The sequence below is a fragment of the Fundicoccus sp. Sow4_D5 genome (assembly GCF_052116365.1).
GTDB lineage: Bacteria > Bacillota > Bacilli > Lactobacillales > Aerococcaceae > Fundicoccus.
In genome coordinates, this window is record NZ_JBQKLF010000006.1 from 1 (window position 1) to 57,671 (window position 57,671).

At 38.1% G+C, this 57,671-nt stretch carries 54 protein-coding genes, 1 rRNA gene, 2 pseudogenes and 1 other annotated feature (1 of these 58 running past the window's edge); of the genes and pseudogenes, 19 read left to right on the forward strand and 38 right to left on the reverse strand.

What is annotated here, in order from left to right; translation table 11 throughout:
- The 4 genes from ACTQ45_RS07985 to ACTQ45_RS08000 form a co-directional block, all read right to left on the reverse strand.
- Positions 1–1,018: ribosomal RNA gene (locus tag ACTQ45_RS07985) — 16S ribosomal RNA — on the reverse strand; the annotation flags it as partial.
- A 1,143-nt stretch (positions 1,019–2,161) separates the two neighbouring features.
- A complete protein-coding gene (locus ACTQ45_RS07990; RefSeq protein ID WP_441752695.1) occupies positions 2,162–3,505 on the reverse strand; it encodes a glucose-6-phosphate isomerase in 1,344 nt (447 codons plus the stop codon).
- A 31-nt stretch (positions 3,506–3,536) separates the two neighbouring features.
- Positions 3,537–3,938 carry a CvfD/Ygs/GSP13 family RNA-binding post-transcriptional regulator gene (locus tag ACTQ45_RS07995; protein WP_441752697.1) on the reverse strand — a complete coding sequence of 134 codons (402 nt, stop codon included), beginning with the start codon at positions 3,936–3,938 and terminating at the stop codon, positions 3,537–3,539.
- A 49-nt stretch (positions 3,939–3,987) separates the two neighbouring features.
- On the reverse strand, positions 3,988–4,572 hold the full coding sequence (locus tag ACTQ45_RS08000; RefSeq protein ID WP_441752699.1) for a peptidylprolyl isomerase: 585 nt from the start codon (positions 4,570–4,572) through the stop codon (positions 3,988–3,990).
- Between the two features lie 162 nt (positions 4,573–4,734).
- On the opposite strand from ACTQ45_RS08000, the gene ACTQ45_RS08005 reads away from it, so the two are divergent.
- The 3 genes from ACTQ45_RS08005 to ACTQ45_RS08015 all read left to right on the forward strand — a co-directional run bounded on the left by ACTQ45_RS08005 (position 4,735) and on the right by ACTQ45_RS08015 (position 7,020).
- Positions 4,735–5,250, forward strand: coding sequence for a divergent PAP2 family protein (locus ACTQ45_RS08005; protein WP_441752701.1), 516 nt, complete (start codon positions 4,735–4,737; stop codon positions 5,248–5,250).
- A 226-nt stretch (positions 5,251–5,476) separates the two neighbouring features.
- Positions 5,477–6,490 carry an NAD(P)/FAD-dependent oxidoreductase gene (locus ACTQ45_RS08010; protein ID WP_441752703.1) on the forward strand — a complete coding sequence of 338 codons (1,014 nt, stop codon included), beginning with the start codon at positions 5,477–5,479 and terminating at the stop codon, positions 6,488–6,490.
- Positions 6,491–6,492: 2 nt separating this feature from the next.
- Entirely contained in the window at positions 6,493–7,020 is a 528-nt protein-coding gene (locus tag ACTQ45_RS08015) for a phosphatidylglycerophosphatase A family protein (protein ID WP_441752705.1), read from the forward strand.
- A gap of 47 nt (positions 7,021–7,067) precedes the next feature.
- Here the strand turns inward: ACTQ45_RS08015 and ACTQ45_RS08020 are convergent, their stop codons facing one another.
- From ACTQ45_RS08020 to ACTQ45_RS08040, 5 genes are all read right to left on the reverse strand, one after another.
- On the reverse strand, positions 7,068–7,721 hold the full coding sequence (locus ACTQ45_RS08020; RefSeq protein ID WP_441752706.1) for a TIGR01906 family membrane protein: 654 nt from the start codon (positions 7,719–7,721) through the stop codon (positions 7,068–7,070).
- 1 nt (position 7,722) lies between these two features.
- Entirely contained in the window at positions 7,723–8,493 is a 771-nt protein-coding gene (locus ACTQ45_RS08025; RefSeq protein ID WP_441752708.1) for a TIGR01457 family HAD-type hydrolase, read from the reverse strand.
- 16 nt (positions 8,494–8,509) lie between these two features.
- Complete coding sequence (locus tag ACTQ45_RS08030; RefSeq protein ID WP_441763445.1) at positions 8,510–9,274, reverse strand: YutD family protein; 765 nt, start codon at positions 9,272–9,274, stop codon at positions 8,510–8,512.
- 3 nt (positions 9,275–9,277) lie between these two features.
- Positions 9,278–10,702, reverse strand: a complete 1,425-nt coding sequence (locus ACTQ45_RS08035) for a bifunctional metallophosphatase/5'-nucleotidase (protein ID WP_441763446.1) — start codon at positions 10,700–10,702, stop codon at positions 9,278–9,280.
- A gap of 119 nt (positions 10,703–10,821) precedes the next feature.
- Positions 10,822–11,457, reverse strand: coding sequence for a hypothetical protein (locus ACTQ45_RS08040; RefSeq protein ID WP_441752714.1), 636 nt, complete (start codon positions 11,455–11,457; stop codon positions 10,822–10,824).
- A 416-nt stretch (positions 11,458–11,873) separates the two neighbouring features.
- Between ACTQ45_RS08040 and ACTQ45_RS08045 the strand changes: the two genes are divergently transcribed.
- Together ACTQ45_RS08045 and ACTQ45_RS08050 are read left to right on the forward strand one after the other, a co-directional pair.
- Positions 11,874–12,071, forward strand: coding sequence for a hypothetical protein (locus ACTQ45_RS08045; protein ID WP_441763447.1), 198 nt, complete (start codon positions 11,874–11,876; stop codon positions 12,069–12,071).
- 279 nt (positions 12,072–12,350) lie between these two features.
- Positions 12,351–13,196, forward strand: a complete 846-nt coding sequence (locus ACTQ45_RS08050; protein ID WP_441752716.1) for a DegV family protein — start codon at positions 12,351–12,353, stop codon at positions 13,194–13,196.
- Between the two features lie 165 nt (positions 13,197–13,361).
- Here the strand turns inward: ACTQ45_RS08050 and ACTQ45_RS08055 are convergent, their stop codons facing one another.
- The 12 genes and pseudogenes from ACTQ45_RS08055 to ACTQ45_RS08110 all read right to left on the reverse strand — a co-directional run bounded on the left by ACTQ45_RS08055 (position 13,362) and on the right by ACTQ45_RS08110 (position 23,029).
- On the reverse strand, positions 13,362–14,507 hold the full coding sequence (locus tag ACTQ45_RS08055; RefSeq protein ID WP_441763448.1) for an alpha/beta fold hydrolase: 1,146 nt from the start codon (positions 14,505–14,507) through the stop codon (positions 13,362–13,364).
- Positions 14,508–14,570: 63 nt separating this feature from the next.
- On the reverse strand, positions 14,571–15,353 hold the full coding sequence (locus tag ACTQ45_RS08060; RefSeq protein ID WP_441752719.1) for a hypothetical protein: 783 nt from the start codon (positions 15,351–15,353) through the stop codon (positions 14,571–14,573).
- 191 nt (positions 15,354–15,544) lie between these two features.
- Positions 15,545–16,054 (reverse strand): methylated-DNA--[protein]-cysteine S-methyltransferase, encoded by a 510-nt coding sequence (locus tag ACTQ45_RS08065; RefSeq protein WP_441763449.1) that lies wholly within the window; start codon positions 16,052–16,054, stop codon positions 15,545–15,547.
- Between the two features lie 25 nt (positions 16,055–16,079).
- The gene (gene argF, locus ACTQ45_RS08070; protein ID WP_441752723.1) at positions 16,080–17,084 is read right to left on the reverse strand and encodes an ornithine carbamoyltransferase; all 1,005 of its coding nucleotides are present in this window, start codon (positions 17,082–17,084) and stop codon (positions 16,080–16,082) included.
- A 20-nt stretch (positions 17,085–17,104) separates the two neighbouring features.
- Complete coding sequence (gene arcA, locus ACTQ45_RS08075) at positions 17,105–18,304, reverse strand: arginine deiminase (protein ID WP_441763450.1); 1,200 nt, start codon at positions 18,302–18,304, stop codon at positions 17,105–17,107.
- Between the two features lie 102 nt (positions 18,305–18,406).
- A complete protein-coding gene (gene lepB / locus ACTQ45_RS08080; protein ID WP_441763451.1) occupies positions 18,407–18,928 on the reverse strand; it encodes a signal peptidase I in 522 nt (173 codons plus the stop codon).
- Positions 18,929–19,059: 131 nt separating this feature from the next.
- A complete protein-coding gene (locus ACTQ45_RS08085) occupies positions 19,060–19,656 on the reverse strand; it encodes an alpha/beta hydrolase (RefSeq protein ID WP_441752729.1) in 597 nt (198 codons plus the stop codon).
- A 24-nt stretch (positions 19,657–19,680) separates the two neighbouring features.
- Positions 19,681–19,902, reverse strand: a pseudogene (locus ACTQ45_RS08090) (GNAT family N-acetyltransferase); the annotation flags it as partial.
- 73 nt (positions 19,903–19,975) lie between these two features.
- Positions 19,976–20,590 (reverse strand): flavin reductase family protein, encoded by a 615-nt coding sequence (locus ACTQ45_RS08095; RefSeq protein ID WP_441763470.1) that lies wholly within the window; start codon positions 20,588–20,590, stop codon positions 19,976–19,978.
- A 25-nt stretch (positions 20,591–20,615) separates the two neighbouring features.
- A complete protein-coding gene (locus ACTQ45_RS08100) occupies positions 20,616–21,509 on the reverse strand; it encodes a VOC family protein (protein WP_441763452.1) in 894 nt (297 codons plus the stop codon).
- A gap of 57 nt (positions 21,510–21,566) precedes the next feature.
- Complete coding sequence (locus tag ACTQ45_RS08105) at positions 21,567–22,526, reverse strand: VOC family protein (RefSeq protein WP_441752733.1); 960 nt, start codon at positions 22,524–22,526, stop codon at positions 21,567–21,569.
- Positions 22,527–22,603: 77 nt separating this feature from the next.
- The gene (locus ACTQ45_RS08110) at positions 22,604–23,029 is read right to left on the reverse strand and encodes a MarR family winged helix-turn-helix transcriptional regulator (RefSeq protein ID WP_441752734.1); all 426 of its coding nucleotides are present in this window, start codon (positions 23,027–23,029) and stop codon (positions 22,604–22,606) included.
- Between the two features lie 387 nt (positions 23,030–23,416).
- On the opposite strand from ACTQ45_RS08110, the gene ACTQ45_RS08115 reads away from it, so the two are divergent.
- From ACTQ45_RS08115 to ACTQ45_RS08125, 3 genes are all read left to right on the forward strand, one after another.
- Positions 23,417–24,700, forward strand: a complete 1,284-nt coding sequence (locus ACTQ45_RS08115) for an ABC transporter substrate-binding protein (RefSeq protein ID WP_441763453.1) — start codon at positions 23,417–23,419, stop codon at positions 24,698–24,700.
- 76 nt (positions 24,701–24,776) lie between these two features.
- The gene (locus ACTQ45_RS08120) at positions 24,777–25,706 is read left to right on the forward strand and encodes a carbohydrate ABC transporter permease (protein ID WP_441752738.1); all 930 of its coding nucleotides are present in this window, start codon (positions 24,777–24,779) and stop codon (positions 25,704–25,706) included.
- Positions 25,706–26,578, forward strand: a complete 873-nt coding sequence (locus tag ACTQ45_RS08125; protein ID WP_441752740.1) for a carbohydrate ABC transporter permease — start codon at positions 25,706–25,708, stop codon at positions 26,576–26,578. Before ACTQ45_RS08120 ends, ACTQ45_RS08125 begins: the two co-directional genes overlap by 1 nt.
- Positions 26,579–26,976: 398 nt before the next feature.
- Here ACTQ45_RS08125 and ACTQ45_RS08130 read toward each other — a convergent pair whose 3' ends face one another.
- Positions 26,977–29,514, reverse strand: a complete 2,538-nt coding sequence (locus ACTQ45_RS08130; RefSeq protein ID WP_441763454.1) for a glycosyl hydrolase — start codon at positions 29,512–29,514, stop codon at positions 26,977–26,979.
- 597 nt (positions 29,515–30,111) lie between these two features.
- Here ACTQ45_RS08130 and ACTQ45_RS08135 point away from each other — a divergent pair.
- Together ACTQ45_RS08135 and ACTQ45_RS08140 are read left to right on the forward strand one after the other, a co-directional pair.
- Positions 30,112–30,990: a DegV family protein gene (locus ACTQ45_RS08135; protein ID WP_441763455.1), complete on the forward strand. Its 879-nt coding sequence runs from the start codon at positions 30,112–30,114 to the stop codon at positions 30,988–30,990.
- A 200-nt stretch (positions 30,991–31,190) separates the two neighbouring features.
- Positions 31,191–32,297 carry an Ldh family oxidoreductase gene (locus tag ACTQ45_RS08140; RefSeq protein ID WP_441752742.1) on the forward strand — a complete coding sequence of 369 codons (1,107 nt, stop codon included), beginning with the start codon at positions 31,191–31,193 and terminating at the stop codon, positions 32,295–32,297.
- A 72-nt stretch (positions 32,298–32,369) separates the two neighbouring features.
- Here ACTQ45_RS08140 and ACTQ45_RS08145 read toward each other — a convergent pair whose 3' ends face one another.
- Entirely contained in the window at positions 32,370–32,852 is a 483-nt protein-coding gene (locus ACTQ45_RS08145; RefSeq protein WP_441752744.1) for a hypothetical protein, read from the reverse strand.
- 373 nt (positions 32,853–33,225) lie between these two features.
- Between ACTQ45_RS08145 and ACTQ45_RS08150 the strand changes: the two genes are divergently transcribed.
- On the forward strand, positions 33,226–33,801 hold the full coding sequence (locus ACTQ45_RS08150; RefSeq protein WP_441752746.1) for a GNAT family N-acetyltransferase: 576 nt from the start codon (positions 33,226–33,228) through the stop codon (positions 33,799–33,801).
- 182 nt (positions 33,802–33,983) lie between these two features.
- On the opposite strand, the gene ACTQ45_RS08155 is transcribed toward ACTQ45_RS08150, so the two are convergent.
- Complete coding sequence (locus tag ACTQ45_RS08155) at positions 33,984–34,301, reverse strand: PTS cellobiose transporter subunit IIB (RefSeq protein ID WP_441752748.1); 318 nt, start codon at positions 34,299–34,301, stop codon at positions 33,984–33,986.
- 206 nt (positions 34,302–34,507) lie between these two features.
- Between ACTQ45_RS08155 and ACTQ45_RS08160 the strand changes: the two genes are divergently transcribed.
- Entirely contained in the window at positions 34,508–34,981 is a 474-nt protein-coding gene (locus ACTQ45_RS08160; RefSeq protein WP_441763471.1) for a GntR family transcriptional regulator, read from the forward strand.
- A gap of 329 nt (positions 34,982–35,310) precedes the next feature.
- On the opposite strand, the gene ACTQ45_RS08165 is transcribed toward ACTQ45_RS08160, so the two are convergent.
- A complete protein-coding gene (locus ACTQ45_RS08165; protein ID WP_441752752.1) occupies positions 35,311–36,057 on the reverse strand; it encodes a sugar phosphate isomerase/epimerase family protein in 747 nt (248 codons plus the stop codon).
- A 233-nt stretch (positions 36,058–36,290) separates the two neighbouring features.
- On the opposite strand from ACTQ45_RS08165, the gene manA reads away from it, so the two are divergent.
- Positions 36,291–37,244 (forward strand): mannose-6-phosphate isomerase, class I, encoded by a 954-nt coding sequence (gene manA / locus ACTQ45_RS08170; RefSeq protein WP_441763456.1) that lies wholly within the window; start codon positions 36,291–36,293, stop codon positions 37,242–37,244.
- Between the two features lie 64 nt (positions 37,245–37,308).
- On the opposite strand, the gene ACTQ45_RS08175 is transcribed toward manA, so the two are convergent.
- From ACTQ45_RS08175 to ACTQ45_RS08190, 4 genes are all read right to left on the reverse strand, one after another.
- The gene (locus tag ACTQ45_RS08175) at positions 37,309–38,523 is read right to left on the reverse strand and encodes an MFS transporter (protein WP_441763457.1); all 1,215 of its coding nucleotides are present in this window, start codon (positions 38,521–38,523) and stop codon (positions 37,309–37,311) included.
- Positions 38,524–38,735: 212 nt separating this feature from the next.
- A complete protein-coding gene (locus tag ACTQ45_RS08180) occupies positions 38,736–39,536 on the reverse strand; it encodes an APH(3') family aminoglycoside O-phosphotransferase (RefSeq protein WP_441763458.1) in 801 nt (266 codons plus the stop codon).
- 85 nt (positions 39,537–39,621) lie between these two features.
- A complete protein-coding gene (locus ACTQ45_RS08185; RefSeq protein WP_441763459.1) occupies positions 39,622–40,176 on the reverse strand; it encodes a GyrI-like domain-containing protein in 555 nt (184 codons plus the stop codon).
- Between the two features lie 10 nt (positions 40,177–40,186).
- Positions 40,187–41,689, reverse strand: a complete 1,503-nt coding sequence (locus ACTQ45_RS08190) for a DUF1295 domain-containing protein (RefSeq protein WP_441763460.1) — start codon at positions 41,687–41,689, stop codon at positions 40,187–40,189.
- Positions 41,690–42,091: 402 nt separating this feature from the next.
- Positions 42,092–42,344: a binding site (T-box leader), on the forward strand.
- 59 nt (positions 42,345–42,403) lie between these two features.
- On the opposite strand from ACTQ45_RS08190, the gene ACTQ45_RS08195 reads away from it, so the two are divergent.
- Together ACTQ45_RS08195 and argH are read left to right on the forward strand one after the other, a co-directional pair.
- Positions 42,404–43,606 (forward strand): argininosuccinate synthase, encoded by a 1,203-nt coding sequence (locus tag ACTQ45_RS08195; RefSeq protein WP_441752763.1) that lies wholly within the window; start codon positions 42,404–42,406, stop codon positions 43,604–43,606.
- Positions 43,607–44,941: an argininosuccinate lyase gene (argH, locus tag ACTQ45_RS08200; protein WP_441752765.1), complete on the forward strand. Its 1,335-nt coding sequence runs from the start codon at positions 43,607–43,609 to the stop codon at positions 44,939–44,941. It begins immediately after the preceding gene.
- Between the two features lie 139 nt (positions 44,942–45,080).
- Here argH and ACTQ45_RS08205 read toward each other — a convergent pair whose 3' ends face one another.
- The 6 genes from ACTQ45_RS08205 to ACTQ45_RS08230 form a co-directional block, all read right to left on the reverse strand.
- Positions 45,081–45,653, reverse strand: coding sequence for a xanthine phosphoribosyltransferase (locus tag ACTQ45_RS08205; RefSeq protein ID WP_441752767.1), 573 nt, complete (start codon positions 45,651–45,653; stop codon positions 45,081–45,083).
- A gap of 244 nt (positions 45,654–45,897) precedes the next feature.
- Entirely contained in the window at positions 45,898–46,155 is a 258-nt protein-coding gene (locus ACTQ45_RS08210) for a RidA family protein (RefSeq protein ID WP_441763472.1), read from the reverse strand.
- Positions 46,156–46,522: 367 nt separating this feature from the next.
- The gene (locus tag ACTQ45_RS08215) at positions 46,523–47,560 is read right to left on the reverse strand and encodes a Gfo/Idh/MocA family protein (RefSeq protein WP_441752771.1); all 1,038 of its coding nucleotides are present in this window, start codon (positions 47,558–47,560) and stop codon (positions 46,523–46,525) included.
- A 50-nt stretch (positions 47,561–47,610) separates the two neighbouring features.
- Positions 47,611–48,579, reverse strand: coding sequence for a sugar phosphate isomerase/epimerase family protein (locus ACTQ45_RS08220; protein WP_441752772.1), 969 nt, complete (start codon positions 48,577–48,579; stop codon positions 47,611–47,613).
- A 31-nt stretch (positions 48,580–48,610) separates the two neighbouring features.
- Entirely contained in the window at positions 48,611–49,321 is a 711-nt protein-coding gene (locus ACTQ45_RS08225; protein WP_441752774.1) for a ThuA domain-containing protein, read from the reverse strand.
- A 25-nt stretch (positions 49,322–49,346) separates the two neighbouring features.
- Positions 49,347–50,423 carry a Gfo/Idh/MocA family protein gene (locus ACTQ45_RS08230; RefSeq protein WP_441752776.1) on the reverse strand — a complete coding sequence of 359 codons (1,077 nt, stop codon included), beginning with the start codon at positions 50,421–50,423 and terminating at the stop codon, positions 49,347–49,349.
- A 486-nt stretch (positions 50,424–50,909) separates the two neighbouring features.
- On the opposite strand from ACTQ45_RS08230, the gene ACTQ45_RS08235 reads away from it, so the two are divergent.
- The 3 genes and pseudogenes from ACTQ45_RS08235 to ACTQ45_RS08245 all read left to right on the forward strand — a co-directional run.
- A complete protein-coding gene (locus ACTQ45_RS08235) occupies positions 50,910–51,092 on the forward strand; it encodes a hypothetical protein (RefSeq protein ID WP_441752777.1) in 183 nt (60 codons plus the stop codon).
- A 342-nt stretch (positions 51,093–51,434) separates the two neighbouring features.
- A complete protein-coding gene (locus tag ACTQ45_RS08240) occupies positions 51,435–51,725 on the forward strand; it encodes a hypothetical protein (protein WP_441763461.1) in 291 nt (96 codons plus the stop codon).
- A gap of 34 nt (positions 51,726–51,759) precedes the next feature.
- Positions 51,760–52,447 (forward strand): annotated as a pseudogene (locus ACTQ45_RS08245) (transposase); the annotation flags it as partial.
- Positions 52,448–52,597: 150 nt separating this feature from the next.
- Here the strand turns inward: ACTQ45_RS08245 and ACTQ45_RS08250 are convergent.
- The 3 genes from ACTQ45_RS08250 to ACTQ45_RS08260 are packed head-to-tail and all read right to left on the reverse strand — an operon-like array spanning position 52,598 to position 56,543.
- Positions 52,598–53,464: an AraC family transcriptional regulator gene (locus ACTQ45_RS08250; protein WP_441752781.1), complete on the reverse strand. Its 867-nt coding sequence runs from the start codon at positions 53,462–53,464 to the stop codon at positions 52,598–52,600.
- Between the two features lie 51 nt (positions 53,465–53,515).
- A complete protein-coding gene (locus tag ACTQ45_RS08255; protein WP_441752782.1) occupies positions 53,516–55,873 on the reverse strand; it encodes a DNA internalization-related competence protein ComEC/Rec2 in 2,358 nt (785 codons plus the stop codon).
- A gap of 1 nt (position 55,874) precedes the next feature.
- Positions 55,875–56,543 carry a helix-hairpin-helix domain-containing protein gene (locus tag ACTQ45_RS08260; protein WP_441752783.1) on the reverse strand — a complete coding sequence of 223 codons (669 nt, stop codon included), beginning with the start codon at positions 56,541–56,543 and terminating at the stop codon, positions 55,875–55,877.
- Positions 56,544–56,876: 333 nt separating this feature from the next.
- Here ACTQ45_RS08260 and ACTQ45_RS08265 point away from each other — a divergent pair, with 333 nt between their 5' ends.
- Positions 56,877–57,671, forward strand: the 5' portion of a protein-coding gene (locus ACTQ45_RS08265; RefSeq protein WP_441752784.1) for an ATP-binding cassette domain-containing protein. Its footprint extends 747 nt past the window's final position; 795 of the gene's 1,542 nt are visible here — the first part of the coding sequence; its start codon is at positions 56,877–56,879; its stop codon lies beyond the right edge, outside the window.

Sequence of the window (57,671 nt, forward strand, 5' to 3'; positions counted from 1 at the left end):
TATGCAGGGGATGTCAAGACCTGGTAAGGTTCTTCGCGTTGCTTCGAATTAAACCACATGCTCCACCGCTTGTGCGGGTCCCCGTCAATTCCTTTGAGTTTCAGCCTTGCGGCCGTACTCCCCAGGCGGAGTGCTTATTGCGTTAACTCCAGCACTGAAGGGTGGAAACCCTCCAACACTTAGCACTCATCGTTTACGGCGTGGACTACCAGGGTATCTAATCCTGTTTGCTCCCCACGCTTTCGAGCCTCAGTGTCAGTTACAGACCAGAAAGTCGCCTTCGCCACTGGTGTTCCTCCATATATCTACGCATTTCACCGCTACACATGGAATTCCACTTTCCTCTTCTGCACTCAAGTGATTCAGTTTCCAATGACCTTCCACGGTTGAGCCGTGGGCTTTCACATCAGACTTAAATCACCACCTGCGCTCCCTTTACGCCCAATAAATCCGGACAACGCTTGCCACCTACGTATTACCGCGGCTGCTGGCACGTAGTTAGCCGTGGCTTTCTGGTTAGATACCGTCAAGCCGGTAACAGTTACTCTACCGGTTGTTCTTCTCTAATAACAGTGCTTTACGATCCGAAGACCTTCTTCACACACGCGGCGTTGCTCCGTCAGACTTGCGTCCATTGCGGAAGATTCCCTACTGCTGCCTCCCGTAGGAGTTTGGGCCGTGTCTCAGTCCCAATGTGGCCGATCACCCTCTCAGGTCGGCTATGCATCATCGCCTTGGTAAGCCATTACCTTACCAACTAGCTAATGCACCGCAGGACCATCCTTCAGTGACAGCCGAAGCCGTCTTTCCTCTTTAAGTCAGGTGACTCAAAGACCTATGCGGTATTAGCCATCGTTTCCGACGGTTATCCCCCGCTGAAGGGTAGGTTTCCCACGTGTTACTCACCCGTGCGCCACTCACGTCAAACGGAACAAGTTCCGTCGTCAGTGCGTACGACTTGCATGTATTAGGCACGCCGCCAGCGTTCGTCCTGAGCCAGGATCAAACTCTCATGAAAGAATTTGAATCTTAATAGACTCATTTAAATACTAGCTAATGATTTTTTATCCTGGTGGTCATCCAGTGTCTCGAAATTTATTCGGTTGTGTTTATCAGCCGTAGCCAATAAACTCTTACACATCTTGGTGTTTATCTTTGTTTAGTTTTCAATGAGCTTTGTGTCAGCTACGAATGTTTTGTTTCGCTGTGACAACTTTTATATAATAACATGAGTTGTTTTAAGTTGTCAACACTTTTTAAAAAAATGTTTTCGTCTTAATGTTTCATGTTTTTTATTTACTTGTTGTGTTGCTTCTTCAACAAGGTCTTAATCTTAACATTTACTTAATAATTATGTCAAGTGATTTTTCTAATTTTATTTAATTCTTTTCTTGTCGTAGTGGGCTTTGTTTTTCTATGCCCTCGTGACGACAAGGAATAATATAACACGAGTCTCTATTTCATGTCAACCTTTATTTCAATTTTGTTTAAATATGTTTTTGAAATAGAAATCAATAAAAGAGAGCCTCTGAATTTCAGAGACTCCCTCCGATTAAATAGACGATCAATTGTGTGACTCAAATAGTCAATATTACCCGAACCTTCACTCTGTCTCATCTATTTAACTTCCGTGAAAATACGTTCATATAGTAGTACTGATTTTATTACTGTAATGCTACGGAGTTTTTCATTTGTTAATTCAAATCTGCCTGTTCATTTCTATTACATGTTTTTGCTTTCCTTTTCATTAGAAAGTAAATCATTTGAAATTTCAAAGCGTGACATTCTAAATCTAACTTACTACTTATATATATCCGTCAGTACTACTTAGTATTTTCACTACTACACGAAGAAGTATTCTACCTCTCCTGCATATTTATAATACCATGTAAGCGTTAACAACGCAAGGGTTTTTCTTCATTAACTATCAGTTTAATGAATTCTTTAAACTTAAGTGAGTGTCATCTATTTATTTCCACTCTATTGATATTGATTGACTGCACTAGATTAAGTTCGCCTATCTCTTTGAAATTGATGCAATCAAAAAATCCACACTACCAAGAACATGCGCATTTTTTTTAACATCTACTACTTTATTGGAGATTAAAAAGTTTTTGATAAATAAAAAAAGAGTCGGAAATTCCGACTCTTATCCATAGCTTTATAAGCGTTCGTTTAATTCTGCTGCTAACTCTTCAAATCCTGGTTTACCTAATAAAGCAAACATGTTGCGTTTGTAATCTTCTACACCTGGTTGATCAAATGGATTTACTCCGTTTAAGTAACCAGAAATTGTCACTGCTTTTTCAAAGAAGTAGATTAATTGTCCTAGAGAATGCTCATCTAGCGCTGGGATGTTAACTAATAAGTTTGGTACATTTCCATCCGTATGTGCTAATAAAGTCCCTTGGAATGCTTTTTTATTGACGAATTCAATAGTCTCCCCTTCTAAGTACTGTAAGCCGTCCAAATCTTCTTTCATAGAAGGAATAGAAAGTTCATGGCGAGATTTCTCTACATTTATCACTGTTTCAAACAAATTACGAGTCCCGTCTTGAATACTTTGTCCAATTGAATGTAAATCAGTCGAGAAGTTAGCGCTCGCTGGGAAAATCCCTTTGCTATCTTTACCTTCTGATTCACCAAATAATTGTTTCCACCACTCCCCGAAATACTGAAGTGCTGGTTCATAGTTTGCAAGAATTTCGACATCTCGCCCTTTACGATATAACATAGTACGTAAAGCAGCATATTGATAGGCTTCGTTTTCCTCTACTTTTGATGAACTATAATTATTCATGGCAAAAGCAGCACCTTCCATTAATTTATCAATATCGCCTCCGGCTACAGCAATTGGTAATAAGCCTACCGCTGTTAAGACTGTAAATCTTCCACCAACACCATCTGGAATAACGAATGATTCGTAACCTTCAGCGTCTGCTTCGCCTTTTAATGCACCACGAGCTTTATCTGTAGTAGCATAAATACGTTTTACAGCTTCTTCGTGACCATACTTTGCAATGAGTTTTTCTTTAAAGACTCTGAATGCAATCGCTGGTTCTGTAGTTGTTCCGGATTTAGAAATCATATTCACTGAGAAATCACGATCGCCAATTAATTCAACTAAATCATTTAAATAAGTCGAACTGATACTGTTTCCAGCAAAGAAAACTTGTGGGTTTCCTTTTTGACCTTTATGGATGTTATAGAAAGAGTTGTTTAAAAATTCAATTGCTGCACGCGCACCTAGATACGATCCACCAATTCCAATAACAACTAAAACTTCTGAATCTTGACGAATCTTTTCTGAAGCTGCTTTAATAGCTGCAAATTCTTCTTTATCATAATTTTCTGGTAAGTCTACCCAATCAGTATAATCACTACCCGCACCAGTTTTGTCATGTAATTGCTTGTGCGCTAGTTCAATGTAAGGTGCTAATTGTGTTAATTCATGTTCACGATAAAATGGTGTTGCTTTTGAATAATCAAATGTCAATTTTTCCATTTTTCCCACTCCTTAATAACTTTTATTATAATTAAACTCTAACTTTATCTGTAAAATCATCTTGCTCTATCTCTTTAAGAGCTTCGTCAATCCATTGCGGCATCTTTTTGGCTAGGCTACTAAATCCGATGTTAGGTGCGTAACGCTTGCGGCGTCTTTTTGAACGCGCAGGATACGGCGGTATATTTAATTTTTGCAGAACACGCATTGACAAACTTATTTTATTAGTGAATTCATCGATATCGATAATCATTACTTTAAGTTTTTGGCCAATTTTGACAAATCCATCAATTTCCGTCATATAGCCGTGACGGCATTCTGAAATGTGAATCAGACCTTGTTCGTTTTCTGATAAACTTATAAAAACGCCATAATTTTGTATTCCTGTTACTTCGCCTTCAATAATGTCGCCAATTTTAAATTTTGTAGTCATTATTGATACTCCTTTGATGTCCTTGTAGTGCTACTATTTATCGCTGGAATTACTTAACGGTAATACTTTCGATTATAATATCTTCTTTGGGTTTATCCATGAAGCCTGTTTCACTGTTTTGGATTGCTTCAACAATGTTCATTCCATTTAACACGTGGCCAAAGACAGTATGTTTTTGGTCTAACCAAGGGGTGCCGCCTTTTTCGGAATAAGCTTCAATAATAGGCTCTGGAAAACCAGCTCCTTTTAATTGGCTTAACATTTGTGCTGGTACATTTGGTGCCGTAACAATAAAGAATTGACTTCCATTTGTGTTAGGTCCAGCATTGGCCATTGATAATGCTCCGTATAGGTTGAATAAGTTTGGAGTAAATTCATCTTCAAAAGATTCACCATAAATGCTTTCGCCACCCATACCTGAACCTGTCGGATCGCCACCTTGGATCATAAAGTCTTTAATAATACGGTGGAAAATAATTCCATCGTAGTATCCTTGTTTTGCAAGTCCAACGAAGTTTGCTACTGTTTTAGGGACTAAGTCTTCAAACAAGACTAACTCAATGTCCCCTTTATTAGTATGTAATACGACTTTTCTTTCAACACTCGATAAATTTAATTGCGGAAATTGTTCCATTTTGTTGTATGCTCCTATTCTCTAATTTAATGGGTTCATTCAAAAATAAACACTCATTAGTAGTTTACACTAAATGTTAAAAGATTTTAATAGTTATCGCCCTTTATTTTTGATATGATTAATTTAATAAATAAAATCTATGAAAAAGGATAATGATTCTAGATGAACTTACCATTATTAACTGCTTTAATAGCAATCTTCTTCACCCAACTAATCAAATATCCCATTTCTCTTTTTTTTAATAAAAAAGGTGCAAAAATTGATATTGTGACTTCCACTGGTGGTATGCCGAGTTCTCATTCGGCTGCTGTAACCAGCTTAATCACAGCACTTATTTTTGAATATGGTTTCTCTTCCCCTCATGTAGCCATTGCGACAATTTTCGGGGTCATTATTATGTTTGATTCAATGGGTGTACGTCGCCAAAGTGGAGAACAAGGAATTGTTCTCGATATACTAATCCGTCGTCATTTAGCAGAAACTGGTCAGCTAGTTGAAATGAACGACTCTTCATATTTCAATACGAATGAAGATAACCCTGTTTTGAATCAATACCATATAGAAGATTACGAACACATGATCATCAAAAAATACCTTGGACATAAACCAACGGAAGTCATTGGTGGTATTATGACTGGTGGTGTCGTAGCTTTTGTTTGTCGTATGCTGTTTGCTTAAACTTTGTATACCTTATCTATAGTAACCTACTGCGGTTTTTCAGTAGGTTTTTATTTTTTTCAATTTTGCTTTTCAATCGTCCTTTCTGTATTTTTTTTAAGAGTGATTTCTTTCATCTATAAATGGAGCCACCTTTCTTAAAACACTTCTTGATTTGCAGCCAACAGAAATGTTGCTATAATCAAGGCAGAAGGATTTTGTAATAATTGATAGAAAGAGTGATTCCTTGAATCCTAATGAAAATATGTATGATATCACAATTATCGGTGGTGGCCCTGTCGGTTTATTCGCAGCTTTTTATGCGGGTATGCGGCAAGCTAAGGTTAAGGTCATTGATAGTTTAGAAAATCTAGGTGGACAGCCTGCACACCTTTACTCTGAAAAATATATTTATGATATTCCTGCTTACCCTGCCATTACAGGCGAAGCATTAACCAATAATCTAATTGAACAATTGGAGCGTTTCGATACGACCTTTTGCTTGGGAGAAGAGGCCTTAAGTGTCGTAAGATTTGAACCTGAAATTGATGTGCCCTATTTTGAAATTGAAACATCCATAGGTAAGCATTTCTCGCGTTCGATTATTATTGCGGCAGGTAATGGCGCTTTCCAACCTCGTAAATTAAATGTGGATAACGCCACTCAGTTTGAAAACGGTAATTTACATTATTATGTTAATAATTTAGAAAAGTTTCGTGATCGTGTGGTGGCGATTTGTGGCGGTGGTGATTCAGCTGTCGATTGGGCACTTACTTTAGAGCCTATCGCTAAGAAAGTTTACATCGTCCATCGCAGAAATAAATTTCGTGCCCTCGAACATAGTGTGTCGCTCTTAAAAAGCTCCTCTGTCGAAATTTTGACGCCTTATGTTCCATTGGAATTACAAGGTGAGGGGCAAATAATTGACAAGGTTATACTAAACGAGAGTCGTACAGATAATGTACTCGCTCTAGACGTTGATGATTTCATTGTCAATTATGGTTTCTCAACTTCAATTGGCAAAATTAAGACTTGGGGTTTGGATACTGAACGCAATGCAATTAAAGTCAATCAACAACTTGAAACAAATATTCCAGGAATTTATGCGATCGGTGATATTGCTGATTATGTTGGGAAAGTAAAAATTATTGCCTCTGGTTTTGGCGAAGCGCCACAAGCAGTCAATAATGCGTTGCTATATATTGATCCAGAAAATGTTACACCGTCGATTCACAGTACAAGCCTATTCGAAGGAGAATGATTATGAGTCCAAATGAAAAATTACTGAAAAAGAATATTTTACGCGAGCATGCTGTCTCACTTTTAAACAAGCGAGGCGTTGAAATTACCGATATCGCTGATATTGTCTTTGAATTACAGAAAGTTTACGTTGATGATTTAACACATGAATTTTGCGTTCACAATATCAATAAAGTTTTGGATAAACGTGAAGTCCAAAACGCTGTAATTACAGGGATTGAATTAGATATTGCGGCTGAAGATGGACATTTGTCTCCTGTCTTGAGCGATTTATTACTTCGTGATGAAGGTTTATATGGTATTGATGAAATTCTTTGCCTTAGTATTGTTAATGTCTATGGATCAATCGGACTGACTAACTTTGGTTATGTCGACAAATTGAAACCAGGGATTATTGGCAAGTTAAACGATGAGAAAAGCAATAATTGTAACACATTTATCGATGACATAGTGGGTGCCTTAGCTGCTGCAGCTGCTAGTCGAATTGCACACTCACAGCCTCAGGTCGAAGATCTAAGCACTGAAAAGTAATTATTTTAAATATTTAACAAAAAAAAGGTGGAGCACATTATGTGTCTCTACCTTTTTTGTCGTCTTTTGGGTTTGTTTTCATATAGAGCAAACACTCTGAAAACATAAATAATTAGTTCATATAATAAAATGGCTATGACGAAGAATAACATAAAGAGCCCTTCAGGTAAGACAGTGATTACTGGGTCTGTTACCGGACTAAATAGCCATAAATCATTTCGAAATAATAACTCATGGAATAAAATGAACACTTTGTCAAAGGCAATCACAATAAAGAAAAGTAAAATTAATGGGAAGCTAACCGCTAATAAGAACCAGCGTTCCATCCATGCTTGTTGCTTGGTTTTATGTAGCCAGAAAATAGTAGCGATAGACACCAATAAGCCAATCACTGCTAGTACAAAGCACATTAGAAAAAGAAATTTCACTTCTTCAAAGTGAAACAAACCACCTTCAGAACTACTGAAATACTTCATCTCTAGTGTCTCAACTGCTGGATTCGTCAAATAGCCTAACAGTGTATGATAGTTATCCATTAATTGTTCGCTCGTTAGGCCAGATATCGTTGTTAAATCAAAGCCTTCAATTGCTAATCGGTAAACTAGAGGAGATGCAAATACTACTCCAGTTACTGCCATCGCTAACGCTGTGAGAATAAAACTTAGCGTGGCTAAAAATTGCTTCGTATAAAAAATAATCATACTAAAACACCCACTCAGATAAATTTTCTAATACATAGGTAGGTTGTATTGGTAAACTTGGGACATCGTCTCGACGGGTCACCCCCGTCAATACCAATAAGGTATCCACCCCTGCATTAATACCAGCCAAGATATCTGTTTCATATTTATCGCCAATCAATAAAACGTCTGTTGTCTTTAAGTTTAATTCTTCTAAAGCTGCTTTAACGATTAGAGCGTTCGGCTTGCCCATTACTAACCCCTTTTTGCCAGAGGCTACTTCTAAGAATGCTGTTAAAGCGCCTGAACTTGGCATAATCCCTTTTTCAGTTGGTATTGTTTGATCCGCGTTAGTCACCAAAAATTCGGCTCCATCACGAATTGCCGTCGCTGCTAAAGCAAGCTCTTCATAAGTTGCTTGACGATTTAAACCTTGAACAACCACATCAGCTTTTGTATCAAGCGTTAATTGAAAGCCCGCTTCTTCCACTTGTTGATGTAACGCCAGTTCTCCTACAACATGCACTACTTTCCCTAAACAATTCTCCTTCATATAGGCGATAAGAGCTTGTGTCGAAGTGTAGACATTTTCTGAACCAATTGGCAGCTCATAATTTTCACGTAAGTTTTCAACGATTTCTTGGGTTGTTCGAGTCGCATTGTTTGTTAAAAACAGGAATGCTTGGTCCCGTTTCTTCAATTCACGGATAAACTGTTCCGCTGACGGAATTCGTCTTGTCCCGTAATATAACGTCCCATCTAAATCAATTAAATACCCCTTATATTGCTTCAATCGCTCACTCCTAAATTTAGTTCTCCACTTTGGGATTTGCTTTCTTCTTAATAACGAAGGCTTTTTTATTGACTGTTTGCGACTGCCCTTTAGTCTGCTTCGTCTTTTCAGTCGTCGGTTTAGCTTCAGTTGCTTTGATTACATTGTTTCCTACTTTAGTAGGCAATGCTTTACGAGCAGATTGGTTCACTTGATTTCGAATTTGAAATTCCTCTTTTATCTCTGTCGTTTGTGGCATCGATGCATTACGTCCTCTCTGCTGACGTTTTCGTCGACGATTCTTCTGATTAAAAGAAGGCGCTTTTGTCGCAACAATTGGCTCATTTGAACTTGCAACATCTGCTAGAGGGACTGTATTCGTTTTAGTTCGTGATACATATTGTTGATATTTTTCAAGTGCTGAATCTTTCGCAATCACAAAATACTGACAGCCAAAATTACAGTACTCTTTTAAATAATCATCTAAAAAATTAATGGTTTGGTCACGTGGCACTTTCCTCTGATTCACTTGGTAAAAACCTCTTAGGCGTAACTGCTCATAGCCCCAATCACCCACGATAAAATCAAACTTATCAAAAAAATCTTGGTAACGTTGTTCAAAGGCATCAATTTTAAAGCCTTCGCGATAGTTAGTCACGATTTGGTAGGTTTGATTTTTAATTTGAATATGATCATCATCAATTTGATGTATGTCTTTTGTTATTTCTGTTGTCTCATTGGCAATGTCTGTTAAGATTGCTTCAAGTTGACCAGACATACTATTTTCTATTTGTTTAGACATCTTTTAGTCCTTTCTTGTATCTGTTAATGGATATTTTTTTCGTATATAATCCCCTACAACATGACGAAGAAATTCTGGGAATAATAATTGAGGTGAACCATAACTCGCAATTGTAGGGAAAAATGGAAGGAACCAGTAATGATCAACTGCCGCCACACGGTAGGTCTGGCGTTTATCGATTGCTTCTTCGCCAGCATACCACTGACGGGATTCTTCTTGATAAGTTAAGCCTTTCAAGACAAATTCGCCAAAGATTTTCCCACGAAAACCCATCCCACTAATTAAACGGTATCGTAAGTCATCCTCTTGACTCAATAGTTCATCTATTAGTTCAAGCAAATGCTCGCCAGAAAATGTCATCACAAGCAAATGCATAGAATGTGGTAAAGCTTCATGCAAGTCATTCTCTGTCACAAGGCCAGCAGGTAAATCTGATAAAAACAGACCCGAACTCAACACGCCAATGCTTGTATTCGTTGAATCACAAATAGCATCGAGTGCGAGTTGGATAAAAGAATGAGTCCCTTGCGTCTGTCCTGCAGTCATATAATGTGGTAAATGTGCGATTGGTTGTTTTTGTAAAAACTGTCGCCCTTGTGCTTCAAAACTATCCGAAATAGGGATTTCGGTTAAGTCTCTCAATTGCTCGATAGATGTCACACGACACTCAATTTTCCAGCGCCGCTTGCTCTTTTCCCACATTGCTTGTCGATTATTTGGGAGCAGTTCTAACTCAATATGTCCGACATAATGTCCATATTTACCAGCGGCAGCTAAGGTCGAATGATGAACTTCTTCACCCTCATGTAATACATGATGAGTATGACCCCCAATAATCAAATCAAGCTGGGGGAATTTTTGAGCTAATAGGCGATCATCCTTTAAGCCCAAATGAGATAAGACAATAATTAAGTCAACTGCCTGGTTCGACCGTTGAATATTTCTTAATTGTTGTTCCAAGGCATCAAACGGATCTACTAAATCATATTGATTCAGCGTATAAGTTGCATAAGGTGCCGTCAAGCCTATAAACGCGATTCGATGTCCTTCGATTTCACGATAGATTAATGGACTAGCCCAACGAGGGTAGTCATAAGTTCGACTGTCCAATAAGTTCGCAAGCGTTACTTCAAATTCTGCATGAGAGTATAAATAGTCTAATTGATTATTTGTAAAGTTTAAGCCCTCGTTATTACCTATCGTTACAACATCATAAGCCGCCTCATTAAATAAATCGACCATGACCATACCTTGACTCGCTTCAACCATTGGATGAACGGTATCTAAAGCATCACCAATATCGACCAATAAAAAGGGCTCATGTTTTTGAGTGAAATAGGCTTGTTGAAGTTTAAGATACTCACGGATGATAGGCCAATTTTCTAAGTGCCCATGTAGATCATTCGTATGAAGAATATTAAGTTTCATCACATTCGCCCCTTTCTATAAGTTTATTATATCAGAATTTCCAGGCAATTCACTAACATTGAAAAATCAAATTGGGCCCTACTCACATTTGTGAATAGAGCCCAGGTAATTCATGTCGATTAAGCTGTTGGTGCTGGAATTAAACTTCCAAGAACGATTAATAAAATAATAACTAAAATCCCAACGCCAGCTAGAGGCAAGATATATTTGTTCGGAATTTTAGGAATTGGATACGTGATTACAAAACCTGCACCTAAACCGATGAAAACGATTGCCCAAATATATTGGAAAATCTGCAACTCCATCACATAACCTAATAAAGAGACTAAAGGTAAAGCAATAGCGGCAACTTGTAGAGGTAAACCTTTATAAGCGTTTTCTGGTAATTCCCCTAGAAATCTTTCAGAACGATTGAAATGTGCTAAACGAATGGCAACTGCTAATAAGTAAAGAGCCATAATGAAAACGCCCGCTACTGATTGAAAGGTTAATTGTACAAGTAAAGCTGATGGCAATAGACCATATACAACCATATCTGCTAAAACGTCTAATTCTAATGCGAAAGAAACTTGTGCTTCATCTCTTTCAAAAGTTGCTCCCAATCGGTAAGTAAAAATACCAATAATTGCCGCTATAATCAACGACACTAGCGCATATTGAGTCTCACTAATAAAAGCAAAGCCGACACCCACTGCACCGAAGAATAATCTGAGTAAAATAATTACATTTGATTGATGTAGATTTCCTAGGAACATTTAATCCACCCTTTCTCTATATAACTTGCTTTTTATATTCACACCTTTATTCTACTCTGTTTTAACCGCTTTACGCAAGCGTTTCACGCTCTTTTCCACATCTTTAACACAACTGTAATTAATAATTGGTTAGAATTCGATATAAACCATGTTATTTTTATTTTCACTAACTTTTATAATTTAACAAAGCCGCTGACTATGCCTCCCTCTATTGAAAGAGTTTATCCACATCAGCCAACCTTTAAACCAATTAGGTATCACTGCCTGACTTATGCGAACTATCGGCTTAAAATCCGTAACGAATCGCAGCTGGATAAGTCATGGTATTGACGTATTGACAGACTTCTCCCAGGTGATCCTACTGGTTGGATGGTAACCCTAGAAGTGGGCGTTGACAGTGCCTGATCATTAAGCAAATGATAGAAAGACTGAATGTCCGCTTGATTGACCTGCATGAACACGCATTTACTAAACAACTGTTTAGCGTCGAATGTTGTGTCATAAATACTTTACCCACTTTTGCCGGTATCTCAATAGCACAATTGAAGGAACACCTAATCAAAAATGCTCGCATTAACCTACTTACTACTGAAGAATACTTAACAGTTTACTAAGTCACATCGCAAGATAGTGACAGAAACAAGCAAAACAAACACGAATATTTGGACCAAATAGACTATTTAGCTGCCCTATTAAACAAAGAAACATTAGAATAATCATTATGCACTAAGTGTGTAACAAAGATATTTACTGCACTCCAATCCCTTTACTCAGCAAATGCACAAAGTTCAAATGCTTTCTAGCTATAAATTATGTGTTATAATAGAAGTGTACATAGGATATACATGATTAATGTGTATTTAAATAAATAAATTTTAATTGAGGTGCTATATATGAAATGGAAAATTGTCACTGATTCAGGTTCTGATCTCAGACAAATTGATAACTTAAACGAAGACGTAGCATTCGAGTCTGTTCCTTTAATGTTAAACATTGGAAATAAAGTATACGTCGATGATGAAAAAATCGATATTTCAACTTTAATGGATGCAATGGAGGGAGAGTCGGCTGCCGCTTCTAGTGCTTGTCCTGCACCAAATGCTTATGCTGAAACTTATAAGGGCGCAGAAAATGTAATCGCCTTTACACTTTCGTCCAACTTATCTGGTAGTTATAATAGTGCGTCTTTAGGACGCGATTTAATTTTAGAACAACATCCCGAGGCTAATATTTTTGTTTTTGACTCACTATCTGCTGGTTCTGAGATTAATATGCTCATTCGCAAAGCCGTTGAGTTAGCCAATAAAGGCGTCACCTTTGATGAAATGGTTGCAGAATTAAAAGCATACCATGAACATACGACCGTCTCTTTCTTACTAGAATCAGTTGATAACTTAGTAAAAAATGGACGTGTTAATAAGATTGTTGGACAAATGATTGGCTTACTAGGTATCCGTTTAGTTGGACGCCGAACGGAAGAAGGTAAAATCGAACTTGCCCATAAATCTAAAGGAACTAAACGCGCAATGCGTACCCTTTTTGATGAAATCATTTCTAAAGGCTATCAAGGTGGCACAATGGAAATCTCACACGCAATGAATGAAGAAGGCGCTGAGACATTTAAAGCCTCTGTTCTCGAGCGCTTCCCCAATGCAGATATTACAGTTATTGGCATGAGTGGTCTATGTAGTTTCTATGCCCAACGTAAAGGGTTGATTATCGGTTACGTCACTAAATAGCCATTAACCAACTGGAGATCCTATCTCCAGTTTTTTGGGGGAAAACAAGTTTCCCTTATGAAGGTTTTCGATTTTCAATCAAAGATGTCGTGCCCTTACACTGACGCCTCTTCGTTGCTTAACAATATAATAGCCAAAACGAGGACCTGATAAGGCCCTCGTTTTTTATACACTATAGATAAAACCGATTAATTTATTTACGTATGATTTCAAAGCGTTGTCGTGATCTAAATAAGTTTGGTGTTTGCTCTCTGGGATTAAAACGCGTTCAACATTAGGTAAATAATAACCTGCAGTAAAAACCCCCTCTTTTTGGACTACATTATCCTCTCCTGCTCGAATCAACAACACAGGTATGTTTACTTGATTTAAACGATCTGGTTTTAAAATCGCATGAGTCGTATCAAATGCTGTCTTAAGCCAATTCAAACTCCCCCCTTGCGTTGGTAAAGTATGGTTCGTCAAATTCACTTTATGAAAATATTCTTCACGAATCTGTGAATTAGAAATCGCTTCTTCTGGTGTTTCATTATAAACTGTATGACGACTTGGCTCAAAGGCTTCCGTAGTTGGGATATAATGACGACCATAGCCCAGTTTTGTCATCAGTTTAGTATACAAATAGGTAAAGGACTGGGGATACCTGCCTGTATCAATCATAAACATTGGCGTATTAAGAATCGCTCCATCCACTTCATTGGCATATTGTTCAATGTAAGATGTGGTGACTGCTCCCCCCATTGAATGACTGAAGATAATTAACTTTTGCCCTTTGAGTAAGATGGGGCGAGCAACTTGATCAATGACTGCTTTAAGATCTAGGACATATTCATTGAAGTTTTGAGAATCTATTTGCGTCTGTTGAGGTGTTAATTTAGAGGCACCGTGGCCTCTTTGATCATAAATTATCACTTGGATCTTGCTTTGTAACAAGTAATAAATAATTTCTTGAAACTTTTCTTTATATTCATTAAAACCATGAACAATCGTAACCGTCGCTACCGCGTCATCAAGAACATAAGCGTCATACGCTAATGTATAGTCTCCACGCTTTAGCTCTCCCTTTTGGACTCGCTTTGATAAATAAGGTACTACCTTCTCATTCATTTCAATTGTATAGTTGGCTTCCATTACCCAATCCAGAGCCAATTCATTACTCATAGCCTCATCTTTAGTGACGTTTAGAATGTGTTCATCTGGTTCATCAACTATTAATGGATACTTTCTTTGATAGTAAGTGTGGTATAAGCCTGCACTAGCAAGTCCTAAGCTTGCAATTTTTGATAATGTTTTAACTGTTTTTTTCGGCATGTCAAAATCCCCTTTGATTAAAACTCTATAGTATGAACCAATGCTTTATTCTGTGATCGCTTTCTACTCAATTTGAGTATCTAATAATAAGACAACTACAAGACGAACATAAGACGCATTTTCCATTTGGTAATCACTTGGCTCAGCATGAACCCATGCATAAATCCCATGATAATTTTGATACAGCTCTGTTTCTAAACTCTCTTGAAAGACTCCATATATATAATCAGCTAAAATCTCACTATTTTCCCAAGTTTCCAAATGAATATCTTCTGCGGCTATATATAATTCATACAAATTTTCTCCCAAGCGATATTGTGGTTCGATAATCTCAGGAAACAAACTATAAAAGGAGAAGCCGTCAACTGTACTAGAAGACAAATAGTGATAAGTGCCTAGTTCTAGGGCTCTTGCTCGCGAGCCATCCGCAAGATAGCTTGCGACCGAACTATTAGTTGAACCATACTCCATTCGAAACTCGTTAATCTTATTTGTTAAAAAGTCGTTCACTTCTTCGGCATTAAAATTTTGATTAAATCTCTGCGCTCTTTCTATGGCTAATTGATAATTTGGATGTGCCTTCACCTCGTCAGAAATCCGCTGTGGTTGTGTGTTGCCCGGAAAAGATATCATCTCAGACGATGTTCCAGTAGGTTGGTCAAGTTCTATATTCCCTTGCATTCCTAAGACACTTTGTAAAATCACATTCACGGATTCAATAGTTGATAAATTTTCATCTGCAAATGTCGCATCAATCAGTGGACGATTATATAAATAGGTAACACCTAATATTAGCAAGATAAAAGTCAATTTAAAATAAAAACTTAGCGGTACTTTACGCTTCATAAACCCAATCCTTTTACTTATTTTATCCTGATTCAGCTATGAATTTCAGATAAATTCTTCTCTATTATTTTAACACATACATATGAAAAAAAGATGAACTAAATAAAAGCTTATTGCTTACGCACCACAAGACCATTGCTTGCTGTAGATAAAAACAGCACTTAGCTTTTTATGCTAAGTACCGTCTTTCTTTATCGTTTAAACGTCATTTTCTCTATTGCTAATAATGTACGTTTCATCTCTAGTCCCCCGTTATAACCACCTAAGCGTCCATCTTTAGTCAATACTCGGTGACAGGGCACTATAATCGATAGGGGATTTTTCCCAATAGCTGATCCTACTGCTCGAACAGCCTGTCGGCAGCCAATAGCTTGAGCCACTTCTGAATAACTTGTCGACATGCCGTAAGGTATTGTTAACAAGTGATTCCAAACCGCTTGTTGAAAGCTAGTTCCCCATTGAAAATCTATGGGACAAGTAAACGTTTCTCGCTTTCCACTTAAATAATCATCTAACTGATCAACAGCATATTGCGTTTTGTTGGCGTCAACGATCCATTCAAAGCGTATTTTACTTTCTAGTAATGCCTGCACTTTCTCGAATGGTTCCGCAAAAGATCCGATATAAACGATGCCTTCATCACTGACAACTACAGGAATTGAGTAGTGTTTACTCCGGTGGACATATAGCTTTTTCTGCATTTTAACTCATCTTCTTTCTACGCTTTTAAAAAGATAAAGGCATAAACAGATTCCCATTCGTTGCTGCCATAACGGCTTTAGCAGTATGGAGTCTGTTCTCAGCTTGAGCAAATTGTCTAGCGTGTTTCCCTTTGAAAACTTCATCCGTGACCTCCATCTCGCCTATCCCAAACTTTTTTAAAGCCATTTGAGAGATCACTGTCTCATTATTGTGGAATGCTGGAAGACAGTGCATAAAGATTGCCTGGTCGTTTGTTAAATCCATTAACGCTTGAGTGACTTGGTAAGGTTTCAACAAATTAATTCGTTCTTCAAATTGCTCTTCCTCCCCCATCGACACCCAGACATCTGTATAAATGATATCTGCTTGATCCACTGCCAGACTAACATCTTCTGTAATCTGAATATGTGCACCTGAATTAAGAGAAAGTTGCTTAGCTTCATCTATCACATCCTGATTTGGAAACAGTAAACTCGGTGCAGCAATCGACACATTGACTCCTAGTAAAGCTCCCGTCACTAAGAGGCTTCGTGCAACGTTGTTACGTCCATCTCCGACATAAACTAATTTTAAGCCAGCTAATTTTCCAAACTCTTCTTTAATCGTCATATAATCAGCCAACATTTGCATGGGATGCCATAAGTCCGTCATCCCATTCCATACTGGAACGCCAGCGTGTTCTGCCATCGCTTCAATAAATTCCTGGCTAGATACTCTATATTCTATCCCATCAAACATACTACCAAATACTTTGGCAGTATCTTCAACCGTCTCTTTCTTGCCTAATTGAATATCATTAGGTCCAAGAAACTCAACCTTTGCACCTAAATCATTCGCCGCTACGACAAAAGAAGCGCGTGTCCGCGTCGATGTCTTATCGAATAATAAGGCAATATTCTGTCCTTTTAAATACTCATGAGGGATTCTTTCTTTTTTTAGACGTTTTAAATGAATAGAAAAATCAATTAGGTATTCTATTTCTTCACGACTAAATTCTTGAATTTTTATAAAATTTCGACCTTGGAACACGTGATCACTACTTTCTTAATTTAATCTCTCCAAATTGGCATACTCATACATCTTGGGCCGCCCCGACCTCTTACTAATTCACTTCCTTTTAGAACATGTAACTTAATTCCTGCTTCTCTCAGTTTCTGATTGGTGACTACATTTCGGTGATAAACGACCACTTCACCTGGGGCAATCGCTAAAGTATTTGAGCCATCACTCCACTGTTCTCTTGCTGCCACCACTTCGTCTCCGCCACCACCTCGAATCAGCGTTATTTTTTCAACACCTAAAGCTTCTGCTAAAACAACGGCCGCACCTTTATTAGTTACTTCTTCAACGTCGTCCCCCTGTGTTTCCTCAATGATAAATAATTTCATATCGCGTTCTATTTCTGGATGAATCACAAATTTATCATAATCCAACATTGTAAAGACTGTATCCAAATGCATAAACTGACGCTTGGCACTAATTTCAAAAATAATGATTTTACTAAACTGCGTCTCTTTAAATAGTGTATTCGCTAAGAGTTGGATAGCACTCAATTCCGTTCTTTGTGAGACGCCAATTGCTAAGACAGTTTCTGATAAAACAAGTATGTCTCCACCTTCAATACTTGCTTCCTTCGCTCGGTCATAATACACAGGAACCTGGTGATTACCGAAAGTTGGATGATGACGAAAAATCATTTCACCATATAAAGTTTCTCGCCTACGCGTGACAGAAAACATTCGATTAATTGTCACCCCTTGCCCCATTGTTGCGAATGGATCGCGTGTGAAATACAAATTAGGCATCGGATTTACAAGAAAGGAAAAGCACTCTGTTGGGGTAACCTCTGGGAATATCTCAGCACGTTTATAGCCTTCAATCGTTTTAGAAACGATGGCTTGTGTGTCTTTTAAAGAAAGTAAATGATTACGAATTAAATGAAGCGTCTCTTTATCCTCAATGGTCGTTTCTTCTAGCCATTGATCAACAAATGCTTCTGTTGCATTGGCAGCTTCTAGTGCTTCAACGACCAATTGATCCAAATATAAAACCTCTACACCATTCTCTTTTAATATAGCCGCAAACTGATCGTGCTCTGTTTGAGCATCTTCTAAAAATGGAATATCATCGAACAATAACTCTTCCAAATAGTCCGGCACTAAGTTTTCTAATTCTTTACCAGGACGGTATAAAATGACACTTTTTAATTTACCTATTTCTGACTTAACATTTATCTGTGACTGTTTCATCAAAACACCCTTTCTGACTTACCGGCATGAAGCTGATTAAATTCATCATATCATAGTCATTTCCTGGGTAAAAACAATAAGAATTTAAAAACCTAATAGAATCTACCTAATAACTCTCATTTGATCTAAGGGCCAGTAACTAAAAAATAATTCTGCATAAATGTCTGCTTCTTCAATCAAACCTAATTCTCGACTATCTGTTGAATTGCGGCGATTATCTCCTAATACAAAATAATACCCTTCAGGAATGACCTCTTTCACTTCAAAGTCATTAGTGAAGGAATGGATGTATTCTTCTTTCTTTAACTCCAAATAAGGTTCAGCATAAGCAATATTATTGATATAAAGTTGGTCACCTTCGTATTTTATTTGATCACCTGGTACTCCAATCACACGCTTGACATAATCTTTTGCTTCATTTGGTGCATTGAAAATCACAACATCGAACCGTTCAATGTTAAAATGTTGGAAACCCACTACTCGATTTTGGTCTTGAAGCGTGTAATCCATAGAGGCTCCTTCAACAATAAAATTTGCGAAAAAGAATTGACGCGCAATTAATAGGAATAGAATTAAGCCAAACATTAGTTTATACTCGTCTAACACTCTTAATATTTTTTGCATATCTAGGCTCTTTTACTTTATAGGCGTTTCATTCATAGAACAATTATATTCTATCATAAAATTAGAATTAAATGAGAGATTAATTAGTCTTATTCGCGAAAAAACACTCTGCTCGAAAGCAGAGTGTGTGTTTATTTATTCGCTAACCATTGTCTACCTGCAGATATAACGTGTGGATTGATTTCATGGCTTTTTACCCAAATGCCTTCTATTGAAGCGTTTCGCTCATTGAAAATCTCAATCACACGTTGACTTTCAAAAAGCGGAACAATTGGATCACTTTCTCCCATAGAAAGAAAGATTCTTACATCCTTTAGGTCATAAACCTTATCAAGTTCAACTGGATACATCGGCGCGAGTAACATCGCCTGTTTAAACAGGTTATTTTTACGTAATAACATGTTAATCGCAATGTTTGAGCCATTAGAAAAACCTAATAAAATCACGTCTTCCATAGAGAAGTTATATTTTTCACCTAATTCTTCTATGAATGCTAATAATTCTTGGCCTCTGACTTCTAGATCTGCTAAATCATAAATGCCTTCAGCCGTACGTTTAAAGTACCGGTTCATACCATTTTCATTGACTGTTCCTCGAATACCAATTACACCGTATTCAGAGTTCAATGCTTCAGCGACAGGAATTAAGTTATACTCGTCGCCACCTGTCCCATGTAATGTGATAAAGATTGGTTGACCTTCTTTACCTGGTTTGTAAATATACTCCATTATTAATTACCTCCTTACTGTTAGTTAGGCTAAGACATCTCCATATTTGTCTGGAAACTTAGCCATTCTTGCTTTTACGAATGGGCATAATGGAATCACCTTCAACTGATTTTCACGAGCGTATTCGACGACTGCATCCAATAATTGATCGCCAACTCCTTGTCCACGAAATTCGTCTCCAACACTCGTATGATCAACAATTATTTGCGAGTGACCTGTCGGTACAAAGGACATTTTAGCGCGTGTGTTTTCTTCATCGTTACCGACATAATCATATTTAGGCCTTTTTTAATTTGTTTAGTCATTTTTTCGTCTCCTTTTAAGAAGGTCGGATTAGTTCAAATACTTCTCCTAAACCTGCATAATCATTACCCGCTAAGCGACTGACAGGGGCTAAGACGTCAGCATCAACATAGCCTGTTTGTGGATCATAAACCGTTTCATCTAAGGAATAATGTACTACTTTTAATAATAACAAATCCGTAGTCACTTGCTCGTCTTCTTCAATGACCACATGATCATATAATTCTGTTTCGAAACGAACTTTTGCTTCTTTGATTCCTGGCACAGCAATTATTTGTGAACTTTGCAGGGTAAAGTTTGTTAATTCTAACTCACTTTCTTCTGGACCTAAAGCTGCAGAGGTTTTATTTGCTTCTTCTACATTGGATTGACTAACTATATGAACAACCGCTTGACGATTCATGAGAATATTCCTGGCAGTATCCTTCATCTCCCCTTCAACTCGTTGAACTGAAACAGAAACAATTGGCGGTCGATAAGTTACGATGTTAAAGTAGCTGAATGGTGCGATATTCACAATGCCTTCTTTCGACTGACTGGATACTAAAGCAATCGGACGTGGAATAACTGAGCCAACCATGATCTTATACTTTTCTTTTGCAGTTAGTTGTTCCGGTTTAAAGTTTAACAGTTTACTTCCTCCTCTATACACTTAATTAAGCATGTAATTCTGGTAAAGCCGCTTCGTAAGTTGCTCGATGAGCTTCATACCATGGTGGCAACATTAAACTAGAGCCTGCTTCTTCTTTCGTTTCATCAATGAAGAAGCCAGGGGTATCTGTCGCATATTCAAAGACGACGTCTCCTTTTTCTTTTAAATAAATCGCATCAAAATAGTGTCTTGATTTTATTTCTGTGACTCCGTAGCCTTCACGAGCAAGCCTGTCTTGCCATTGGCGATGACTTTCTTTATCTGGAACACTCCATGCAATATGATGGACTGTCCCTACTCCCCAACGTCCGTCGCGCAAGGCTTCACGTGGAATAATAATATGGTGTCTTTCTTCACCAATTGTCTCAAAGTGATAATAGTAATCGGTAGTCCCTGCTTCAACCAGTCCCATATCAGTCGTTAAGGTGTTAGCTGTTAGATCTGGCTGGCTAGATAATAAAACGGAGCCGTGGAAACCAATAATTTTAGTCGATTCTGCAGTTTCTTCTCCTTCAATAAGTGCTAAAGCAAGACCATGACGGTCAGTAAATTCAAGGGTCGGTTGATTAAATAAACCAGTCAATCGTGTATGTGTGTCATGTTTTTCTAAATGGCTTTGCCACTCATCAAGCGAATCTTTCGGGATTCTAAAAGCAATTCGCCCCACTTGACCACTTCCTACACGTCCATCATGTGCATTAACCCAGTTAAAAAAGGTCATAATTGTTCCTGGATTTGCATCGTCGTCTCCGAAGTATAGATGATATACCCCTGGTTCATCAAAATTTACGGTTCGTTTGACAAATTTTAGTCCTAAGACATCTCTGTAAAACTCTAAGGTTGTTTGGGGATGACCGACGATTGCTGAAATATGATGTATTCTTTTAATGGCTTCCATACTCTATGTTCCTTTCTATATAACGAGTCTATTGACGACTTTTAGTTCAAGTCGTTTTTAATGTGGTCTAGTTGTATCAAATGGGCGGATCGTTGCTTCAATTTCTTCACGCTGTCCTTCTAAGAATGGAGGTAAAGATAAGCTTTCTCCTAATGTCTCATAAGGTTCGTCACCCATGAAGCCTGGTCCATCTGTCGAAAGTTCAATTAGAATATGTCCAACACGAACATAAAGAGCTTCGAAGAAGAAGCGATCGACCCAACCTGAGTGTCTCAGACCAAGTTCATTATATTTCGCTTCCCAAACTTTAATGGCTTCACGATCTGCTACACGGAAGGCTACATGGTGAACTTGTCCATAACCTTGTTGACTTTGAGGGCCATTTTCGTCACGACGTAAAATCAGTTGTCCCCCGTTACCACCCAGTCCTTGTTCCAGAACAACCACATCATTTTCAGTAATGATCGTTTTCATGTCGTAAATCACTTCCATAAGATTTTTAAAATCATCGAAATAACTTACCGTTATTTCAATAGGTCCTAAGCCGTGAATCGCATATTCAACAGGTATCGGTCCATTCTTCCAAGCATGACCTGCTTCAACCCCCTCATCATTTTCATCTGAGAATAGTTGATAAGTTTGGCCATCTTCTTCCTCAAATGGCAGTACTTTCTTACCAAATAATTCTTGGATGCCATCATGTTTTACACCAAACTCATCGAAGCGTTTTAAGTAATAGTCTAAAGCCGCATCGGATGGTACTCTTAAACCAATTCGACTAATCGAGTTGGTCCCGTTTAATCCACGTGGATTGTTTGGAAAATCAAAAAATGTTAAGTCGGTACCAGGTGAACCAAAGTCATCCGCAAAAAATGTATGGTAAGTATGAATGTCGTCTTGGTTGACTGTTTTCTTTACCAGTCGCATTCCTAATACATCCGTTATAAATTTGTAATTTCTTTCGGCATCGTTTGTCATTGCTGTGACGTGGTGAATTCCAATTAAGTTGTGTGTCATTATTTTTTCCTACTTTCATTTAAGTTTTTAGTATAAGTGCCTTTATCTCGAAATCGAGGTATTTACTCAACTTAAAATTAGCCGTGACGGCTAATTTTAGCTAGAGTTGCTTGGAGCGCTCTTAGTTCTTCATCTGATAAACTCGCAAATCGATCAGCGATATGTTCTGCATGTTTCGGGAAAAGGCCATCCATCACTTCTTTACCTGCTGGAGTGATAGTTGCATAGGTCACACGTCGATCTTTCGAATCCGGTCGTCTTTCAATTAAACCTTTATTACACAGTTTATCGACAACATATGTTGTACTACTACTTGCGATTAAAATTCTTTCGCCTATTCTTTGAATCGGTTGTTCGCCACGATTGTATAGTAATTCTAAAACGGCAAATTCTGTTACGTTTAATCCAATTGTCGAAGCATCTGCTCTAGCAATCTGACTTAAAGCATTATTTGTACGCATAATAGCAATAAATAAATTTAACGATTCTTTTGTACGATCCATCGTAATATCCCCCTTTCAAGAAAATTATTTTTCTCTCAATTTCGAAATGATTATATCTCGAATTTTAACGATTGTCAACTCATTTCGATCTTTTTCGATAATCCAAATGCTATTCTCTCGAATTAAAACTAATTATATCTCGGTTTTGAACTAATATCAAGGGGATTATCACTTACCCAATTATGTCTTTTTTAAAGCCTGAAAGTTTCCAAAGTGTCAAAGTCGGCCATTCAGTATGATAGTGCTTCAAATGTTAATGATCCTTAAACGAGCCACATTTTGTTAGCGGTAACAATATTTACGAAAACGATTGCATAATTCTATCGTTAAGTTATAATATAGTTGTAAATGGTTAAGTAGTAAAAACATTTTTAAGGAGGAATTTTAATGTCAAAATGGTTTAGTAAGTTGACGAAAGTCGCTTTATCAGCAGGTTTGTTAGCAACAATGGGTGGGGCTACAGTTCAAGCCGCTTCAGATGATGCAAATGCATTCACTCTTTATTCAAATAAAAGTGAAACGCAAGAAGCCTTGACTTCATACGCTGCTACTTGGGGCGAAGCAAATGGTGTAGATGTAACAATTAAAGTATGTTCTGGTGCTTGTTCATTAGGTGATCAATTGAAAGCAGATTTTACAGCTGGTGAAGGTCCCGATGTTTTCGTTATTGAAGGACAAAGCGGTTACGATTTATGGGCTGATATGTTACAACCTATTTCTGGTGAATGGGTAGACCAAACTGAATTTGAATATATTCAAAATGACGAAGTGTTCGGTTTCCCAGTGTCTGTTGAAGGCTATGGTTTAGCATATAACGCTGATTTATTAGCTGAAGCAGGAATTGATCCTGAAACATTAAATTCTTTCGAAGCTTTAGAAGCAGCTTTTGCTGATTTAGATGCTCGTAAAGATGAATTAGGTTTAACTTCTGTAGTAGCTAATGCTACCATGGAAGGTGAAACTTGGATTATGGGGAACCATGACTTTAACGCATTCTTAGGTAACGGCTTAGCTAACGGTGACCGTACGGTAACTGAACAAGTTGTTGCTGGTGAAACTGATGCTGATCGTATAGCTGGTTACGCTGACTGGGTTGAATTATTATTCAACTACACAGACCCACAAATGTTAACAGTAGGAACACAAGATGACATGGATATTGCATTTGCATCTGGTCAAACTGCCTTCTTACACCAAGGTAACTGGAAAGACCCTAACTTAGCAGAATTAGAAGCTGACTTTGCAATGGGCTTCATTCCTTACCAAACATCACGTGAAGAGGCGGCTGACGGATTATTTATCGGTGCCCCATCTTACTACGTTGTGAACAAGGATACTGGTGCTTTAGATTCTATCAACAAATTCTTTGAAGATATGGTTGCAACGCCAGAAGGACAAGACTACATGGTTAATCAAGCAAATATGATTTCACCATTCGCGTCTACTGAAGAAACACCCTCTGCACCATTATCAGGTTTCTTAGCTGAATGGATTGCAGCAGAGAAAACAGTTTACTCATTTGACAACACTTACTTCATGCCAGATGGTTTTGGTATGAATAACTTAGGGCCAATCTACGGACAATTTGCTCAAGGAAATATTGATAAAGCTCAATTCATCGAGTTAATGACTACTGAAATAGCTAAAGTTCCTGAATTATTGGGTAACTAAGCAACTCGGTCAATGAAAAGCAGCTAACTGGGCAACCTAGTTCAGCTGCTTTTTACCTTTAGAGAGGAAGAATTTTATGGCAACAAAAGCTCCTAAAAAATTCAATCGAAATACTCGTGAAACACGAAATTTCGCGTTCTTAGTTGCTCCGGCAGTGTTTGTGTTTTTACTCGTGATTGCGATCCCTTTTATCTTAGGTGTATATTATTCATTCACCGATTGGGGGGGTATTACACAATCCAACACAAACTTTGTTGGCTTCGCTAATTATATTCAAAGTTTTACTGATACAAGGTTTCAATATTCATTAATGATCACTATCGTGTTCGCTATTATCAATGTTATTGTTATTAATTTAGTCTCCTTCGGACTCGCATTAATGGTATCTAGTGCGATTAAAGGTCGAAATTTTTATCGTGCTGGTTTCTTCCTGCCAAACTTAATTGGTGGGCTCGTGCTCGGTTATATCTGGCAATTTATCTATAATCAAGTATTCCCAGCTGTCGGTAGTACGATTGGTAGCGAATGGCTCATGACTAATTTGTTTTTAGGTAAACCAAACTTAGCTATGTCAGCTCTAGTCATTACGAATACTTGGCAGTATGCCGGTTATATTATGATGATTTATTTCGCTGGTCTCCAAAGCGTTCCAGAATCTTTATACGAATCTGCCTCATTAGATGGCGCTAATGGTTGGCATAAATTAATTCATATCACGATTCCAATGGTTATGTCATCATTTACAGTCTCACTATTCTTAACTATTAATAACTCGTTTAAAATTTTCGATGTGAATGTTTCTTTAACGGGTGGTGGCCCTTCTATCATGTGGCAAGGACAAGCTATTAAAGGAACTGAATTTATCACGATGAACATCTATAATACCGCTTCTGTTGAGAACCAATTAGCGCGTGGTCAAGCTCGAGCCGTTATTCTTTTCATGATATTAGTGGTCATTAGTTTGACTCAAACTACTTTAACTAAAAGACGGGAGGTTGAAATGTAATGAAAGCAAAAAAACGTGGCTTATTCGTCCTAGAGGTTGTTGCCATTCTGGCCTTCATTCTTTTCATTAGTCCTTTTTTCCTGATCATCATTAACTCAGCAAAATCCTCAAGAGAAATCCTGTTAAATCCACTAACGTTACCACAAGATTGGAGCGTTTTTATTGATAATATTGTGTCGATTTGGAATAATCCTTCCATCAATTATGCGCAAAGTTTTATTTCCTCGATTATCATCACGGTCGTATCTTTGTTAGTGATTACCTTAGTCGCTTCCTTGGCTGCATGGGGTTTAGTAAGGCGTAAATCAAAAATGTCTACCATCATCTTTTTAATGTTCGTTGCTTCGATGGTTATTCCATTCCAAGTAGTGATGTATCCATTAATCTCATGGTTTAGATTTTTACAGGAAAATGTCACTCAACCTCTGTTCAATTTTAACTTATTACGATCCTATTGGGGTGTTTTCCTCGCTTATGCCGGTTTCGGTATGGGAATGTCAGTCTTTATGTTTCACGGTTTTATCAAGTCAGTTCCAATTGAAATTGAAGAAGCAGCAGAAATTGATGGCGCAAATAAAATGCAAACATTTTTCTTTGTTGTGTTGCCATTATTAAAACCAATTACTGTAACAATCTTAATATTAAATGGAATTTGGATTTGGAATGATTACTTACTGCCTTTACTATTACTTGGTGTTGGAAATGATATTCAAACACTACCAATCGCAGTTGCCAACTTCGCAGGTTCGTATACTAAGCAATGGGACATGATTTTAACGTCCTCTCTAATGGTCATTGCGCCTGTTATTATCCTCTTCATTTTTGCTCAAAAGCATATTATGAAAGGTATGGTTGACGGCGCGATAAAATAGGGAATGGCTCCAATGGTTTCAGTGACATTTTCGAATAAATATTGTCACTGATAATTTTATTAATTCATAGTTCAAACCCTCTACACAAAAAACTGCCCTAAGGACTAATTTCACAGTCTTTAGAGCAGTTTTATTTCTCCTAGTTTATATTAATCAACTTATTGTCCTTTGAATTGAGTGATTCATATGAAAATTCTTTTTTTAATGCTTTCACCTATCGTTATGCCTAATGAAGGCTAGACGAAAACTTTTACTTTAAAATACTCAGCTTAATAAGCTAGCATAGTTGCCCCGAAAAACCTAAAATAATTTGTAAACTGAGGGTAACTATAAGAGCACTCAATAACTCCACGATTAATTATTCTATTCAGAAGATAATGGTATAAAATAAATATTTATCATTCCACTACGCGAATATTGTCTATGAGTAGCTCCCCTTCTCCAATATCACCACCAATATATAGAGCAAATTGACTGGCATCCGCTAAGCTATCGTTCGTAATCTTACTGTCTGGTTTATTTTCCCAGGGTGCAGCCACAAAATCCTCAAAAGGTAAAATCAATTCACCCTCAACGCCATCGGTCAAATCTATATAGCCTTCGTAACTCACATTACCTACTCTTATCTGAACGGTTAATTCTCGTTCTGGTGTTGGCTCAACTGATAACCATAACGAAATACCAGTCATATCTTGCCAATTCTGATTCAAGGATATTTGTTTACCTGCATACCCTTGAGTAGCAATGCTATATGCGTAGCTCAGTACATATTCACCTTCTATTCCTTTATCCTTCACTAGACTTAATTGAATCGGATCACCATTACTTGCATAGCTAGCATTCATTAAATTATCATCGCCAAAGTATATTTCAAAGTTATCAATCGTGTGTTTGTCCACCGTAAACTCAAATTGATTATAAAGCGTCACATTTTCAAGATAAAATTCATTCCAATTTTCAAGGTTTTCACCCACAACAGAGAAAGCAAGATTGCTCGTTTCCTCTGGTCGAATCATTGGAATCGTAAACGTAATGCGCTTAAATTCTTCACCATCAACTAAAATAGATTCCGCATTTTGAATAGACGTTACTGTCAGGCCGTCTCCAAATTTCCGTTCAAAGTCATAAGTCCATTGGCTAACTGCTTTAATATACTTCTCAGTAGCAGTAGAAGGTATGAGTATTGTTACTCCTATGCGATTAGTATCCTGGAGACTATTTTCATCTAGTCCTTCTAATTCTAGCTTCACTTCTTGCCAAGATTCACTTGCATCAAACTCATCAAATTGTACGTGTAGGCCGTTGGCTGTTTCTCTTAAACTAAGTTCCGAGTCACTTTCTGGATAAGTACCATTTGCCTTAACTTTTACCCTACTTACTTCATTCTGAAAGTCTAGTCGATCAATTACAACATCTTCTAAAGCAACATAATAATTAAAAGTTTCCTCGCTAATCAGCTCCGCGTCATCATAATGACGAATGGTCACCTCAATCTCGTCACCATTCAAATCAGACGTTAAAGGTAACTCTGCTTGGAAGATTGGATTTTCATACTTAAAATCGATTTCTCCATTTGTTACTCCTTCAATTTCTAAAGTTAATCTTTCTTTTTCTTTACCTATCCCCTTGAAAGTTATCATCGTTGTTTCTTTTGTTAGCACTTCTCCTGCAGTTGGTCGAATTGGATAGAGCACTGCATCATAAGGTATCACATCAACATTGACTTCACGGTTATAAATTCCTTCTAGATTCTGACTAAATAAAGTTAGTTCATCATTATAGAACTCTACGAAGTCAGGTAATAATTCATGATCACCACCTAAGTCGTCATTCACATCCCTATACGGAACAAACATATTGTCAGGGAAGCCAAAATTTGCCCAAGTTAACATATAGCTTATTTGCTTGGCTTGATCACTTTCTTGTATCGCATTGAATACACGTGTGTACCAATCCAGTACGTTGCCTGTTTCATTGATACCCTGTGGACTATACCCAAACTCCGAGAATACAGCTACCTTTTGATAATCATTTGCTATATCGACCACCATCTCCAAATTAGTGACTAGTCCGTCTAACCAACTCTCAGAACCTGCATCGTCTTTTTGATCATAAGAATCTATGCCCACAATATCAACATAGCTCTCACCAGGAAATGTAGTCAAATACTCTTCCTTATCACCTGTTGCACCAGAATTAGGTGAAAAAACGTATAAGAAGTTATGTACATCTTTTACATCACGCAAGTATTCTACTGTAAAACGAAATAAGCTTTTGTACTGGTCTGGTGATGTTGAGCCAGATCCCCACCAGAACCAAGAGCCATTCTGCTCATGAAAGAGTCGTAACAGAATCGGTATTGACTGCCCCTCTTCATCAACTGACTTCTCAGCAACCATTGCAATACGGTCAAGCCATTCTAAATACTCCTGATGGTGACTACCTCCAGGTAGTATTGCATCAACAACATTTCCCCCAGTGTCATTAAAATTACCGCCTGTTACAAAATTATGAGGATGAGTACTCAACGTAATAATAGCCCCCAGATTATGTGCTTTTTGAAAAGATGCCACCGTATTCAGAATACTCTGTTCAATATCTCCTTCAATTCCTGGTTGTTCAAAACCGTCAATACTTAATGTATCCCAACCGAAAACAGCTGGATAATCGCCAACAGCGTTAAATATCTCTGACTCCTCACTGGCCACACGCGGTCTTTCACCAAGCAACGTTAATCCTTCATCAATCGCATGTTGTTGACCAAACATGATTTTCTCACTTTCCATCAACTCTCTTAGATAATCATAGAGTTGTCTGGTTTCTTCCGTCGCGTCAACATCTACCAAGCGAAATTCCTCTTCTTGAGCAACAACAAGCCTTGAATTCCCCCCTAATACAATTAAAAACATACAAAGCAGCACTAATTTTTTTCGCATTAAACACCAATCCTTCCTGTTTTTGTAATCGCTTTCCGAATAAAGTATATACTAACTTAATTTAAAATCAATACTTTATTTGAAATTAGTTAATTTATACTGATTAAACTTTTAGATGCTGGGACTTTCAAGTCTGTTGTGCTTAATTAAAAGTCATTCATCATTTTTAAAACATCCGCCTATAGAAGCGTCCATTATTATTAGTAAAGTTCATTAATCCATCGACTATTCTAAGCGTCAGTTTAGTATTCAGTAATTAAATGTTCACCAAGTTGTTGAAAATAAATGGTAAAATAGTAACTTAATTATCTGATTTTTTATGATAAAAAGAGCTGTATTCTCATTAATTATTAGAAGACAAGGGCCTTCTATTCCTAAAAAGTTTGAATGGCATCGCATGAAACAGCACCTTAAATACCATTTTTAATCAGACTAGCAAAAGTATAACTTGGTGCTTCAATCAGGTATTGATAACAAACACTTTACTAGTTACTTCACTAAATACATACTTTTTCTCTAGATTTAATAAAAGTGATTTTTAGATGCCTAAATTATATGGTATTTTAGATTTACTTAGTGAGAGAGAGGAAGAATTTTATGAAAGCTGCTATAATTGTCGACAGCACGGCAGGCTTATCTAAAGAAGTTACAGATATTCCTGGTATATTTCAGTTATACTTGAGTACGATTTTTGACGACGGGACTGTGTTTGTTGACACAGCTGATGACGAGCTAACACAACAATTTTATGATCGAATGACCACCGAAGATGAATTACCGAAATCATCTCAGCCTGAGCCAAAACAAGTCTTCGACATATTTGATCGAATAATCGCGGAGGGGTATGACACAGTCTTTGGATTATTCTTGTCTGAAAAAATCAGTGGGACTTATCAAACAGTGAAGTCGTTATCTAGAGAGTATGAAGATAGATTAAACATTCACCTCATTGATACAAAAGTCACTTCCTTTGTATTGGAAGCTATGACACTTAATCTTGTGGAATTACTCAATCGTGGCTTAAAGCCAAATGAGATTACCGAGCAGCTGAATGACTTATTAACTCAATCAGTCTTTTACTTTGCACCTGAGACACTGACTAACCGCGTGAAAGGTGGCCGCTTAAGTTCCCTTAGTGGCTTATTAGGAAATTTATTAAGTATTAAACCTCTGATAACAGTGAGCCAAGCAACTAACGGGGAAGTCCATGTGACGGAAAAAGTTCGCTCAATGAAAAAAGCCATCAATCGATTATTCTTCTTAGCCAGCGAAGCAATTGATCAGTATCCCAATCATGCTTACATTACAATTGGTCACACGGGTGCGCCGACGGATGCTCAAACATTATGCGATCGTATTCTAGAACAATATCCACGTTGTTCTGTACGAGTTGGTTTTATTACGCCTGTGTTAGGGACTCATGGCGGTCGTGGGGCCATTTCAATCAATGTTGCACCGCTTCTAGAAAGTATTTAAAAATTTGCATTCTATTATTTACACGCCAGAACAAGTGTTTCATCATCACTTGTTCTGGCGTTATTTTTGACTTAATTAAGTGGAGAAAGGTTTGAGAAAGGTTTGAGATAACTTTCACGATTTGTTCTTGTTTTTAAGTATCTAATATGCTACCTTTACACTATAGGAAGCGGTTACAAATTTTAATAGGAGGAATTTAGATGAGTCAAACATTTACTGTTGAGTGGCAATGGATTACCGACTTTGTCAATAAAGTCTTTATGAGCTATGGAATACCGGAAGAAGACGCAAAAATATGTACAGATGTACTACTCGCATCTGATCGTAAAGGAATCGAATCGCACGGGGTCAACCGTTTTAAACCAATTTATCTCGATCGTATTAGAGATGGCATTCAATCTCCTGAAACGACATTCGAAGTGATTCGAGAAACAGCTACAACTGCCGTGGTTGATGGTCATGATGGTATGGGGCAAGTCATTGCTTATAAAGCAATGCAAATGGCAATAGATAAAGCAAAAGAATTTGGTATGGGAATGGTCGCTGTAAGAAACTCAACTCATTATGGCATTGCAGGCTACTATACAGAGATGGCTGCTGAGGCTGGCTGTATTGGTATGACTGGTACAAATGCACGTCCTTCAATTGCACCGACTTTTGGCGTTGAAAACATGCTAGGAACGAATCCTTTAACTTTAGGCTTCCCAACGGATGAAGAGTTTCCCTTTTCATTAGATTGTGCCACTTCCATCAGTCAGCGCGGTAAAATCGAATACTATGCTCGTGTTGGCCAAGATACACCGGCTGGCATGGTAATTGGGCGAGATGGCCAGGCAATGACCGATTCACCAGCTATTCTAGAGGCGCTAGTGAATGGCGAGGCAGCTTTGGCTCCTTTAGGCGGGATTGGTGAGGAGTTAGCTGGTTATAAAGGTTATGGTTTTGCTACCTTCGTTGAAGTTTTATCTGCTGCTTTACAACAAGGCAATTTCTTGAAAATGTTGACGGGAATTGGTGAGAATGGTGAAAAGCAGAAATTTCATCTCGGGCATTTCTTTATCGCGATTGATACTGAAGCATTTATGGGCTTAGAAAGCTTTAAAAAAACAGCTGGTGAAATATTACGTGCCCTACGTGCTTCTGAAATTGCACCAGGAGAAAAACGCATTTACACTGCTGGTGAAAAGGAATATCTAATTTGGCAAGAACGTAAGGAAAAAGGGTTACCTTTAAACGAAGCCGTTCAAAAAGAATTAATGGCGATTCGTGACGATTTAGGTTGGGAAGATAAACTCCCCTTCGAATAAAATATTATCATTTATTAAAAAAACAGCGCCCACCTTGTAATGCTTAGTGGACGCTGTTTAAAATTGTTCCCCTTATTGGTAAACCGATTGATAATACTTTCCTGGCAAAGTCCCTGCTTCATTCATCAAGACGACGACGCCTTCAATTTCTACCTCTTCACCTAAAGCTTTTGTCATATACTTGATTCCAGTCATCGCAATTTCGTGTTCCTCAAAGGGTGATCCTGTAATATTAATCCCATTTAAATACCATGAGCCTTTACTACAGATAGCTTCTTCAGGATATTTAATAATCGTTGAAACGACTAACTTCGAAGGGAAAATCAACAAAGTATCTACTTCAAACTCCATATTGTGTATTTGGAAAAATTGATTCGTTACTAATTCGTACTCTATCTCATGGTTAGAGAACTCTTTTTTAAACATCTTGTCGTACTCAAGTTGACCTTCATAGCGAGCTTCAAGAAGTTGTAATCTCAATTGACAATCTTCACATATCTTACGATGTTCTTTCTTCTCTAATAATACCTCATGTTCCATTGTTTTATTACGCATATTTTTTCCTCCAAAATTGTTATTGTGAGATTTTTCTCTCTATCTATAAATACGCAAAAAAGGACGAAATATGCTTTTTTATTTGAACTTTTCCTATACCAATATCTCATAGTTTACAACGCATTTAATAACTTAAAGTAATGATTACTTAGAGTGTTATCTAACAACCTTTTACTTTCTCGCTGTTAAATGACTAACAAAATGATTGACTCAGTTAAAGTTTAGCAACCAGATGACAAATTGAATGATTTACTTAAATACTACCTGAAATTTACACTAAATTAATGTTTATGTATTGCTAATTTTCTAAACTTATTTATAATAATTTGAGGACAATTGTATTTGATAGTTATCTGAATAAGGGGGGATTATTATGGTGTTTACCATGACAACAACAACAACAACAGTTATAAGAGAAGCAATGCTTAGTGACGCAACAAAAATCCAGGAGATTTACATGCCGTATATATTGGAAACACCCTATAATCTTGATACTCTAATCCCTACGCTCGACGCTTTGCAAACAAGAATTCATCATGCATCAACCAAGTACCCTTTTCTTGTGGCAGAGCATAATCAAGAAGTGATTGGCTTTATCTATGCTAGTAGTTTTTATGAATACGGATTCAAAGATGCTTGCTTATTGAGTATCTATGTTTCGAATAATACTGACGTACGTGGTGTGGGAAAATTACTGTATGATCACCTAGAAGCACTACTTATTTCAAATGGTATGCATTACATTGTTTCTTCTATTGTAGAAGATAATACGCGCAGTATTAAATTTCATCAAAAACAACACTTTATTGAATTTGTTCGCTTTCCAGAATTAGTGACGAAACATAATCGCTTCTACACTATTGTATGGATGGCGAAATCTTTAGAACCAGCCTTAGAATATATTTATTTACCTAGCGTGGTTAATGAACAAGAACTGATTAGTCGCTAAAAATAAAAAAACAAGCACGCTCCCTTCTCAAAAATGCTAAAGGGGCGTGCTCGTTTAACGTTCATTCAATTTATTTATTACCTGTTCATTAGGTAGCTTTAATCTAATGTATTATTCAAACAGTCATTGATAGTCTATACTATAGACACAACTAAATTATACCGGCCTAATGTGTCACTTATCTAATGCTGAATGCTCTCGATAAACGCACATAAAATTTCGGTACCTTTTCCATTTGCTACGTAAGCTTGAGCAGGAAGGATTTCAATCGCTTTTCCCCGCTTAAGGGCTGATTTAGAAAGTTCATCAAAATATTGACGCGTCTGCGGACTCACAAGATATAAATCATACTCATCACTTGCGATAGATTTAATACCAGCCATTACACTTGAGGATTTAACAATCGTTTCGATTGTTTGGTTATGAAAATGCTCTGTAGCCTTCTTCGCAATTAAAGAAGAAGATATTCCAGCAGCACAAATAATAAGAATTTTTTTCATCTCGAACTCCTTTGCTTGGCTCGTGCCCAAAGGTTGAGCAACGAGCAGTATAAATTAAAATATGCTATGATTCTATTATACTTTATTCATATTAATATGGTAGCACTAAATAAAAAATAATGGATGTAGATAATAAGGTGGACTGATATAATGCCAAAACACCGAGAGATAGCCAATGCTATTCAATAATATATTTTAGAAAAACAATTAAAACCAATCAACAACTCCCTATCATGGTTGATCTGATGGAACATTTCAACGTGAGTAATAGTACGATTATTAAAGCTCTTGAGTCATTAGAAATTAAAGGGATGATTTATCAAAGACGTGGGAGTGAGGCATTTGTAAGAGCGCCTAAAATACCTTCATATATCAACTTAGTGCATCAATCAGGAACCGATAAAGAAAAACAGGACTTTACTATTTCTCAAAACGTCATTGGTGTGACTATGATTCAAGCCGTTGAGGAGATTTCTCACAACCTTTTAATAGATGAAGGGAACTCTGTTTTTAGAGTTAAGCGTGTCTCCAGCATAAATAGACAAAATTCTGTATATGAGACATCTTATTATAATGCCAGTGTCGTTCCTTATTTAGATGATGAGGTTGCTCAACAGTCTATTTTTGAGTATCTGAAAAGCAAATTAAAGTTTAAATTTGCTTTTACTGATACGCTTTAAAACCAACTAAACCTACTAAACACGTTGCAAAGTACTTAGAACTAAACAATCCTGATAAAATCCTTCCACTTTGAAGATGTTTATCATTTATCCGATGGCTCACCGATTGTTTATTCGAATAGGTACTATAGTCCCGACAGAACCAAATTTTATAGTTATGGAAATCGTATTGAACCATTAGTGGTTCATTACCAAATAAAAAAGAGTTCGCATCCAGTTAAGGGCTTTAGCATCCTTGCTCGAGACGAACTCTTTTTATTACGGGGCATTTTACTGTAAAAAGCTGTCTGTGTGATGAGGACAGTACGATTCTTGTTTTAGTGTATGATTTATAAAAGTGCTTTTAAATTTGTGTAATTAATAGCCGCACTTTCCATCGGTGTCAGTGTTTGGAATGCTTCTTGCTCGACGATTAACCATTCTAGACCTTGTCTGTGCGCAAAGTCGATATAGTTTTTAAGTGGTAAGATTCCAGAACTAATCTCTGTACTTTCGAAGCCATCCTCTGTTTCTTTCATTTCTTTAATATGAAGTAATTCAACTTTATCTGCATGATTTTCCAACCATTTGATAACTTCGCGATCAGCATATTTTAACCAGTAAGTATCGACTTCTAATAAGAGATTTGGTAAGGCTTTAGTCATTTCGTCAATGACATCTACGCCTTCAATTGTAGTAAATTCATGAGCATGATTATGATAGAGTAATTTAAATTCATCCTTTGGTAATTTCTCTTGGATTTCACGCAAGCTTTCAAAATGCGCTTGCCACTCTTCTAGAGTCTCCCCTTCCATAAATGGTATGACAAGTCTTGTGTTGCCAATTTTTCTTTCATAAGCGATCGTTTCTTCAAAGTTATTTTTAAAAGCTTCGTAAGGTATATGAGATCCAGCTACCTCTAAGTTTAACTCGTTTAATAAGGCTTTTAGCTCTTCAGCTTCCATGCCATAATAACCAGCAAACTCCACGCCTTCGTAACCCATTTCTGAAACTTTTCTTAATGTACCCGGAAAATCTTTCTCACAATCATCCTGGATGCTCCATAGTTGTAAAGCAATGTTCATTTGTTTTGTCATTCAAGTACTCTCCTTTAAAATATTTACTGTTCATTTTCTGCTTAGAATTTTGCCGCCAACGGAATGTAAGCGCTAAAATGAATAGTTAAGATAATTATAACGTAAATGTTCTATAGTGTCTTCATTAACTGTCTAAATTTAGCTTATCGTATGAATGTTGGCTATTGTCGCCTACTCTATGATAAAATAACTTTATAGTTATTCAATTTTTTAACAGAAAGCAGGCGATTTTTTTGCAACCAATCTTTTTAAAACCTGTCCTACAGGAGAAAATTTGGGGCGGCTCTAAGCTCCAAACACAGTTTAATTTAGATCTGCCAAATGATTCAATTGGTGAAGCGTGGTGCATTAGTGCGCATCCCCATGGTGTTTCGACTGTCACGACACCTTCTGAGTATCAAGGCTTAGGTTTAGATGAGCTGTATGAGAACCATCCCGAACTGTTCGGTGAAAATCATCCAACACCTTTCCCCTTATTGATTAAAATTTTGGATGCGAACGATGACCTCTCTGTGCAAGTGCATCCCGATGATAGTTATGCAAATGAACATGAAGGTGAAGGCGAATTAGGTAAAACAGAATGTTGGTATATTATTTCGGCTGAACCTGGTGCGTCCATTGTGTATGGTCACCACGCACACAGTCGTGAGGAGTTTGAAGCGATGGTTGAAGCTGGAAATTGGGATGGCTTATTACGTCGCATTGAAGTTAAATCAGGAGATTTCTTCTATGTTCCTCATGGAACGATTCATGCGATTGGCGCTGGCATTGTGATTTTGGAAACTCAGCAAAATTCAGATACAACTTACCGTGTTTATGATTATGACCGCCGCGATAATAAAGGTAACCTACGTGACTTACATATAGCACAATCTGCGGATGTCACTCATTTCCCACATCAAGATGCTGATACGACTGTAACGATTCAAAAAGATCAACAATCTACGGAAACTCACTTACTTTCTAATGAATTTTTCAGTGTTTATAAATGGCAAACAGCAGGTAAATTAACAATTGATTTAGCAAAAGATTATTACTTAGCAACCGTTGTTGATGGATCAGGCGAATTGATTATCGATGGTCAAGGCTATTCATTAAATCTTGCGGATTCATTTATTTTGCCTCATGGTGTAGATAAAATTGAACTGTCAGGAACAATGACAATTATCGCTTCTAATCCAGAATAATAAAAAAACCAACGAGACCCATCACGATAGTGAAGTGAGTTGTCGTTGGTTTTTATCATTTAATTTATTTAATTGCGTGTGCTTTGCGTTTTTGAGGATAGATTAAACCAAAGAAATAAGCAATTACACCTAAAAGACTCATGATGATACAGAAAAACAGGCCGTATTTCACATCGTAGCGATTAATCAACCAACCTCCAATTAAACTCCCAAAAACACTTCCTAGTGTATGAGCCGTCGTCACAAGCGATTGGCCTTTTACTTTATCTTCAGCAGCCATTTCTTGGTTCACATAATATACGGAAGACACAATATAAAGTCCGAAAGATAGAATTTGAAACACCTGTGCAAGATAGACGCCACCTACGGTCATGGCTGTAAAGGTTAAAGTTGTTTTCACAAAAAAGAAAATCCCTGTGACCATCATTAAAACTCTGCTTGGTACGTAACGATTAATTCGCGTAAAGAAAATCATGATCGGCATTTCTGAAATAGCTGCTAAGGCGATTGCATTCCCCATGTTTTCAGTATTGCCCCCTACGTTTTCGACAATTTGGAGCATAAATAAATTGATAAAATTATGACCGATAAAAAAGCAAAATGAACCAAAGACAATGTATTTGAAATGGGCATACTTTTTAAAGAAGGAATCTTCCGTTGCTTTCAAAGCAACTTCTACTGTATTCAGTTTGACATTATCAATGTGTTGTAAAAAAAGTTGTTGTAAATAGTGCTTGAATAGGTGACGAAGCATAAATAAATATAAGCTATAGCCTATTATCGCCATCATCAGAATACTGTTATGGCCCATACGAGTAATCAAAATGCCCAGTATCGTAGACGTTACCGCAAAGGCTGCACTTTCGACCGCGCGACACACCCCATAATTCAGTTGAAAGCCATTATTCATTAAGAACACACCTGTTGCACTCATAAACGGCATTAAAGTAGCTTGTAGCATTAAAACAAGTGTATACATAATTGCAACTAGTAAGAAGATTTTCTGAGCAAAAAACAAGCCAATTAATAAAGCTAAGCTGGGAATTACAATCATGACATTGACATGAACTAGATTTAAACGTACGCTTCTATCCACTTTACCTCCTAGCCAAGGTTGGATAAAACTAGCTAATAGATTGGCTAATGACGTTACCATTCCTATTTGAAACTCATCAAAACCATTTGCAACTAAAAAAACCACACTATATGCTGTTACCGATCCCATAACAACATCATAGCTTCCCATTAACCCTGCAAACCTGACATTTAATTTTTTCACATGCCACCACCTTATTCAATCATACTCATTAAAAGTATCATATCATTTAATCAACAAAATAGTTCAGATTCCTTCATAATATTCTTCGTTATTCAACTAATCTTTGTGTATTTCGAGATAAAAAAACACACATCATTTTATCAGTAGAGCCTAAATATCCAGGCCCCGATAAAATGTGTGTCTTAATTATGTCGGATTTTTCTGGTTTGTAATTAAAACAATTCATCTAGCAGTCGATAATAATTGATTTTATCCCAATCCGGCGTTATTTCCAAATAAGTAAATAATTCAAACGCATCAGCTTCTGCCACTTGATAGTCATCATAGACACCAGCAAAATTATGTTTCAAGCTGCGATAAGCTAAAGCGATATCTTGATACCTATCAGCAATCCCTGCCCTGCCTAAATCAATGTAGCCACTGACACGGCTCACATCATGACTAAAGAATACGTTTGGCAAGCAAAAGTCACCGTGTGAGAAAACTAAGTCTTCCTTAGGTTGATTTGCTTCTAACCATATTAACAAAGCCATTGGATCCGTAATGCCATTCAGACCGAAGCTCTTTGCTTCCAGTTGGTGTATATCCACCCTATTTTGTCGAATGTTGCTTCTTGCTTGGTCCAATTTATTCTTTAGGCTTTGGTCACTTGGGCATGAGTTTATGTCTAAGTCCCACAGTTGTTTTAAAGCCTTTGCTAAGGCTTGCATTAGTTGCTGGGGCTGTTGCCTTACGCTAGGTTCTGCTGCTGATAGGCCATTCAAACGTTCCATTAAAACAAAAAGTTGCTGATTCTTGTGTTCGACTTCAATGATTTTAGGCACTGGCAATTTACCTGGTAACCACTCTTGTAGCATAGTTACCTCATTGTCGGCTTCAGCGGAGAGAGGTGAGATTTTCAAGACAAACTTTTCAGTCATTAATATCGTTGAATCGGATAAACCGATCTCATCTAGCTTAAACTGTTGATCACGTAAATGGTTTCGAATTTTCTTTGGAATCACGATTGACATGTTGTCATCTCTTTTCTTTGGCTTTTAGCCTTAAGGTCGTTTTGTACTTTTCTGGTGGGACGCGGCGTGGATCACAAATATAAATTTATCGGTGAACGTATTGATCCATAATCCACCGGCTCTCGAGCCCTCGTTCGGCCATAAAGTCTTCCATGACAGCAAAACTGGCTGCTTCTTCGTCATAAGGGCCATGGTACATCATTTGAACCACCTTGCCTTCTGTGTAGCTTTCAAAAGCAACTTCTTGAATAAACGCATTATCCGTTTTTTTGAGACTTTCTGCTTGTGCCAGGATAAAGTCTTCTTCAGTGATTTGATCCGGTTGTCGTATCATCATCTTATAAACAAAAACTTCCTTATTTAGCGGTCCATTCAAGTCATAATCCTCCTGGGTCCATAGTCCTTCAAGTGGATAGACTGTATACTCAAAAGCTTCCCCAACTAGTTCGCCTCGCTTCAGTTTGAAACTTAAATTATATGCTATTGGATATAGAGCGGCGATTCTTTGAGTATAGTCATCTCGATTGGGATTACCAACGCCTGTAATTGTAATGAATTTCATCTCAGGAATCTCAAGGATGATTGGTTTAGTCTTGCCTAGATAAATTTCTTTTTCAGCTTTACGCCATTCATGTTTCATCGTGCTACTTCTAATTAGTTGCTTTATTTTGCAAATTTTCTGGTTTCACTGAGTTTGAATCTTCTTCAAGCTTCTCAGCCACTATTTCTTCAGAAACTTCTTCTTCAGCTGACATCCGTGAGTCTTTTTCATTAATATCTTCTTTGACCAAATCACTATCAAAGGTATCAACTGTTAGTTCATCTGTATGAGCGACTGCTTCATGGGACAAAGGCTCATTCATTTCTGCTTTGATAATTTCGTCATCTGTTAGAATGGATTCGAATAATGCATCATTCTCAGTCGCAATCGTATCTCCTTCCAGTTCGTAAGAAACAGCTAGTATTTCCTTTTCGGTCTCTTCAGCTTCTTCATCCGCTTCAACTAATGCATTTGTTTCAGTCAACTCTCCTTCAAAAACTGGCTCCGTTTCATCAACAGACGTTAGATCAGCTTGCGCCACTGAAGCTAGGTTTTCAGTTGGAATATCTTCTTTAAACCATTCTTGATCAGTCGTATCTTCAACGACACTTGACTCATTTGAGTAATCTGTGGGCGTTGTTGATGTGACAGCCGTTTCTTCTGTTTGAACCTCACCCAGTTGTCTATCCGTCTCGTCAACGCGAGTCTCATCTTTTTTACGAGAATCTTTAGCTTTTTTCGCTGCAGACGACACTGCACCCGCGGATGCTTTTGTCATCTTAGAAAGACCTCTTCCTAAGCCTCTTGCGATACTAGAGAAGCCACGTCCAATTTGAGCTGAGAATGGTAAGAATTGTGAGGTTTTGCGGGTATAATCTTGTAGGTCTTCACGTTCTTGGTACTCTAACTCACTGCTGGAACGACTGGCTAAATAAGTAGCGAAGAGTGTCATCATAATCGGACTTAAAATGCCAAGTAAATTATTCCAGTCGACAATTGAAATAAGGTAGATCCCCCACCAAACAACGGCCGTTCCAAAATAGTGCGGATGACGAGACACTCGCCATAAGCCTTTAGTCAACATTTGTCCTTCATTTTCTGGTTTCGATAAAAACTTCTTCAATTGAACTTCCGAGCCTATCTCGAACAACATACCAAGTGCCCATAAAGCAACACCTAAATATTGCCACCAACGAAGCACTTCTTGAGAGTCTAAGAAACCAATACTTAAAATCATCGAAACGACGTAATAAACTAGTAGTGGCACAACAACTAAAACTAAGACTGCTTTAAGTCCAGATAATTTTCCTTCCCAAGCTTCTCGAAGTCTTCTGTATCGACTACTTTCTGATTTATTCCAAAAGAGTGTGTATAAGTTAAAAGCCAATCTTACCCCCCATATTGTTACGGTTAATACTAACAATCGACGGTAAATTGACTGCGCCCCGAATAGTAAAAAACTAGTCCAAACGACGAATACAAGCGATAACGGCCACCCAATCTCGAGTAAGGAATAATTCTTTTTCCTAAAAGCATAAAAAGACCATCCTAGAATAAACACCAATAAAACCAAGGCATTATAAGTAAACAATGTACTAACTCCGGATATCATAAAATCTCCTCCTAAATATTTTCGTTTGAACATATTTTAGCGCTTTCTTATAACTCATTTTAGCACTTCTAACTTTTTAAGTAAAAATAATTCCTCTTCTTTTTAGAAACCTTCGCAGAAAAAAATGATTTTAATTTTCTAAAAAACTGAGGGCCGCCCCTTGCCCAATTTAGGGCTTCCTCTTATTTAATCAGACAGCTGACCAACATAGATCAATTGGGCGATTAATATGAGACTGTTACTTAACTTGATTTTGGTGGACCCAACTTTAACTTCTTGGGCGGATTCACGGTCAGTTTTATGAATAAACGCTTAGGTTATTTGAGTAAAATGAAATTATTCTCATTTTTGTGTTGACATTCCCTTCCAACCAGTCTAATATACTAATCATAATTTAATATTAAAATATCGATGATGAAGAGAGTAAGTTCGAAGTAACTCACAGCGAGTTGGGATAGAGTGGAAGCCCAATGTGTAACTAACAACCGAAACGCACTTCTGAGATGGAGAGACAAAATTTGAGTAGTCTCTTCCGCCTTCAAGCGTTAAGACAATGAGTTGGATTCGCCTTATTAATTATTTAATTATTTAATTATTTAATTGGGCCGATCAAATAGAGTGGTACCGCGAGCATATAATATGACCCGTCTCTTAGTTAAGAGGCGGTTTTTTTGTATTTAAAAATAGATAAAGAAGATAAGGGAGCGTTATAAAATGGTAAAAGAAAAAATAGTTCTAGCATATTCTGGTGGTTTGGACACGTCGATTACAATTCCATGGTTAAAAGATAATTATGATAGTGAGATTATTGCAGTCTGTGTGGATGTGGGTCAAAAAGAAGATTGGGATCTAGTCGAACAAAAAGCGTTGGCTTCGGGTGCAGCAAAATTTTATAATCCGCATGTGAGTGATGAATTTGCGGCTGATTTTATTTATCCAGCAGTGGCGGGCAATGTTAAATATCAAGGGACCTATTTATTAGGGACTGCCTTAGCTCGTCCATTAATTGCCAAAAAGCTAGTTGAAATCGCCCATGCTGAGGGGGCTTCAGCCATCTGTCATGGTTGTACAGGCAAAGGCAATGATCAAGTTCGTTTCGAAATGGGAATTGCGGCTTTTGATAGCGAGATGACCATCATAGCGCCCTGGAGAATCTGGGATATTAAATCACGGGAGGATGCGATTGATTATGCTACCTTAAAAGGCGTGCCAATCACATCAACCAAAGAAAAGATTTACTCAGAGGACGAAAACTTAATGCATATTTCTCATGAAGGTGGCAATATTGAAGCACCTGAAAATGCCGTCAATTATGCAGATATTTTACATATTACAGCGGCACTTGAAGATACACCCAATGAAGCTGAAATTGTGACGATTGAATTTGCCCAAGGTAATGCGATTGCCGTCAATGGTGTGTCCATGACGCCTTTCGAGGTAGTTGCTGAATTAAATGCTTTAGGCGGCAAACACGGCATTGGCGTGTTAGACTGGATAGAAGACCGGACGATTGGTATGAAATCGCGTGGTATTTATGAAACGCCTGGGGCGACCATTTTGATGGAAGCTCATCAACGATTAGAAAGTTTAACGCTAACCAAGGAAACAATTAAAATCAAACAACATATTTCGATGGAATATGCTGAATTAATTTACAATGGCCAATGGTACTCCCAAGCTAACGAAGCCATTCAAGCTTTTATCACCAAAACCCAAGAAACAGTTAGCGGAACAGTGGCTTTAAAACTATTCAAAGGAAACCTATTGCCGCATGGTTTATCATCGCCTTATGCCCTATTCGACCAAGATGTCAGTGGCTTTGGTGAAGACGATTTATTCACACATCATGATGCACAAGGCTACATCAATGTTATTACGTTACCTACAAAAATTCAGAAAAGAAAAGGATTGATTTAAATGGCACAACTTTGGGGCGGACGTTTTCAGAACACAGCATCTGAACTGATGCAGTCTTTCAATGAATCTTTCTCCTTAGATAAACGTTTGTGGCACGAAGATATTACGGCTAGTATTGCACATGTCACGATGTTAGGTGAAGCTCACATCCTTACCACTGAAGAAAGCACGGCTTTGGTGAAGGCTTTAAACAGCCTTCACACTGACATTGAAGCTGATCCTGCGATTCTTTCTGGCCCTCATGAAGATATTCACAGCTTTGTTGAAGCCAAAATGATTGAAGAATTAGGTACAGTTGGTAAAAAGATGCACACTGCCCGCAGTCGAAACGACCAAGTCGCAACCGATATGAAGCTCTATGTGAAGCAAAGCTTAACTCATTTAGCCTCTCTCATCCAACAGATGATGGAGACTTTCACTAGTAAAGGCGCGTCACTAGCAGATGTATTAATGCCAGCCTATACCCACTTGCAAAGAGCTCAAATCGTGCCCTTCTCCTATGTGCTAGATGCTTATGTGGCGATGTTCGAACGCGATTACGCCAAAATTAACAGCGCCTTAGCTTCAATGGACGAGAGTCCACTAGGTGCTGGTGCTTTAGCTGGCACAACCTATGCGATTAACCGTGAGCGCACGGCTGAACTCTTAGGCTTTAGCGGTGGCCCACAAAGAAACTATCTCGACAGCGTTAGTTCACGTGACTTTATTATCGACGCCCTCGAATGCTTTGCCAGTACGATGATGCATATGAGTCGTTTTGCCGAAGATTTTATCATCTACTCTTCGCAAGAATTTGGCTTTGTAGAGTCTTCGGATTCCTTTGCGACCGGCAGTAGTATGATGCCACAGAAGAAGAATCCAGATGCATTAGAACTGGTTCGTGGTAAATCGGCTAAAGTCATTAGTCTTCTTAATGCTATGTACACGACCATGAAGGGTCTACCTTTGAGCTACAACAAAGATATGCAAGAAGATAAGGCCATTTACTTCGAGGCTCTAGATACAACCGTTGCTTGCGTGCAAATTCTAACGGGTGTGGTTGAAGAGTTGCAGGTGAACAAAGATCGTCTGCAAGCGACGATTCATGAAGGCTATCTTAACGCAACAGAATTAGCTGATTACCTCGTTAGAAAAGGTATTGCCTTTCGTGAAGCGCATGAAATCGTCGGTGCAATGGTTCTACATGCCATCAATGAAGATAAGCAACTTCATGAACTATCGCTTGCTAGCATGTTGACTTTCTCACCAGAAATCACTGAGGACATCTTCGATGCACTGAATCCTGAAACGATTCTCAATCAAGGCATCAAAGCAAATATGTGGCATAAAAACTAATCCACCATCAAAATAGGACCCCAATCAGTCTGGCAACGCCAACTAATTGGGGGCTTATTTTGACTGCTATAAATTACCTTAAACTCTTTCATGTAAAACAACTCTCTTGCATCCTGCAAAAGAGTTCATCGTTTACTTTCTAAAGGAAGGTTACTTTGCCGTCTTCTAAAGACTGAATACGACAAATTGAAAATACATCAATGCCCTTATCTTCTAATAATTGTCTGCCTGGTTGAAATGACTTTTCAATACAGATGCCCACTCCTACTGTTTGAGCCCCTGCTTGTTCAACTAAATCGACTAAACCTAGGGCTGCTTGACCATTCGCTAAAAAATCGTCGATGATTAATACCTTGTCAGAAGCTGATAAGTAATCCTTCGAAATTAGTACATTACTTGTCACATTTTTCGTATAACTATGAACCGGTGTCACATATTGATCTTGTTTGATTAAAGTTGAAGGTAATGCTTTCTTAGCGAACAGCATCGGCACTCCAAAATGATGGGCGACTAATAAAGCCGGTGCAATACCTGATGCTTCAATCGTAAACACTTTAGTTACTTTTTCATCTTTAAAATAGTGATAAAATTCTTTCTCAATTTCTTCAATGACCACTGGATCAATTTGGTGGTTTAAAAAGGAATCCACTTTTAACACATTGTTCGGAAAAACTTCTCCATGTTCAATAATCATTTCTTTCAAATAACTCATCTTTACACTCCTAATCACGCTCAAGTATTCTTATTATAAGTGACTGTCGATGATTTACAATTGAATTGCGTATGAAATGCTACGAGGTAAAGTCCAACGTTCGACTTTCAGTGTGTTGAGTCAAACGTAATATTTGAAACTTATTCTTTACTTGCGATGACCTCATTATAACTAAGCCGACCATTGGTAAAGCACTGACTTGGAATGCACTACGTGCCGGATAAGCTTGCGAAAACTGTTCAGCTTAAATCGTGTTTACGGCTGCAAAGTTATTGATGTCAGTTAGAAACACCGTCACTTTAATAACATTTTTTAAAGTTAATTTCGCTTCTGATAGGAGATAGTTGATGTTTTTTAAAGCTTGGCGTGTTTGAACTTCCACTTCTTCTATTGCGCTTGTTACTTGATTGCTTCCAAGTTGGCCAGATAAGAATACCATTTGACCTGTAGCGATTGCTTGTGAATATGGTCCAGCGGCTTCTGGTGCATTGGTTGATTTGATTTCTTCATGATAATGCTCCTGTCTATTGAATTTTTTAGCATAGTGATGCTTCTTTAGGCTTGTTCTTTATCGCAGATAACACCTCTCTTCTGAAAATACTGAGTGTAGTCTAATTTTTGGTATGTAGACATAGAAGCATAATTTTTTAGCATTTGCTTTTGCTTGATTCATTTTGGTAAGCCCGATATTGAAATATGATTATAAATTTCGTGGGCTCGCGAAAGTCGCCAGGATGTCTGGGCCATGTTTCACATCATGGCTCAAGTCGCGACGATGTAAGCTTACACAGATTTTTTTAATAGTCTCTTCCGCTATAATATACAAAAAACTTGCTACAAAACCTCTTTGGTTTTGTAGCAAGTCTCGTTTATTTCACTTTTGCTGCTTCAAAAATATCTTCAATTAATTGCATAACACGGCGAACTTCTGTATTCTTCACAATTGGCTCAGCATTGTCGCGAACAACATGATAAAAGTTGCGGTAGAAGTCATCGTATTCAGCTTCAGCTTCTGGAAACTCAAGAAATTCAGTTGCCTCTTCAGATGGCGGAGCCATTGTTTTCGTTAAGCCAACGCCTGCTTGAATTGGTGTCGGTGCCGCTATATCAGTACGACCTGTCGCACGAACGATTTCTCCATTTAAGTTCCAATCGTGAATTGTCGCACTTCCTTCGACGCCTTGAATGTACCATCTTGGTAAAGTGGTAAAGTTTGTTGTTCCAACTTCAACCACAGCACGCACGTCGTTTTCAAATGTAATGTACGCTAGGAAACCGTCATCAACTTCGTCACCTAGTACATAACTCAAGTCAGCATGAACGTTTTTGACTTCACTATCAACCATCCATAATAACTGATCGAGTAAGTGAACGCCCCAGTCTAACAACATACCGCCACCGTGAGCTTCTAGATGACGCCAGTCGCCTGGAATTCCGTTGGCGCCTTGGACACGTGATTCTATTTTAAATAAATCGCCGATGGTTTTATCTTGATATAAACGGCGAATAGTTAGAAAATCTGGATCCCAACGACGATTTTGATGAACCATAAATACGCGACCAGTCTCTTCAGCCACCGCTAGAATTTCGTCCAGCTCAGCCACATTCATTGTCACTGGTTTTTCACAAACCACATGTTTACCGGCACGTAAAGCCGCAACCGCTAAATCTTTATGAGAATCGTTAGGTGTAGCGATTAATACCGCATCCACTGATTCATCTGCCAAGACAGCTTCATAACTTTCATAAGCCTTATGACCTAATGTCTCAGCCGCCAATTGACGGTTTGAATCAATATCGTAAGCTCCCACTACTTTTAACAAACCTTTTTCGTGTGGAATTAAAGAGTTGGCATGGTATGCCCCCATTCCCCCATACCCCACAACGACAAAATTAATTACTGACATAAAATCCCCCTAAACAGATTTATTCCTAATAGTGACTTGTAAAAAAAACGTTATGCCCACCACATCTCAGCAGGTTTATCGTTAATCATGATTGAACGTAAGTTAGTAATCGCACGATTTAGGCCTTCATCAATTGACATGATTGGGTCTTCGTGTTCAATACTTAACACATAATCATAACCATAAATACGTAACGCTGAAATCATATCTGACCAGTCTTGTAAACTATGTCCACAACCTACTGAACGGAAAGTCCAAGCACGAGTCTTAACATCAGAGTAAGGTTGCATGTCAGTTAAACCATACATATTAATATTATCTTGGTCTAAGTAAGTATCTTTAGCGTGGAAGTGATTAATTGCTCCCGCTTCACCTAAAATCTTGATGGCAGCAACAGGATCAATGCCTTGCCACCATAAGTGAGAAGGGTCAAAGTTACAACCAATCGCCTCTCCAGCACCGTCACGTAATTTCAACATTGTATAAGGTGTGTGAGCTAGAAAGCCTCCGTGTAATTCGATGCCAATCTTAACACCCGCAGCTGTTGCGTCCGTGTTAATACTTTTCCAGTAAGGTATTAATTTCTTATCCCACTGATAGTTATAGTTATCATCGTACTCTGTTGGCCAAGGTAACACAGGCCAGTTCACTTGTGTATCAGTAGCGTTACCGCCAGATACACCCGAGAAGCCGTTAACTACTGGTACATTCATTAATGACGCTAATTTAATTGTTTTGCGTAATAATTCATCCGCTTCTGTTGCGACTGATTGAATCGGTGAAATGGGATTGTTGTGTGCACTTAAAGCTGAAATTTCTAAACCTTTGTCTGCTAATTTCGCTAAATATTCACCACGTGCATCGCTACTTGCTAATAATTTATCAATATCCAAGTGAGCGTTACCTGGTGAACCACCTGTTCCAATTTCAACCGTTTGTAGTCCCTTGCATGCAACAACGTCAATCATCTCTTCAAAACTTAAGTTATTGAATAATGGTGTAAATACGCCTAGTTTCATTCAAATCCCTCTTTCTAATAATAGTTTCGTGCTATTTCTCCAAACTTTCAAAATGACCATAACGCGGATAATGGTTTTCTGTTGGAGAACTCCAGTTAATTGCATTCTTAATCACGCGTTGGACATCTTTGTTATAGTAACTTGGATAAGTTTCATGACCTGGTTGGAAGTAGAAAATCTTTCCATTTCCACGACGATAAGTCATTCCACTACGGAAGACTTCCCCACCTGGGAACCAGCTAACAAAAATCAATTCGTCTGGAGCTGGCACATCAAAGTGCTCACCATACATTTCTTCTTGCTCCAATTCAAAGTATTCGTTTACACCTTCCGCTATAGGATGGCTTGGGTTAACATTCCAGACACGTGTGTGTCGGCCGTCTTCACGCCATTTTAAGTCACAAGATGTTCCCATCAATTTTTTGAATATTTTAGAAAAATGAGCCGAATGAAGGACTACTAAGCCCATTCCTTCAAGGACACGTTTTTGTACTCGTTCAACAATCTCATCGGATACTTCATCATGAGCCATGTGTCCCCACCAAATCAAGACATCTGTTTCGTTTAATACATCATCTGTTAAGCCATGTTCAGCTTCGTCTAAAGTAGCTGTTTTCACTTGAAAGTGATCTTCTTTTAGGAAGGCTGCAATTTGACCGTGAATCCCCTCTGGATATGTTTCTTGTACGACTTTATCCGTCTTTTCATGACGGTATTCGTTCCATACTGTTACTTGAATCATTACTTTCTCCTTTCAAGCACATTTACTATGCTAAATGAACTGGTGCTCCTGTTTGAGCCGATTTATAAATCGCTTCTAAAATTTCAGTTACTACTAAAGCTTCTTCAGGTTTTACAACTGGTTCAGTGTCATTAACGATTGCATCAATCCAAGATTGTGCTTCTAATAGTTCTGGGTCAGTGTCTGCCCCTTCAAAGAAGTCAACGCCTCCTGGGTTCAGTACAATTTTCTTATCAAATAAAGTCCCGTGCTCTTCACCATTAATTCTTAAGCCATCTTCCATATCGGCTCCACCTTTAGAACCCATTAAAGTAGTCTTAGCTTCTTTAACATCTAAAGTATTCAATGCCCAACTAGATTCTAAGAATATTGTTGCACCGTTTTCCATCACAACAAAGCCAAATGCCGAATCTTCGACCGTAAATTCATCTGGATTCCAAGGACCAAATGCATTAGCAGCATTGCGATTGTCAGCTAATTTACGGTAAGTATTGCCTACTACGTATTTCGGTTTGTAGTTATTCATCATCCATAATGTTAAATCTAAGGCATGGGTCCCGATATCGATTAAGGGTCCGCCACCTTGTGCTTCTTCATCTAAGAATACTCCCCAAGTAGGCACTGCACGACGACGAACAGCATGAGCTTTCGCAAAGTAAATCTCACCTAATTCACCATTAGATGCCACTGTATGTAAGAATTTAGAATCTTGACGGAAACGATTTTGGTAACCAATCGTCAATTTTTTTCCAGTACGTTTTGATACTTCAATCATTTCGCGTGCTTCTTCAGTTGTTTTAGCCATGGGCTTTTCACACATAACATGACTGTCTGCTTCCATAGCGGCAATCGACAATTCAGCATGTGTATCATTTGGTGTACACACGTGGACAACATCTAATTCAACTTCGGCTAACATTTCACGATAATCTACATAAACTTGTGCATCTTGAGTTCCGAACATTTCTTTGGCTTCTACTGCTCGTTCGATGATTAAATCACAAAAGGCAACAATTTCTACCCCTTCAACTTTAGCTAAAGCCGGCATATGTTTCTTTGTTCCGATGCCACCGCATCCAATTACAGCAATTCTTAATGTCATTTTAATAACTCCTTGTTATCGTTTTCTTAATCTTATTATATCGAATACGTTTTCAAGAATCTTCCTAGTTCTTTTGCAAAAGTTCCCGAATATTGCCCTCGATTCAAAAATAGGCCGTTAGATCGTTCGGCTAGTTAATGAAACCACATCAAAAGTAACTTCAACAATAAAGTAGGTCAAAAAGGCTTCTACACCCTACTCTTAAAGAAATATCTAAACCACTCATAAAATATAACTGGTGATCAGTCGATCCTTGCTCATGATATTCTAGGACGGAATCTTTATCATACTTATTGGGAGGAAATAAGCATTTGAAGCACAGAATCCTCCCCGTCTACAAGGTCTATCAGCTCTTGTCGTCTAAAATGTAAAAAAAATGATTGCTATAATTTATAAAAGGGCTTTATGGAGTGGTTTTCATGTGTTTAAAGCGATTCGAATGCTTATAAGGTATTTTATTCATATTGTTTAATTAAACGTGTGTAATTGAATGAAAAACGAATGCTTTTTGAAATCATTGAAAGAAATAATCAATTAATCGAAATCATCAAAGCTTTAATAATTGATAATCTAGAAAAAGAAGTATTAAGAAATGAAGAAGAAAAATATTTTATTGCACGAATAAACATGGGAAGAATTAGATCAATTGAGAAAAGAAGAACATTTTAATTCTTATCGAGAAGTGATTAAATGTTTAAAGGATGATTATAAGTAAGAGGGAAATGCTAATAATATGTCAAATATTATTGGAAATTTTGTTCCGATGAAAATTATGGATGAGTTAAAAGAACCATTACACTTTTTAAAACTAAGATCAGCGTACACCAGCAAGAACACAGAAATTCTACTAGATATTGTCAATAACATGCTCCTTAAAAAGGTGTTGTTTTGACAGCGTTTTTGTCGATTTTTAATTATAATTAAGGTGTAAAAAAAGACGAACAGACCTTCTCTTCTGCTCGTCCGAATAATTCCCATGAAAGGACTTATAAAATGTATAGTAATTATAACATGAAGCAATTTAAATTGGATATATCATTGGATTATATTCCAGAAAAGCATCCTATCACTCATTTTTTTAATAGTTTAGTCGATTCGTTGGAGAGTCATCATCCTTATGAATTTGGTAGACCTAGAGAATACAGTCTGGCTGCGGTTCTTAAATTATTGCTGTTTGCTTATACGCCTGGCGACTTTACGAGTCGGAAAGTCAATGTCTTTGTTCAGGAAAACATGCCGGCACGCTGGTTAACTCAAGACGTCTTGCTGAGGCTAATAAGTATAGCTTCGTTTGGAAAATGAATACGGTTCGCTTTGATGAAAGTAACCAGGATAAAATCTTCAACTAGCGACAAGTAATTAGTATGCGCTCGCTTATTCAATTTACTCCAATCCAACAGACACACGCACGATTCAACCTTTTTTAACGACACATGAAAGGCTCATACATTCAAAGAACTACTTAAGCATGGATGCGGGATACGGGTCTGAAGCTGATTATCGTTTCTTAGAAGATTGTTTTCCGAACATAACCGCACTGATTCCTTATGGCACGATGTTAAAAGAACAGACAAAAAAGTGGTTAACAGATGAAAAGAAAATCATGAACTGGCAATATGATGAATCTGAAGATTATTATATCGATCCCCAAGGCGTGCGATTTAATTTTTCCGCTTACCGTCAACGAACAGATAAATATGGTATGAGCCGTGACTTTAAAGAGTACAAAGCCGAGCGCTATACGCCAGATAATCGAGAGATTCCGGAAGCTCTGACAGAAAAGGGCTATGTGCGAAAGATTATGGCCAATCCATCTTGGGAGTATTTAAAGCCAAACAACGCACGTATTTCTCTACCCCGAATGCCAAGCCGTGTTTCAGCGCAGAAAAATAGATGTTGAAACAAGCTTTGGTTTTCTCAAGGGTTCTTTAGGGTTCACCCGCTGCCACGTAAGAGGCAAAGAAAAAGTCAGTCAGGAGATTGGCATCGCTTTAATGGCATGTAACCTCGATAAGTTATCACTGAATGCTCAAAAGAATAAAGTAATTAAAGAAAAACAAAAGATCTAGCGATTAAGAAGATGATTATCTTCTCTTCGTCAGATCTTTTGTTTTCTATCTTCTTATAAAAAGGAACTTTTGACACAGCACCAGCTGATTGCTTATCCTGTTTTGTTAAGATTTGAATGTTTTTTGGTATTGGAGTGGCGACTGACCGACAGCTTCTTTAAAGACATGATGAAAAGTTTTAACGCTCGAGAAACCGGCTCTTTCGGCTACCTCAACCATCGGAATTTTTTCGTTGGCTAAAATGAATTTAGCTTCGTTGATCCGGTATTCTGACAAAAATTGGCCAAAGGTTTGACCAGTATTCTTCTTAAAGAAACGCGTGAAATAATAAGGACTGAAGCCAACAATTCTCGCAATATCTTCGATTGTAATTGATTCTTGATAGCTAGACTCGATATGCGCGAATACCTTATTCAAACGTTCTAGCGTATCCTTATATTGAATGGCCGAGAAATCCAAACTGTTTGCCTCAAGTTCTCGTTCAGGCAACTGCTGGAAAAAATCGCCAATCATCTGATGAAGTTTGCCCAAAATCAAGTAGTTGACACCAATAGGTCTTTCCTGATCAATACGGTAAAGTTCAATCAATAAATCACGCGTGCTCTCCACAAGTTCCTCTGGCCAATGACGACTATGAGGTTGTCCATTTTCAAACAACTGCATCAACGTTTTTTCCGACTCACGCAAAACCGCCTCATCAAACACCTGTAAATCAAACTGGTAAACAAGACGTTCACTGTCTGGTGATGCTAGAAAATAATGTGATTCGCCACTCGCAAAAAACATTATTTCACCTTCTGCCAAATCGACTTGATCATTGTTGACCCCAATTCGCACACTGCCATGAACAGCATAAATAAACTCAATTTCCTTATGGAAATGTGGATAAACAACGGTTAGGCCATCATTTTGTAATGTTCTAAATTTGATTGGATGTTTAAATTCTGGAATTTCTACGTAACGACTACTCATACTCTAAGACCCCGTTCTATTCTTTTCTTCATTCAATATAGTACCATATTATCAAGGTGGCTCAAGGGCTGTTTCTACTCGGTAACCCCACCAAGGATGATAAGTCAACCGAATAGCCCCCACTTCATTGGTCGCCAAAACCACCAAATCAAAAGCTACTAAACGCTCGACCACCTCGTCATGCGGATGGCCATAGCGATTATTCACCCCCGCAGAAATCAAAGCCAAACGCGCATCAAATTGCGCCAAAGAAGCCTCTGAACTACTCGTGTCGCTCCCGTGATGTCCAACTTTAATCACATCTGCCTGTAAATTAGGATATTCTTCGATTAAACGCTGTTCGCCTGCTACTGACAAATCTCCCAGATTAACGAAACGCAAATCGCCCAACTGAAACACCGTCACCAAAGACGAATCATTAGACGCCTCCTCATGAAAATAAGTTGCACCTTTTTTCAAAGCCAGCACCGAAAAGTCACTACCGCCAATCTGAACCGCCTGGCCCAATTCCAAAACCGCTACTTGAACACGCTCAGGTAGTGAAGCAGATACTTTCTGCCACAAATTACTTTGAAGCGTGTAGGGACTAATGACAAGATGATCGATACCAAGCGCTTGACTCAAGCCTAATAAATTTGCCATATGATCGGCATCCGGATGAGTAATCACTACTCCTGTTAAACGGCGAACCCCCAAAGCCTTTAAAGCCGGCAACAAGTCCTTCTGGGCTGACGCTCCATCCAACATCACGCCTCCTTCACTAAACAACAAACGCCCACCCGTATCAACCAACCAAGCTGCTTGACTAAAAGCCGGCCGATACAATAAGGCATCCCCTTGTCCCACATCCAACACAACCACCGAACTCTCGATGCGACTATAAGGTAAAACACCCAACACCCATACATAAGAAAGCCCTAACACACTATAAGCCAAAGCCCTTCTTTCTCTTAGAAAAAAAAGCCACACTGTCGCTCCAGTCATTAGTAGAAAAAACTGACTCGCACTGGGTATTCCTACAGTCACTCGCGTCCATGCTAACCAACCAGTAGGTGCGGTGAATTGCCACAGCCAATCAAAACCTATAGAGAGTGCTTCAAGTAGCGAAACTAAACTTGACCAAGAAGCCAAACTAAATAAAACTAATGTTGTCATACACATCGCTGGCATGATCAATCGGTCAAAGATTAAACCAAAAGCAATCACTATGACTAATTGAAACATATTCCATTCTGCATTCATGCTGATAATTAACGGCCAAGAGAATACCATGCAAGCAAAAGTTAATTCAGCCGAATACTTAAACTCATGCGTTTGATAGCACGAGTTTGCTTGATAAAATTGAATCACACCACTCATCAAGAAACTCAACCTGAAGGCTGCCGATTGAAAAAGCATCGGATCAAACAGCAACATAATAATTCCGACCAAGGCCAGTTGATCGAAGGAACTAAATGGCCACTCAAATTGCCGGCACAAACGCCTTCCATAAAAGGTGCCTAACGAGCGAATGACCCCGGCCGGCCATTGGACCAACCATGCATAAAAGACCAATATTACCAACAATAAAAACTCGGCGATTTCAACAATAATCCCTATGCGTAATAATAGATACCCTAGTAAACGTCGGATGTAATTTAGATGAAAGCCACTGATTGCGAAATAATGGATAATGCCCATTGCCAGTAAGTCTTGACGGTAATCCTGAAACGCTTTTGAATTTAAATTAAACAGCAGTTTATTGTGTAAACCAACCCAAGCAAGGTCTTGATACTGACGTAAAGCCTTCGTTAATCGAGCCCTCAGATTGGCTTGCCAGACAGAAAAATGTTTAGAAGGACTGGTTTGAATACTGTCGATTTTTGAAATTGTCAATGTCCAAGCGACCCCTTGCGTCAACAAATATTCTTGGTAGTCAAAGACGCCAAAATTCCTCGCACCTTCCGGAGGACTTAAACGACCGGTCACTTGCCAAATCGTTGCACTATCTTGAAGGGAAGACAGCTCGGCTGGAATATCAGCCGACTCTTCAAACCAATAATTAAATTGGACATCAACTGCTTGATCCACTGCCCACAATCGAGCTGTGCCCGTCAAACAATCATCGTCTAAACGTATATCCGTCGGTAAAAGTTGAAATTGATAATCTTGTTCACTTTCAGTTTTGAAAGGCAAAGCTTGCAAAGCCAACAAGTGATTCTGCCGACTTTGATAATGAACAAATAATAGTAGTGACAAAGCAAGCGTCCAGAAGAGCGTCGAACTTTTAAGACAGATGATGCGTAACAGTAAGACTATTAATATAAAGGCTAAGAATACTGAACCGGAATGCAAATACTCTAAACCTAATACGAGCCATACAAAGGTAAAGAGCCACTGGCAATACTGTCGATTAAATAATGCCCTCATATTAATCCACCGTAATGAGCGAGGCTAATTGTTCATAAGTTTTCTGCCCAATGCCGCTCACTTCCATAATCGCTTCAGGACTCGCAAATGAGCCACGTTCGCTTCGATATTGTATAATGGCTTCGGCTTTTTTGGGCCCAATGCCTGGTAAAGTCATCAGTTCTCCCACCGTGGCTTGATTGATATTAATCAGTCCACCTGACGTATTAGTAGAGGCTTCGACTAGTTCTGGTCCACTGACCATCGGTAATTCGGCTGGATTTACTTCTGTCATTTGGCTTGCTTCTACTTCCTCCATACTGTAAATATATATCAGCAGTTGATCGGAGAGTAGTAGCGATTGATTCAAGTGCTGCGTGGCTGCTTCTGGTAACAGTCCTCCTGCCATTTCAATGACATCAAACAAACGACTTCCAATTGGTAAAGCATAGACATTTGGATAGCGAACAGCACCTTTCAGATCAACATAAATCGTTTGGCTTTCTTCTGGTTTTTTATTCTCCAACTCGTCATCGAGGGCTGTTTCCTCCTGACTAGTGACTGTTTTGCTCAAGTGAATGGGTTCCAAAACTAATGCCTCCCCACTTTGACTTGATTGATACCACAAAAATAATACAAGTAGTAACATGATTGAAGGTAAACCAATTAAATAAATGCGTAGATTCTTCAAAGAAATCCCTCCTTTTATATAAATACGCAAAAACTATGAAAATATGTGTATGAAAATAAAATATTTGAATTTAATCAAACGACTTGTTATAATGATGACAAATCAAAGAGGGGCTGTGTGTTCATGTACACTTTCTAATTAAATCTAAACTTCAAGTGCAAGCACAACTATCACTAGGTAGGCTTCTTTGGAGTGGTTTAATTAGAAAGGATTGGACTGATTAGCAGTAGCGACCAAAGTGCCGCATGCTCTCTTAGTCTACTCTCTATTCCAAAACCGCTCTGGCTGAAGCCTGGGCGGTTTTTGTGCATTCAATCTGAAAGGAGTGCGCTTATGTTACAAATTAAACACCTGACTATGACACATCAACTGGACTTAAAAGAGATTGTGCGTGATCTTAGTTTCACGGTCAATCCAGGCGATAAAGTCGCTATTATTGGCGAAGAAGGCAATGGTAAATCGACCCTCTTAAAATGGATTAACAAGGATTCTTCGATCGAAAATTATATTCACGTCGAAGGAGAATACGTCAATCACTTTAGTCGAACGGCTTACCTACCTCAGATGTTACCCAAAGAGTTAAATACATTGACCTTAGATCAATTCTTTTTCGGCCAAGCTGAAGCCAATGCATTAGACTATGCAGAACTATACTCATTAGTTGGCCAAATAGGCCTAGATGCGGACCGTTTAACGAGTGAGCAAACACTTGGCAGTCTGTCAGGCGGTGAGAAAATTAAAGTTCAGCTATTAAAATTATTAGCTATGCAAGCTGATTTGCTTCTATTGGATGAACCTTCCAATGACTTAGACTTAGAGACGGTCAATTGGCTGGAACACTTTATTAAAAGCACCCCACTGACCATTCTCTTTATCTCACATGATGAAGCTTTACTAAGAGCCACCGCTAACAAAATATTACATATCGAACTACTACGTCACAAAACAGTGCCTGTCGCCACCTTTGCCAATTTGGATTATGGCGCTTACGTTGAAGAAACGCGATTAAAATTCGACTCTCAAAGTCGAATTGCCAGTAAGCAGCGGGAAGAATATGACAAACGCATGGCCAAACAAAGACGCATTGAAAGTAGTGTTCATGATGCTCAAAATGCAATCTCTCGCCAA

Excerpts from the sequence above, each read along its gene's own strand:
- ACTQ45_RS07990 (WP_441752695.1), bottom strand. The coding sequence starts at position 3,505 with ATGGAAAAATTGACATTTGATTATTCAAAAGCAACACCATTTTATCGT.
- ACTQ45_RS07995 (WP_441752697.1), bottom strand. The coding sequence starts at position 3,938 with ATGACTACAAAATTTAAAATTGGCGACATTATTGAAGGCGAAGTAACA.
- ACTQ45_RS08000 (WP_441752699.1), bottom strand. The coding sequence starts at position 4,572 with ATGGAACAATTTCCGCAATTAAATTTATCGAGTGTTGAAAGAAAAGTC.
- ACTQ45_RS08005 (WP_441752701.1), top strand. The coding sequence starts at position 4,735 with ATGAACTTACCATTATTAACTGCTTTAATAGCAATCTTCTTCACCCAA.
- ACTQ45_RS08015 (WP_441752705.1), top strand. The coding sequence starts at position 6,493 with ATGAGTCCAAATGAAAAATTACTGAAAAAGAATATTTTACGCGAGCAT.
- ACTQ45_RS08020 (WP_441752706.1), bottom strand. The coding sequence starts at position 7,721 with ATGATTATTTTTTATACGAAGCAATTTTTAGCCACGCTAAGTTTTATT.
- ACTQ45_RS08030 (WP_441763445.1), bottom strand. The coding sequence starts at position 9,274 with ATGTCTAAACAAATAGAAAATAGTATGTCTGGTCAACTTGAAGCAATC.
- ACTQ45_RS08035 (WP_441763446.1), bottom strand. The coding sequence starts at position 10,702 with ATGAAACTTAATATTCTTCATACGAATGATCTACATGGGCACTTAGAA.
- ACTQ45_RS08040 (WP_441752714.1), bottom strand. The coding sequence starts at position 11,457 with ATGTTCCTAGGAAATCTACATCAATCAAATGTAATTATTTTACTCAGA.
- ACTQ45_RS08045 (WP_441763447.1), top strand. The coding sequence starts at position 11,874 with ATGATAGAAAGACTGAATGTCCGCTTGATTGACCTGCATGAACACGCA.
- ACTQ45_RS08050 (WP_441752716.1), top strand. The coding sequence starts at position 12,351 with ATGAAATGGAAAATTGTCACTGATTCAGGTTCTGATCTCAGACAAATT.
- ACTQ45_RS08055 (WP_441763448.1), bottom strand. The coding sequence starts at position 14,507 with ATGCCGAAAAAAACAGTTAAAACATTATCAAAAATTGCAAGCTTAGGA.
- ACTQ45_RS08060 (WP_441752719.1), bottom strand. The coding sequence starts at position 15,353 with ATGAAGCGTAAAGTACCGCTAAGTTTTTATTTTAAATTGACTTTTATC.
- ACTQ45_RS08065 (WP_441763449.1), bottom strand. The coding sequence starts at position 16,054 with ATGCAGAAAAAGCTATATGTCCACCGGAGTAAACACTACTCAATTCCT.
- arcA (WP_441763450.1), bottom strand. The coding sequence starts at position 18,304 with ATGAAACAGTCACAGATAAATGTTAAGTCAGAAATAGGTAAATTAAAA.
- lepB (WP_441763451.1), bottom strand. The coding sequence starts at position 18,928 with ATGCAAAAAATATTAAGAGTGTTAGACGAGTATAAACTAATGTTTGGC.
- ACTQ45_RS08085 (WP_441752729.1), bottom strand. The coding sequence starts at position 19,656 with ATGGAGTATATTTACAAACCAGGTAAAGAAGGTCAACCAATCTTTATC.
- ACTQ45_RS08100 (WP_441763452.1), bottom strand. The coding sequence starts at position 21,509 with ATGGAAGCCATTAAAAGAATACATCATATTTCAGCAATCGTCGGTCAT.
- ACTQ45_RS08105 (WP_441752733.1), bottom strand. The coding sequence starts at position 22,526 with ATGACACACAACTTAATTGGAATTCACCACGTCACAGCAATGACAAAC.
- ACTQ45_RS08110 (WP_441752734.1), bottom strand. The coding sequence starts at position 23,029 with ATGGATCGTACAAAAGAATCGTTAAATTTATTTATTGCTATTATGCGT.
- ACTQ45_RS08115 (WP_441763453.1), top strand. The coding sequence starts at position 23,417 with ATGTCAAAATGGTTTAGTAAGTTGACGAAAGTCGCTTTATCAGCAGGT.
- ACTQ45_RS08120 (WP_441752738.1), top strand. The coding sequence starts at position 24,777 with ATGGCAACAAAAGCTCCTAAAAAATTCAATCGAAATACTCGTGAAACA.
- ACTQ45_RS08125 (WP_441752740.1), top strand. The coding sequence starts at position 25,706 with ATGAAAGCAAAAAAACGTGGCTTATTCGTCCTAGAGGTTGTTGCCATT.
- ACTQ45_RS08130 (WP_441763454.1), bottom strand. The coding sequence starts at position 29,514 with ATGCGAAAAAAATTAGTGCTGCTTTGTATGTTTTTAATTGTATTAGGG.
- ACTQ45_RS08135 (WP_441763455.1), top strand. The coding sequence starts at position 30,112 with ATGAAAGCTGCTATAATTGTCGACAGCACGGCAGGCTTATCTAAAGAA.
- ACTQ45_RS08140 (WP_441752742.1), top strand. The coding sequence starts at position 31,191 with ATGAGTCAAACATTTACTGTTGAGTGGCAATGGATTACCGACTTTGTC.
- ACTQ45_RS08145 (WP_441752744.1), bottom strand. The coding sequence starts at position 32,852 with ATGCGTAATAAAACAATGGAACATGAGGTATTATTAGAGAAGAAAGAA.
- ACTQ45_RS08150 (WP_441752746.1), top strand. The coding sequence starts at position 33,226 with ATGGTGTTTACCATGACAACAACAACAACAACAGTTATAAGAGAAGCA.
- ACTQ45_RS08155 (WP_441752748.1), bottom strand. The coding sequence starts at position 34,301 with ATGAAAAAAATTCTTATTATTTGTGCTGCTGGAATATCTTCTTCTTTA.
- ACTQ45_RS08165 (WP_441752752.1), bottom strand. The coding sequence starts at position 36,057 with ATGACAAAACAAATGAACATTGCTTTACAACTATGGAGCATCCAGGAT.
- ACTQ45_RS08180 (WP_441763458.1), bottom strand. The coding sequence starts at position 39,536 with ATGTCAATCGTGATTCCAAAGAAAATTCGAAACCATTTACGTGATCAA.
- ACTQ45_RS08185 (WP_441763459.1), bottom strand. The coding sequence starts at position 40,176 with ATGAAACATGAATGGCGTAAAGCTGAAAAAGAAATTTATCTAGGCAAG.
- ACTQ45_RS08190 (WP_441763460.1), bottom strand. The coding sequence starts at position 41,689 with ATGATATCCGGAGTTAGTACATTGTTTACTTATAATGCCTTGGTTTTA.
- ACTQ45_RS08195 (WP_441752763.1), top strand. The coding sequence starts at position 42,404 with ATGGTAAAAGAAAAAATAGTTCTAGCATATTCTGGTGGTTTGGACACG.
- argH (WP_441752765.1), top strand. The coding sequence starts at position 43,607 with ATGGCACAACTTTGGGGCGGACGTTTTCAGAACACAGCATCTGAACTG.
- ACTQ45_RS08205 (WP_441752767.1), bottom strand. The coding sequence starts at position 45,653 with ATGAGTTATTTGAAAGAAATGATTATTGAACATGGAGAAGTTTTTCCG.
- ACTQ45_RS08215 (WP_441752771.1), bottom strand. The coding sequence starts at position 47,560 with ATGTCAGTAATTAATTTTGTCGTTGTGGGGTATGGGGGAATGGGGGCA.
- ACTQ45_RS08220 (WP_441752772.1), bottom strand. The coding sequence starts at position 48,579 with ATGAAACTAGGCGTATTTACACCATTATTCAATAACTTAAGTTTTGAA.
- ACTQ45_RS08225 (WP_441752774.1), bottom strand. The coding sequence starts at position 49,321 with ATGATTCAAGTAACAGTATGGAACGAATACCGTCATGAAAAGACGGAT.
- ACTQ45_RS08230 (WP_441752776.1), bottom strand. The coding sequence starts at position 50,423 with ATGACATTAAGAATTGCTGTAATTGGATGCGGTGGCATCGGAACAAAG.
- ACTQ45_RS08240 (WP_441763461.1), top strand. The coding sequence starts at position 51,435 with ATGAAGCAATTTAAATTGGATATATCATTGGATTATATTCCAGAAAAG.
- ACTQ45_RS08250 (WP_441752781.1), bottom strand. The coding sequence starts at position 53,464 with ATGAGTAGTCGTTACGTAGAAATTCCAGAATTTAAACATCCAATCAAA.
- ACTQ45_RS08255 (WP_441752782.1), bottom strand. The coding sequence starts at position 55,873 with ATGAGGGCATTATTTAATCGACAGTATTGCCAGTGGCTCTTTACCTTT.